Annotated in this window: 49 protein-coding genes and 4 tRNA genes (1 of these 53 running past the window's edge); 28 read left to right on the top strand and 25 right to left on the bottom strand. The window is 36.4% G+C overall.

Going from position 1 to position 57,671, the window contains the following annotated elements; translation table 11 throughout:
- Positions 1-697, top strand: partial view of an SDR family NAD(P)-dependent oxidoreductase gene (locus GWK10_RS01310; RefSeq protein ID WP_164029091.1) — the 3' portion only. Its footprint begins 62 nt before the window's first position; 697 of the gene's 759 nt are visible here — the last part of the coding sequence; the start codon falls outside the window, past its left edge; the stop codon is at positions 695-697.
- Between the two features lie 71 nt (positions 698-768).
- Here GWK10_RS01310 and GWK10_RS01305 read toward each other — a convergent pair whose 3' ends face one another.
- Positions 769-1,788, bottom strand: coding sequence for a LacI family DNA-binding transcriptional regulator (locus GWK10_RS01305; RefSeq protein WP_164029090.1), 1,020 nt, complete (start codon positions 1,786-1,788; stop codon positions 769-771).
- Between the two features lie 154 nt (positions 1,789-1,942).
- Between GWK10_RS01305 and GWK10_RS01300 the strand changes: the two genes are divergently transcribed.
- Together GWK10_RS01300 and GWK10_RS01295 are read left to right on the top strand one after the other, a co-directional pair.
- Positions 1,943-2,983, top strand: coding sequence for a sugar kinase (locus GWK10_RS01300; protein WP_164029089.1), 1,041 nt, complete (start codon positions 1,943-1,945; stop codon positions 2,981-2,983).
- Positions 2,984-2,999: 16 nt separating this feature from the next.
- Positions 3,000-3,671, top strand: a complete 672-nt coding sequence (locus GWK10_RS01295; protein WP_164029088.1) for a bifunctional 4-hydroxy-2-oxoglutarate aldolase/2-dehydro-3-deoxy-phosphogluconate aldolase — start codon at positions 3,000-3,002, stop codon at positions 3,669-3,671.
- A 151-nt stretch (positions 3,672-3,822) separates the two neighbouring features.
- Here the strand turns inward: GWK10_RS01295 and GWK10_RS01290 are convergent.
- Positions 3,823-3,895, bottom strand: a tRNA-Lys gene (locus tag GWK10_RS01290).
- A gap of 154 nt (positions 3,896-4,049) precedes the next feature.
- Here GWK10_RS01290 and GWK10_RS01285 point away from each other — a divergent pair.
- The 6 genes from GWK10_RS01285 to GWK10_RS01260 all read left to right on the top strand — a co-directional run bounded on the left by GWK10_RS01285 (position 4,050) and on the right by GWK10_RS01260 (position 10,383).
- Complete coding sequence (locus GWK10_RS01285; protein WP_164029087.1) at positions 4,050-4,943, top strand: AAA family ATPase; 894 nt, start codon at positions 4,050-4,052, stop codon at positions 4,941-4,943.
- Between the two features lie 65 nt (positions 4,944-5,008).
- Positions 5,009-6,085, top strand: a complete 1,077-nt coding sequence (locus GWK10_RS01280; RefSeq protein WP_164029086.1) for a vWA domain-containing protein — start codon at positions 5,009-5,011, stop codon at positions 6,083-6,085.
- 169 nt (positions 6,086-6,254) lie between these two features.
- Positions 6,255-6,710 (top strand): CoxG family protein, encoded by a 456-nt coding sequence (locus tag GWK10_RS01275; protein WP_164029085.1) that lies wholly within the window; start codon positions 6,255-6,257, stop codon positions 6,708-6,710.
- Between the two features lie 26 nt (positions 6,711-6,736).
- Positions 6,737-7,201, top strand: a complete 465-nt coding sequence (locus GWK10_RS01270) for a (2Fe-2S)-binding protein (RefSeq protein WP_164029084.1) — start codon at positions 6,737-6,739, stop codon at positions 7,199-7,201.
- 2 nt (positions 7,202-7,203) lie between these two features.
- Positions 7,204-9,564, top strand: a complete 2,361-nt coding sequence (locus GWK10_RS01265; protein ID WP_164029083.1) for a xanthine dehydrogenase family protein molybdopterin-binding subunit — start codon at positions 7,204-7,206, stop codon at positions 9,562-9,564.
- Positions 9,565-9,582: 18 nt separating this feature from the next.
- On the top strand, positions 9,583-10,383 hold the full coding sequence (locus GWK10_RS01260; protein WP_164029082.1) for an FAD binding domain-containing protein: 801 nt from the start codon (positions 9,583-9,585) through the stop codon (positions 10,381-10,383).
- A gap of 46 nt (positions 10,384-10,429) precedes the next feature.
- On the opposite strand, the gene GWK10_RS01255 is transcribed toward GWK10_RS01260, so the two are convergent.
- Complete coding sequence (locus GWK10_RS01255) at positions 10,430-11,107, bottom strand: haloacid dehalogenase type II (RefSeq protein ID WP_164029081.1); 678 nt, start codon at positions 11,105-11,107, stop codon at positions 10,430-10,432.
- Between the two features lie 132 nt (positions 11,108-11,239).
- Positions 11,240-11,312, bottom strand: a tRNA-Lys gene (locus GWK10_RS01250).
- A 122-nt stretch (positions 11,313-11,434) separates the two neighbouring features.
- On the opposite strand from GWK10_RS01250, the gene GWK10_RS01245 reads away from it, so the two are divergent.
- Positions 11,435-11,974: a shikimate kinase gene (locus GWK10_RS01245; protein WP_239540657.1), complete on the top strand. Its 540-nt coding sequence runs from the start codon at positions 11,435-11,437 to the stop codon at positions 11,972-11,974.
- Here GWK10_RS01245 and GWK10_RS01240 read toward each other — a convergent pair.
- Together GWK10_RS01240 and GWK10_RS01235 are read right to left on the bottom strand one after the other, a co-directional pair.
- Positions 11,961-12,458: a phosphoribosyltransferase family protein gene (locus tag GWK10_RS01240; RefSeq protein WP_164029080.1), complete on the bottom strand. Its 498-nt coding sequence runs from the start codon at positions 12,456-12,458 to the stop codon at positions 11,961-11,963. The two genes, GWK10_RS01245 and GWK10_RS01240, sit on opposite strands and share 14 nt — an antisense overlap.
- A 109-nt stretch (positions 12,459-12,567) precedes the next feature.
- Positions 12,568-12,948, bottom strand: coding sequence for an RNA-binding S4 domain-containing protein (locus GWK10_RS01235; protein ID WP_164029079.1), 381 nt, complete (start codon positions 12,946-12,948; stop codon positions 12,568-12,570).
- A 76-nt stretch (positions 12,949-13,024) separates the two neighbouring features.
- Here GWK10_RS01235 and GWK10_RS01230 point away from each other — a divergent pair, with 76 nt between their 5' ends.
- On the top strand, positions 13,025-13,909 hold the full coding sequence (locus tag GWK10_RS01230; RefSeq protein WP_164029078.1) for an FKBP-type peptidyl-prolyl cis-trans isomerase: 885 nt from the start codon (positions 13,025-13,027) through the stop codon (positions 13,907-13,909).
- Between the two features lie 81 nt (positions 13,910-13,990).
- On the opposite strand, the gene GWK10_RS01225 is transcribed toward GWK10_RS01230, so the two are convergent.
- From GWK10_RS01225 to GWK10_RS01215, 3 genes are read right to left on the bottom strand one after another with little or no spacing between them, the layout of a single operon-like run.
- A complete protein-coding gene (locus GWK10_RS01225) occupies positions 13,991-14,623 on the bottom strand; it encodes a porin family protein (RefSeq protein WP_164029077.1) in 633 nt (210 codons plus the stop codon).
- A 47-nt stretch (positions 14,624-14,670) separates the two neighbouring features.
- The gene (locus tag GWK10_RS01220) at positions 14,671-15,624 is read right to left on the bottom strand and encodes a transketolase family protein (protein WP_164029076.1); all 954 of its coding nucleotides are present in this window, start codon (positions 15,622-15,624) and stop codon (positions 14,671-14,673) included.
- 18 nt (positions 15,625-15,642) lie between these two features.
- The gene (locus GWK10_RS01215; protein WP_164029075.1) at positions 15,643-16,488 is read right to left on the bottom strand and encodes a transketolase; all 846 of its coding nucleotides are present in this window, start codon (positions 16,486-16,488) and stop codon (positions 15,643-15,645) included.
- A 331-nt stretch (positions 16,489-16,819) separates the two neighbouring features.
- Here GWK10_RS01215 and rpsA point away from each other — a divergent pair, with 331 nt between their 5' ends.
- Both rpsA and GWK10_RS01205 read left to right on the top strand, forming a co-directional pair.
- The gene (rpsA, locus tag GWK10_RS01210; protein WP_164029074.1) at positions 16,820-18,646 is read left to right on the top strand and encodes a 30S ribosomal protein S1; all 1,827 of its coding nucleotides are present in this window, start codon (positions 16,820-16,822) and stop codon (positions 18,644-18,646) included.
- 188 nt (positions 18,647-18,834) lie between these two features.
- Entirely contained in the window at positions 18,835-19,329 is a 495-nt protein-coding gene (locus GWK10_RS01205; RefSeq protein ID WP_164029073.1) for a DinB family protein, read from the top strand.
- Positions 19,330-19,478: 149 nt separating this feature from the next.
- Here GWK10_RS01205 and GWK10_RS01200 read toward each other — a convergent pair whose 3' ends face one another.
- From GWK10_RS01200 to GWK10_RS01190, 3 genes are all read right to left on the bottom strand, one after another.
- Positions 19,479-19,709: a DUF6095 family protein gene (locus tag GWK10_RS01200; protein WP_164029072.1), complete on the bottom strand. Its 231-nt coding sequence runs from the start codon at positions 19,707-19,709 to the stop codon at positions 19,479-19,481.
- A complete protein-coding gene (gene murQ / locus GWK10_RS01195) occupies positions 19,699-20,517 on the bottom strand; it encodes an N-acetylmuramic acid 6-phosphate etherase (RefSeq protein ID WP_164029071.1) in 819 nt (272 codons plus the stop codon). The genes GWK10_RS01200 and murQ overlap by 11 nt, the downstream gene beginning before the upstream one ends.
- A 137-nt stretch (positions 20,518-20,654) precedes the next feature.
- Positions 20,655-22,133 (bottom strand): helix-turn-helix domain-containing protein, encoded by a 1,479-nt coding sequence (locus GWK10_RS01190; RefSeq protein WP_164029070.1) that lies wholly within the window; start codon positions 22,131-22,133, stop codon positions 20,655-20,657.
- A gap of 124 nt (positions 22,134-22,257) precedes the next feature.
- Between GWK10_RS01190 and aceB the strand changes: the two genes are divergently transcribed.
- On the top strand, positions 22,258-23,856 hold the full coding sequence (gene aceB / locus GWK10_RS01185; protein ID WP_164029069.1) for a malate synthase A: 1,599 nt from the start codon (positions 22,258-22,260) through the stop codon (positions 23,854-23,856).
- An 82-nt stretch (positions 23,857-23,938) separates the two neighbouring features.
- A complete protein-coding gene (locus GWK10_RS01180) occupies positions 23,939-25,570 on the top strand; it encodes an isocitrate lyase (protein ID WP_164029068.1) in 1,632 nt (543 codons plus the stop codon).
- Between the two features lie 140 nt (positions 25,571-25,710).
- On the opposite strand, the gene GWK10_RS01175 is transcribed toward GWK10_RS01180, so the two are convergent.
- From GWK10_RS01175 to trmD, 6 genes are all read right to left on the bottom strand, one after another.
- Positions 25,711-26,628 (bottom strand): DUF4249 family protein, encoded by a 918-nt coding sequence (locus GWK10_RS01175; protein ID WP_164029067.1) that lies wholly within the window; start codon positions 26,626-26,628, stop codon positions 25,711-25,713.
- A 3-nt stretch (positions 26,629-26,631) separates the two neighbouring features.
- Positions 26,632-29,034 carry a TonB-dependent receptor gene (locus GWK10_RS01170; RefSeq protein WP_164029066.1) on the bottom strand — a complete coding sequence of 801 codons (2,403 nt, stop codon included), beginning with the start codon at positions 29,032-29,034 and terminating at the stop codon, positions 26,632-26,634.
- Between the two features lie 107 nt (positions 29,035-29,141).
- Positions 29,142-31,355: an NADP-dependent isocitrate dehydrogenase gene (locus tag GWK10_RS01165; RefSeq protein WP_164029065.1), complete on the bottom strand. Its 2,214-nt coding sequence runs from the start codon at positions 31,353-31,355 to the stop codon at positions 29,142-29,144.
- Between the two features lie 718 nt (positions 31,356-32,073).
- Positions 32,074-32,424 (bottom strand): 50S ribosomal protein L19, encoded by a 351-nt coding sequence (gene rplS, locus GWK10_RS01160; protein WP_164029539.1) that lies wholly within the window; start codon positions 32,422-32,424, stop codon positions 32,074-32,076.
- Positions 32,425-32,539: 115 nt separating this feature from the next.
- Positions 32,540-32,857: a hypothetical protein gene (locus GWK10_RS01155; RefSeq protein ID WP_164029064.1), complete on the bottom strand. Its 318-nt coding sequence runs from the start codon at positions 32,855-32,857 to the stop codon at positions 32,540-32,542.
- Positions 32,858-32,882: 25 nt separating this feature from the next.
- Complete coding sequence (gene trmD / locus GWK10_RS01150) at positions 32,883-33,560, bottom strand: tRNA (guanosine(37)-N1)-methyltransferase TrmD (RefSeq protein WP_164029063.1); 678 nt, start codon at positions 33,558-33,560, stop codon at positions 32,883-32,885.
- Between the two features lie 120 nt (positions 33,561-33,680).
- Here trmD and GWK10_RS01145 point away from each other — a divergent pair, with 120 nt between their 5' ends.
- Complete coding sequence (locus GWK10_RS01145; protein ID WP_164029062.1) at positions 33,681-37,112, top strand: amidohydrolase family protein; 3,432 nt, start codon at positions 33,681-33,683, stop codon at positions 37,110-37,112.
- Positions 37,113-37,190: 78 nt separating this feature from the next.
- Here GWK10_RS01145 and GWK10_RS01140 read toward each other — a convergent pair whose 3' ends face one another.
- From GWK10_RS01140 to GWK10_RS01125, 4 genes are all read right to left on the bottom strand, one after another.
- Positions 37,191-37,637, bottom strand: coding sequence for a GNAT family N-acetyltransferase (locus tag GWK10_RS01140; RefSeq protein ID WP_164029061.1), 447 nt, complete (start codon positions 37,635-37,637; stop codon positions 37,191-37,193).
- 5 nt (positions 37,638-37,642) lie between these two features.
- Entirely contained in the window at positions 37,643-38,248 is a 606-nt protein-coding gene (locus GWK10_RS01135) for a tRNA (guanine-N1)-methyltransferase (protein WP_164029060.1), read from the bottom strand.
- 220 nt (positions 38,249-38,468) lie between these two features.
- Positions 38,469-39,920, bottom strand: a complete 1,452-nt coding sequence (locus tag GWK10_RS01130) for a glyceraldehyde-3-phosphate dehydrogenase (RefSeq protein WP_164029059.1) — start codon at positions 39,918-39,920, stop codon at positions 38,469-38,471.
- 134 nt (positions 39,921-40,054) lie between these two features.
- On the bottom strand, positions 40,055-41,476 hold the full coding sequence (locus tag GWK10_RS01125; protein WP_164029058.1) for a S1C family serine protease: 1,422 nt from the start codon (positions 41,474-41,476) through the stop codon (positions 40,055-40,057).
- Positions 41,477-41,626: 150 nt separating this feature from the next.
- Here GWK10_RS01125 and dapF point away from each other — a divergent pair, with 150 nt between their 5' ends.
- The 11 genes from dapF (at position 41,627) to GWK10_RS01070 (ending at position 52,599) form a co-directional block, all read left to right on the top strand.
- Positions 41,627-42,412, top strand: a complete 786-nt coding sequence (dapF, locus tag GWK10_RS01120; protein WP_164029057.1) for a diaminopimelate epimerase — start codon at positions 41,627-41,629, stop codon at positions 42,410-42,412.
- A complete protein-coding gene (locus GWK10_RS01115) occupies positions 42,400-42,921 on the top strand; it encodes a GNAT family N-acetyltransferase (RefSeq protein ID WP_164029056.1) in 522 nt (173 codons plus the stop codon). The genes dapF and GWK10_RS01115 overlap by 13 nt, the downstream gene beginning before the upstream one ends.
- Before the next feature lie 10 nt (positions 42,922-42,931).
- Positions 42,932-43,972, top strand: a complete 1,041-nt coding sequence (gene mltG, locus GWK10_RS01110) for an endolytic transglycosylase MltG (RefSeq protein WP_164029055.1) — start codon at positions 42,932-42,934, stop codon at positions 43,970-43,972.
- A gap of 324 nt (positions 43,973-44,296) precedes the next feature.
- Positions 44,297-44,944 carry a hypothetical protein gene (locus tag GWK10_RS01105; protein WP_164029054.1) on the top strand — a complete coding sequence of 216 codons (648 nt, stop codon included), beginning with the start codon at positions 44,297-44,299 and terminating at the stop codon, positions 44,942-44,944.
- 955 nt (positions 44,945-45,899) lie between these two features.
- Positions 45,900-45,983: transfer RNA gene (locus tag GWK10_RS01100), tRNA-Ser, on the top strand.
- A gap of 30 nt (positions 45,984-46,013) precedes the next feature.
- Positions 46,014-46,088 (top strand) — tRNA-Pro (locus GWK10_RS01095).
- A gap of 165 nt (positions 46,089-46,253) precedes the next feature.
- Entirely contained in the window at positions 46,254-47,789 is a 1,536-nt protein-coding gene (locus tag GWK10_RS01090; RefSeq protein ID WP_164029053.1) for a sugar porter family MFS transporter, read from the top strand.
- 148 nt (positions 47,790-47,937) lie between these two features.
- Complete coding sequence (locus GWK10_RS01085; protein ID WP_164029052.1) at positions 47,938-49,182, top strand: efflux RND transporter periplasmic adaptor subunit; 1,245 nt, start codon at positions 47,938-47,940, stop codon at positions 49,180-49,182.
- Positions 49,182-50,549, top strand: coding sequence for an ABC transporter permease (locus GWK10_RS01080; RefSeq protein ID WP_164029051.1), 1,368 nt, complete (start codon positions 49,182-49,184; stop codon positions 50,547-50,549). The genes GWK10_RS01085 and GWK10_RS01080 overlap by 1 nt, the downstream gene beginning before the upstream one ends.
- Before the next feature lie 4 nt (positions 50,550-50,553).
- Complete coding sequence (locus GWK10_RS01075) at positions 50,554-52,017, top strand: TolC family protein (RefSeq protein ID WP_164029050.1); 1,464 nt, start codon at positions 50,554-50,556, stop codon at positions 52,015-52,017.
- 72 nt (positions 52,018-52,089) lie between these two features.
- Positions 52,090-52,599, top strand: a complete 510-nt coding sequence (locus tag GWK10_RS01070; protein WP_164029049.1) for an adenine phosphoribosyltransferase — start codon at positions 52,090-52,092, stop codon at positions 52,597-52,599.
- Here GWK10_RS01070 and GWK10_RS01065 read toward each other — a convergent pair.
- The 3 genes from GWK10_RS01065 to GWK10_RS01055 form a co-directional block, all read right to left on the bottom strand.
- On the bottom strand, positions 52,596-52,748 hold the full coding sequence (locus GWK10_RS01065) for an SsrA-binding protein (RefSeq protein ID WP_164029048.1): 153 nt from the start codon (positions 52,746-52,748) through the stop codon (positions 52,596-52,598). The genes GWK10_RS01070 and GWK10_RS01065 overlap by 4 nt on opposite strands.
- Before the next feature lie 516 nt (positions 52,749-53,264).
- A complete protein-coding gene (locus GWK10_RS01060; RefSeq protein ID WP_164029047.1) occupies positions 53,265-56,132 on the bottom strand; it encodes a M23/M56 family metallopeptidase in 2,868 nt (955 codons plus the stop codon).
- Positions 56,132-56,491: a BlaI/MecI/CopY family transcriptional regulator gene (locus tag GWK10_RS01055; RefSeq protein ID WP_164029046.1), complete on the bottom strand. Its 360-nt coding sequence runs from the start codon at positions 56,489-56,491 to the stop codon at positions 56,132-56,134. The genes GWK10_RS01060 and GWK10_RS01055 overlap by 1 nt, the downstream gene beginning before the upstream one ends.
- 160 nt (positions 56,492-56,651) lie before the next feature.
- On the opposite strand from GWK10_RS01055, the gene GWK10_RS01050 reads away from it, so the two are divergent.
- Positions 56,652-57,587 carry a calcium/sodium antiporter gene (locus tag GWK10_RS01050; RefSeq protein WP_164029045.1) on the top strand — a complete coding sequence of 312 codons (936 nt, stop codon included), beginning with the start codon at positions 56,652-56,654 and terminating at the stop codon, positions 57,585-57,587.
- The last annotated feature ends 84 nt before the right edge of the window (positions 57,588-57,671 follow it).

The following is a 57,671-nucleotide window of genomic DNA, read 5'->3' as shown; positions in this document are numbered from 1 at the left end:
AAAAAGATTAGGAAAAGACGGATATACCGTAGTTATTAATGGTATCCAAGACGATGAAGGAGCCAAAAGACTTGCAGAATTGGAAGCCGCAGGTATTACTGCCGAATATCGTGGATTTGACGTTACAAGTGAAGAGGCTGTAACATCTAACATCAAAGCAATTGGCGAAAAATATGGGAGAATTGACGTACTAGTTAATAATGCTGGTGGACTTGGTGGAAGATCTAGATTTGAGGAAATGACGACTGATTTTTACAGAAAAGTAATGGCTTTAAACCTTGATTCAGTATTCTTTGCTTCTAGAGCAGCGATCCCTTTTCTAAAAAACGGAGAGCACGCCTCAATAATTAACTACACATCAAATGCAGGATGGACTGCAGGCGGACCAGGAGCTGGAATTTACGGAACATCTAAAGCGGGAGTTCATGCCATAACAAGGGCTTTGGCAAAAGACCTAGCAGAATACGGAATTCGCGTAAATGCAGTGTCACCAGGTACTATTGATACTCCATTTCATGCACAAATTAAGGCGACCAAACCTGAAGTTTTTGCTTCTTGGGCAAACAATATTATGCTAGGAAGATTAGGGCAACCTGAAGATGTAGCCGGTGTTGTTTCTTTCTTAGCAAGCAAAGATGCCTCGTTTATCACTGCGGAAACTATTCAGATAGGTGGTGGTCAAGCATTAGGCATCTAAACCAATCCTCCCTAAAACTAAAAAAGTGGCTAGATTATAATCTAGCCACTTTTTTAGTTTAAAACATAATATTATTTCGAAGAATCTCGTTCAATTAATTCCGCTTCTAAAATAATTTTATTCAATGTTTGCACTAAAGGATTCATTTTTACTCGTTCTAAAAATGTCTGAGCAGCTAGTGCACCAATCTTTTCGCTATGTTGGTTTACACTTGTAATAGAAGGTGAGAGCATCGATGTGAAGGGTTCATTACCAAAACCAATTAATCGAATGTCATCCGGAACTTTAATTTCATTTTCCTGTAAAACTTGCAAGGCGCCCAAGGCGGCATAGTCACCTGCAGCATACACGGCATCAGGTCGATTTTTTAATGCTAATAACTGACTCATTTTTTTTCTTCCATCTTCAATGGTAAGACTACTTTCGACTAACAATTCATCCTCAATAGGTAAATCGTATTTTTTTATGGCATCTATGTATCCCTTAATTCTATTATTGTAAATTCTTGTATGTCTATATCCTCCGATATGTGCAATCCTTTTACATCCTTGTTCGGCAAGATGTTTTACTATCATATGACTACTTTCATAATCATCAATTCCTATATAATCGACATTTAAATCATTTTCACCTCGATCGAATAAAATTAGTGGAATCCCCTTGGACTTTATTTTTTCATAATAATTTAAATCAATCGTTTCGTTCGCCATCGAGGCGATAATACCATCAACTTGGGTGAATAATAGAGTGTCAATATTTTTGCATTCCTTTTCAAACGATTCACTGGACTGTGTGATAATAATATTGTAACCTTCTTTGTCTAGTACTTCTTCTATATGCTGTATGACCGATGAGAAGAAATTGCTATTTGTTCTAGGGACAATTACTCCTACCAAATTACTTTTGCCACGACGCAATGCACTAGCTAAGTGATTAGGTTGGTAATTCAACTCTTCAGCTACTTTTTTTACGGCCTCTTTTGTCTTTGCACTTATTCGAGAATCGTCATGCAAGGCTTTGGACACGGCCGCCGCAGATATATTAAGGACATTTGCAATGTCTTTTATGGTAGTTTTTTTGTTATTAGCCAATTTTTTATATATTTGCTTAAACGTTTAAGCAAAAATACGTTATTCGATTTTAGAATCAAAACGCCAACAGTTTCAATACGGCTTTTTGATTTATTTTTAAATATCTGCTTAAACGTTTAAGCAATTAAAATTAAACCTTAAAAAATATTCTAAAATGAAAAAAGTAGTAACCTTCGGAGAGATCATGCTAAGACTAGCACCTCAGGGTTTTTTAAGATTTTCACAGGCATCAAGTTTTGATGTGGTCTATGGTGGTGGCGAGTCGAATGTAGCAGTTTCTCTTGCAAATTATGGTGTTCCGGTTGATTTTGTAACGCGACTTCCAAATAATGATATTGGGCAATGTGCCATGATGGAAATGCGTAAACGGGGCGTTGGTGTTGACAAAATTGTATATGGAGGTGATCGTCTAGGAATTTATTTCCTCGAAACGGGAGCAGTTAGTCGTGGTAGCAAGGTAGTTTATGATCGTGCACATTCCGCTATGTCAGAAATTAAACCAGGTATGGTTGATTGGGACGAAGTTTTTAAAGATGTTGAATGGTTCCATTGGACTGGTATTACACCTGCTATATCTCAAGGCGCAGCCGACGCTTGTTTAGAAGCTGTAAAGGCAGCTCAGAAAAATGGTGTTACAGTGTCAACTGATTTGAATTACCGAGCAAAACTTTGGAAATATGGGGGTGATCGTGAAGCAATCATGACCGAACTCACTTCGTATTGTGATGTTATTTTAGGAAATGAGGAAGATGCTGAAAAGCATTTCGGAATCAAACCTGAAGGTTTAGATATTACTACTCAAGGAGAGCATGTAAAAGCAGAAGCATTTTTATCAGTATGTACACAAATGATGGAAAAATTCCCTCGAGCTAAGAAGGTAATTACTACCTTAAGAGGGTCTATTTCTGCTTCTCACAATACATGGGCGGGAGTTTTATACGATGGAGAAACAATGTTTAAATCACCAGAATATCAAATTACCGATATTGTTGATAGAGTAGGTGGTGGTGATTCATTTATGGGCGGATTGATCTATGGATTATTAAAGTATCCTGAAGATGATCAAAATGCATTGAACTTTGCTGTTGCGGCTTCTTGTTTAAAACACACTATTAAAGGGGATGCCAACTTGGTGACGGTACCAGAAGTAGAAAAACTAATGGGTGGTGATGCATCAGGACGTGTAGCACGATAAACTAATAAGAAAAATTATGGCACAGTATTCAAGAATAGAAGTTGCTACGGTGATGAAAGACACAGGAATGGTTCCTTTGTTTTATCACCCAGATATCGAATTAGGTAAGAAAGTATTGAAAGCTTGTTACGACGGTGGAGCCCGTTTAATGGAATTTACGGCAAGAGGCGATTTCGCTTTTGAAGTTTTTTCTGAATTAAATAAGTATGCGATCAAAGAACTTCCTGGAATGATTATGGGAGTCGGTTCAATAACCGATGCAGGAGCTGCATCAATGTTTATGCAAATGGGTGCAAATTTTATCGTTACTCCATCTTTACGTGATGATATAGCAGTCGTTTGCAATCGCAGGAAAGTACTTTGGTCACCAGGCTGTGGTTCACTTACCGAGATCAACAAAGCTGAGGAGTTGGGTTGCGAAATTATTAAACTGTTTCCAGGGGCGACTTATGGGCCTGGTTTTGTTAAGGCGATTAGAGGCCCTCAACCTTGGACGAATATTATGCCAACAGGAGGAGTAAGCACAGATGAAGCTAATTTAAAAGCTTGGTTTGATTCAGGTGTTACCTGTGTTGGTATGGGCTCTAAATTGATCAGCAAAGAGATTCTAGCCAATAAAGATTACAATAAACTTGAAGAGCTTGTAAGAAGCACTTTGACACTCATTCAAAACTTACGAAATGCATAAATGATAGCATTGTGTTGTTATGTGGCTTGATTTTATGTGTAGGTTATGAATAAATAAAAACCCTGATAGTCTATCAGGGTTTTTTGTTTTCTTTTTGAAGAGTGACTCAATAAAAAAACTCCATTAACAAAGAAGGAGCGTCTAGTTTAAGTGACTTGGCTGGGGCTCGAACCCAGGACCCTCTCCTTAAAAGGGAGATGCTCTACCAACTGAGCTACCAAGTCAATCCGTTTTCGCAATCAAACCGATTGCTTTATGAGGGTGCAAATATAAAACCGTTGTGCCTATTTCGAAACTTATTTATTCATTTTATGGTATATTTTTTCACAGGATATACTTTACGATAATTGTCTTATCTTTTTAGGAGATTTTACAACTATGAAGGATATTAAACTTGAGCGCATTCAAAAAATGCTTCAGGATGAAAGTTATATTAGTGATAGTGCAATAGCAATGTCGGTTTTTTTATCCATGCAGCTAGAAAAACCATTATTGATCGAAGGACCTGCCGGAGTTGGTAAAACTGAGATTGCTAAGGTAATGGCTCAAGCATTAGACACTAATTTAATTCGACTTCAGTGCTATGAAGGCCTTGATAGTACGCATGCTTTGTACGAGTGGAATTACCAACACCAATTACTTCATTTAAAAATTCAAGAACAAAAAGAAAAGGATGTTTCTAAGCTGGAAAGTTCCATTTTCTCTGATAAATTCTTATTAAAACGCCCCATTCTACAGGCAATAACACAAGACAAAAGCCCAGTACTATTGATCGATGAAATCGATCGTGCCGATGAAGAATTTGAGAGTTTTTTATTAGAAGTATTATCGGATTGGCAGGTAACCATTCCTGAAATTGGCACGATTGAAACAACACACAAACCATATATTATTTTAACTGGAAATAGGACTAGAGAATTGTCGGAAGCGATAAGAAGAAGATGTTTGTATTTGTGGATTGACTATCCTGATTTCGAAAAGGAACTGGCAATTATAAAAATGAAAGTTCCAGATATTGATAAAAAATTGGGAGAACAAATATGTGGTTTCATGAAAGAACTACGTGAGTTAAAGCTAGAAAAAACTCCTGGTGTTTCAGAAACAATTGATTGGGCTAGGGCATTGGCAAGTATGAATATGAAGCATCTTGATAAACAACTTATCGAAGATACTTTAGGAGTCATTCTTAAAGACTGGCAGGATATAAGAAATACGCAAAACTCACTTTCTGAACTATTGGATAAAACTGGAGTGGTTTCTCGAATTATTTGATGGAGCCCAAGTATATTTCATACCAAACCGAATTCTCGGCAAATATTGTTTTACTATGTAGATTTTTGCGTTCAAAAGGATTTCTATTAACTGCTTCAGATGAAATAACCGCAATCGATGCATTACAACACATTCCTTTTAACAAAGAGCGTTTTTTAAAGCAAGCCCTTCAAACTACTTTAAGTAAAAACCATTTCGAGTACTTAAATTTTGAAGATCATTATACTGAGTTTTGGTCACAGCTCTCAAAAGCAGTCGATTCTAAGATCAAGGACAAAGAGGACAAACAGAACCGAGCATCTGATGCTCAAAAGCAACAAGCTCGCTTTGATGCTTTAAAAAGCTGGTTAAATCTAACGCCTACTGAAGATGAAAAAGTAATTGCTTCATATAGTGATTTGGAGGTGTTAACCAAAAAAGACTTTATCGATTTAAGTCAAGAAGAAATGGAGTTGATGATGCGATTACTTAAAAAGATGACCAGAAAGTTATCACGCAAAAAAAGTAGACTTAAAAAATCCAGCAATAAACATAGAACACTTGATCTCAAAAAAACGATTAGGCAGAACCTACGTCAAGGTGGGGACATTCAACATTTGGTTTACAGTGAACCAAAAGAGCAAAAATTAAAATTGGTATTGCTTTGCGATGTCAGTAGATCGATGGATTTATACAGCCGGTTCTTCATACATCTTATTTATGCTTTTCAGCATGCTTATGATAAGATAGAGACTTTTGTTTTTAGTACGGCATTACATCAAGTTACTTCTTTGCTAAACAATCACGAATTCGATAAGGCTTTCGCGATGATATCTGATAGGGTCCCTCAATGGTCGGGAGGAACTACAATAGGTTCATGTCTAAATGACTTTATAACTGATTTTGAATACGGTTTATTAGATAAAAAAACAACCGTATTAATCCTTAGTGATGGTTGGGATACTGGTGAGGCTAGTGTCATTAGGCAATCAATGAAAAGTATTTATAAAAAATCGAAGAAAGTTATTTGGTTAAATCCACTAGCGGGTAATCCAAATTTCTCCCCAGATGCGCTTGGTATGAAGAGCGCACTGCCCTATATCGATCTACTCGCATCTGCTCACAATTTGGATAGTTTAAAAGCAGTTCTCAAGCAATTGTAATTATCGATTTATTGCAATTTAGAAATTCATTTTCCCGAATGTTATAGGGCTAGTATTGCGGATTTATCAGTAAAAGAGCTTTTTTTGTAAAACAACCTTAAATTTCAATTCCATTTTGTAAGAAATATCCATTAGTTTTTTTAACTTAACAATCCAATTTTAAAAACAAATGCAGGTAAAAGGAAATTACATGGTAAATACTACACCTAATGTAGTTTGGGACATGATCACAAATCCTGCAGTTCTAGAAAAAATAACCCCCGGGATTAAGACACTTACCGTTACAGGACCTGATCAATATGATGCAATTTCAGAGGTGAAGGTAGGTCCTGTAAAAGGAAATTTTGAAGGTACTCTATCTTTAAAAGACCAAGTAAATTTAGAAAGCTGCGTCTTGGTGGTCGATCAAAAAAGCAAGATGGGAAATGTCGTGGCTGAGATTAGTATGAAACTAATTCCTGATGGCAATGACAATACGGAAGTGCAATATACTGGTGATGCTAAAATGTCCGGAATGTTAGCAAGAATGGGACAGCGAATAATGAGCGGAGTGGTGAGTACTTTGTCGCGACAATTTTTTCAATCGCTTAATAAAGAGTTGGAGGGAGAACCCTCAACAGAGTAGAAAATCAACCTAAAAAACATATTAATATGCAGATTACTTTAACCGTAAATGGTAAGCAGTATTCCAATGATATTGAGCCGAGAATGAGCTTGACTCAATATTTAAGAGAAGTACTCGACCTTACTGGCACCCATGTGGGTTGCGACACTAGTGGTTGTGGTGCTTGTACAGTTTCATTAAATGGTGCTGCCGTAAAATCGTGCACGTTGTTAGCAGTACAGGCCGATGGCGGCGAACTCACAACTATCGAGGGAATGGCCAATGGAAACGAAATGCATCCAATTCAAAAAGCTTTTAAAGAACATCACGGACTACAATGTGGGTTTTGCACACCCGGTATGGTAATGACCGCTGCTAATATTTTAAAAGACAATCCAAATCCATCAGAAGAAGAGATTAGACATGGACTTGAAGGTAATTTTTGTCGATGTACAGGATATCACAATATTGTTAAATCAATTCAGCACGCAGCTGAAGAAATAAATAACTAGCCATGGGGAAATTTGTTGGAAAAGCTGTAAAAAGACGTGAAGACGCTCGTTTTCTCAAAGGAGCTGGTACATATACTGATGATATTAAGTTGCCAAAAATGGCGCACACGGCATTCGTAAGAAGCCCGTATGCACATGCGAATGTATTAAGCATCGATATTGAAGAGGCTAAAAATGAACCTGGAGTAATCGCCATATATACAGGCAATGACGCTTGTGGAGAATTTGGTGTGCCATGTGGTTGGCAGGTAGATTTTAAAAATGGTGAGACTATGCGAGAGCCTGCACATCCGCTATTAACAAAAGATAAAATAAGGCATGTAGGCGAAGCAGTTGCAATTGTTGTAGCCGAGACCTTAGAACAAGCTAGAGATGCCGCCGAAATGGTCATGGTTGACTATGAAGAACTTCTAGCAGTTACGGATCCGAAACAAGCGATGGAAGCCGGCGCTCCTTTGGTCCATGATCAATGGGAAGATAATGCTGCGTTTGACTGGTGTATTGGCAATGACCGAGCTGAAGTAGAAGCAGCCTTAGAAAGTGCCCATCATGTTACTGAAATGGAATATAGAAACCATCGGGTAGCACCAAATGCAATCGAGCCTCGAAGTTATATTGCTGATTATGATGTTAACGCTGATAAATGGACATTATATACAAGTACTCAGAATCCACATTTAATACGTTTGTTATTATGTGCTTTTGTACTTGGAATTCCAGAGCATAAAGTGCGGGTGGTTTCCAAAGATGTAGGTGGTGGTTTTGGTAGTAAGATTTATCATTATACTGAAGAGGCATTACTAACATGGATTTCCAGAGAAATAGGAAGACCTGTTAAATGGACATCGGATAGAAGTGAAGCTTTTATGACTGACGCACATGGTCGAGACCATGTTGTAAAATCGAAAATGGGCTTTGATAAAGATGGAAAAATAGTAGCGCATCTAACAGATGAGTACTGCGCCATGGGTGCATATTTGTCAACGTTCGCTCCTGCAGTGCCGACTTATTTACATGGTACCCTCTTTCAAGGGGTTTATACAACACCCTTAATTCATTTGAATGTAATAGCACCATTTACACATACGGTTGTAGTTGATGCATATAGAGGAGCAGGAAGACCGGAAGCTACTTATTTATTGGAACGTATTATCTCTAAAGCAGCTAAAGAAATGGGAATGGATCCTGCTGAGATACGATTCAAAAACTTCATCCCTCCATTTGATGGTGTTGAAGAAGCTGGCTATCAAACCCAGGTGGCTCTTCAATATGATAGCGGAGATTACCACGGAGTACTTGAACGAGGACTTGAAATGTTGGGGTATGAAGATTTTAGAAAAGAACAAGCTAAAGCAAGAGAGTATGGAAAATTACTCGGAGTAGGTTTTTCTTCTTATATAGAGGGCTGTGGTATAGCACCATCTGCTGTAGTTGGTGCTTTGGGTGCCCGGGCAGGATTGTATGAAGTAGGACATGTTCGTGTTCAACCTACCGGAAAAGTTTCAGTTTTCACGGGAGCACATTCACATGGTCAAGGTCATGAAACCGTATTTGCTCAATTTGTTGCAGACAAGTTGGGCATCGAGATGGATGATGTAGAAATTGAACATGGAGACACCGATCAAGTAGCATTTGGTATGGGAACATATGGTTCTCGGAGTTTAGCCGTGGGAGGTAGCGCAATTATTAAAAGTATTGATAAAATCCTCGAAAAGGGAGCTAAGATCGCTGCGCATAAGCTAGAGGCGGCTGAAGAAGATCTGGAGTATGCCGAAGGCAAATGGACTGTAAAGGGAACTGATAAATCTATTTCATTTGGAGATGTTTCATTAACGGCTTATGTACCTCATGATTATCCAGAAGGCCTAGAGCCAGGATTAGATTTTAGTAGTTTTTATGACCCATCTAATTTCACTTATCCATTCGGAACTCATATTGCCGTAGTAGAAGTAGATTCGGATACCGGTAAGGTTGATGTAAAACGCTTTATTGCTTGCGATGATGTTGGTAATGTAATGAACCCGATGATTGTTGATGGACAAATTCATGGCGGTGTAGTGCAGGGTATAGGTCAGGCATTGTTAGAAGAAGTTGTTTTTGATGAAGCCGGACAAATGATCAACGCTTCGTATATGGATTATGCAATGCCGCGAGCAGATGATATTCCAATGATAGAAACGGATCGTACTGTGACTCCATGCCCTCATAATCCGCTTGGAGTTAAGGGAGCAGGAGAAGCTGGTTGTATTGGCTCGACACCTGCAGTAGTAAATGCTGTTGTTGATGCATTAGCGCATTTAGGAGTAACGGATATTCAAATGCCAGTTACCCCACAACGTGTATGGAAAGCAATGCAGAATTAATTATTAAAAAGACAGATCATGATACCAGCAAAATTTGATTATATAAAAGCATCCTCAGTATCAGAGGCCGTTGATTTATTAGATAAGCATGGCTTTGATGCAAAAATTCTATCTGGCGGGCATAGCCTTATACCCGCTATGAAATTAAGATTAAATAGACCCGAAGTGCTTATTGACATTAGTGGTATTTCAGGGATGGATTCTATTACTGAAGAAGGAGGGGAGATTGTAATAGGTGCTAATTGCACTCACCATGATATCGCTACTTCTAAATTAGTTAATGATGATTTAAATATACTTGCCCAGACAGCAAAAGCGATAGGAGATATTCAGGTACGAAATAGAGGAACGCTAGGCGGCAGTTTAGCACATGCAGATCCAGCAGCCGATTATCCTGCTACGGTTTTAGCTTGTGATGCTACAGTTGTCGCTGAAGGAAAAAAGGGACAGCGATCAATCCCAATCTCAGACTTCTTTCAGGGTATTTTTACAACGGCTTTAGAAGATGATGAGATCATTACTTCGATAAGATTTCCAAAGGTAAAAAATGGGAATTATCAAAAGTTTTTTCAATCAGCTTCTCGCTTTGCAGTGGTTGGCGTGGCGGTTGTGAAAAGTGGAAATGAAGTTAAAGTAGGAATCACTGGTGTTGCCGATACACCTTATCGTGCAAAAGGAGTGGAAAACGCCTATAATGGCTCTGCTGATGCTGCCGATCACGCGGTCGATAATGTTGAGGTAATGAGTGATCATTTCGCTGATGTCGAATACCGTTCACATCTTGCAAAAGTGATGACTAAACGAGCTTTGGAAGCCTAGAGATATTAAAATTAGGAATGAAAGGCCTCATTAATTGAGGCTTTTTTTATGCTTCTACAGTTAGCTTTTTTGGTAATTCGGCTAAAGATTTAATTGTAACTGACGGCTCATATTCCCACGGATCAAAAACAGTATTCTCTTTTCGTTGTACCCATGCCGTATTCATCCCATAAGACACTGCCCCTATAACATCAAATGTATTACCTGAAATAAGCCAAGAAGCCCGTTTTTCTGATTTTGTAACTTCATTAAAATAGGCATATACTTTAGGATTCGGTTTAAAAGTTTTTAGACTTTCAACACTTACAATTCCCTCAAAGTGAGAACTGATATTGGCATTTTCAAGTAGGGTAGCAACGGCATTTTTACTTCCATTGGAAAATGCAAAAAGACGATGCCCTTGGTTTTTTAGTTCTTCTAAAGTACTAATAACATCATCGAATGCAGGTAGTACTTTATATACATTCATTAGTTCATTTTTGTTATTTGAAGATAGATCAATTTCTAAGTCAATGCATGTGTAATCCAACGCTTCTTTAGTACAAACTGAGAAATCGACATAACGATCCATTAGGGCCCGTCTAAAGGAATATTCCAATTGCTTATTCCTCCATGTCTCCATAAAGAGAAATGCTTTTTCGCCAACCATATTCTTCAATGTATCATATACTCCAGAGGTATTTATTAGTGTGCCATAAACATCAAAAGCAATGGTATATTTCATATAGGCAATTATTAGGATTGATATCTAAAGATACATAAACAAGCCTAAGAAATTTTTAAACGAGCAATTCCTGTGTTGAATTTATTCAATAAAAAAACCTCCGTTACAAAACGAAGGTTTATCTAATTTATGTGACTTGGCTGGGGCTCGAACCCAGGACCCTCTCCTTAAAAGGGAGATGCTCTACCAACTGAGCTACCAAGTCGTGCAAAAGAGTTATAAATAACTTCCCTTAAGCGGGTGCAAATATAATATCAATAATTAAAATATCAAGAGAATTTTCATGTTAATTTTCTTTTTTTTGAAAGGCTTTAAAAAGCTGTAATTTTGACCTCACTTATGCAAGGAAAAAAAATAGTTTTATTGGGATATATGGGCTCAGGTAAGTCCACTATTGGGAAATTGTTAGCTAATAAATTAAAGTATCAGTTTATTGATTTAGATCAATATATAGAAAAGCAAGAAGGGCATACCATTCCAAATATATTCAAGAATGAAGGAGAGCTGTATTTTAGAAAAAAAGAACATCATTACTTAAAAGAAGTTCTAGCGCTTAAACAAGATGTTATTCTTTCGCTCGGTGGAGGCACTCCCTGTTTTGCTGGAAATATGGACGTGGTTAAAAAAGGGGGAGCTTCTTCGATTTATCTCAAGTTATCGATTCCTACGATTGTAAAAAGACTAGCACCTGAAAAGGCTGGAAGACCACTAATCGCTCATATTGAAAAAGAAGAAGACTTATTAGAGTTCATAGGAAAGCATCTGTTTGAAAGAAGTTATTACTACAACCAGGCGGAGCATGTCGTCTCTGTTGACCAAGAAACACATGAGCAAATCATTGATTCAATACAAACTATGCTAGACTGACTGCATCTTTCTTGCCAAATGTAACGTTTACATGCTCTTGCAATGAAGTTGATAATGAAATACCCTTAAAATCAGCCTTCACAGGATATTTTTTATGATTGCGATTAACGAGTACAGCTGTTTTAAAGTTCTTTAGAGGTACATCTAAAAAGTGTTTTACGCCATATATTAGTGTGGTACCGGAGTTAAGTACATCATCTACAAGTACCAATGCTTTGTTTTCATAATCTTTTATTTCTAAAGAGGTGGTAATTGTATTAATAGGATTTTTTTTATCGATTTTAACTCGGCATAATGTAATGGTAGCATCACAAATATCAGAAAGCGTTGCCTGTATTTTCTCGGCAAAAACAAATCCATTCTTTTCAATACCAGCAATAATAATTTCCTTTTCATCAACATTACTCTCTAAAATTTGATAAGCGATTCGTCTTATCTTATGCTGAATTTGATCGTGATCTAAAATGACACTATTGGTAGACATGCTAATAATATTTAGGATAAAGATATTAATCTAAGAGACAAATTTAGGGATGCATTCAAAAGATTAAAATTAAAACTCTCAATCTCAATTTTTTCATTCTTTTCATACCCTAAACTTCATCTTCTGTGTCATCCCGATATTCTTCAATATCTCTTCTATCCTTTTTAGTTGGTCTGCCATCTCCTTTTTTTCTGTAATGGTCTTTTGCCAGTTTTAAAAGGTCTAGATGGTCAAAGGCTTCTTTAGGGGTAATATCTTTGCGATACATATCTACTAGTTTCGCACCTAAACGACTAGGAGGAATGTCTAGAATTTCAAGCTTATAATTAATCTGATTTTTTCTAACCGTTACCGTATCACCAATGTAAATTTCTCTCGATGGTTTTACGGTTTGGTCATTTACTTTTACTTGACCTTTCTTACAGGCATTAGTGCCAATATTTCTGGTTTTGAAATATCGTAGGCACCATAATAATTTGTCAATGCGCATCTTGTTTTAAAATGAAGTTAAAGCCATTTCAAAAATACTTTAAAATTGTATCTTGCGCCCTTAATGATGAAAAGGAATGAATTTTAAAAGTGTATTTGGAGCACTAGTTTTAGTGCTGTTTTTTGCAGCTGCTTGTAATAACGATGATGACAACGGACCTACAAGTATCCCGTTAAGAGATCAGGCTGAACAATATGTAGTTGATAATGATTCGATTGTAGAGTTCTTGCAGACTCATTTTTATGAGTTGGATGCCGAAGGTGAGATTGTTTTTGATACTATTGCTGGAGATAATGCTGGCAGAACCCCACTTTTTACGCAAGTAGAAACAAAAGTTATTGAAACAGATGAGGTTGATTTCAATCTCTACATTTTGACAGTTAGGCAGGGATCAGAGTCCGAAGGAAATGATATTCGCGTAACTGACTCTACTTTAGTTACGTATAGAGGTCGTTTGCTTGACAATACTCAGTTTGATAGAGCAATCAATCCAATTTGGTTTGACCTTACTGGAGTGATTAGAGGATTTAGTACTAGTTTTTCGGAATTTACAGCGGGTAATGGTATCTCAGAAACCAATGATGATGGAACGGTAACATTTGCAGATTTTGCGCAAGGAGCCGTATTTATTCCTTCTGGCCTCGGTTATTTTGAACGCGCGCAGCCAGGAATTCCATTTTACTCTCCTCTTAGTTTTACGTTTAAGATTTTTAAGTTAGAGGAAACGGATCATGATAATGATGGTATTCCTTCTTATATGGAAGACTTAGATAATAATGAGAATCCTTTTGATGATGATACTGATGGTGACACCGGTCCTAATTACCTAGATGCAGATGATGATGGTGACGGTACTTTAACGCGTGATGAAATTGTAGTAAATGAAGATGGGACTATTACATTTACAGATACCGACGGAGATGGTACGCCAGACTATTTAGATAATAGAAACGATAATTAAAAGAACAAGTATTACCAATAAAAAAAAATCCCGCTTTTAGCGGGATTTTTCGTTTTAATTTGATATCAAATCTAGCGAATATCATAGTCTAAATGATGCGCTAAATATAAGTTGTGTTGGCCTTGAATCTAAAGCGAACAAGGGTGCATCATCGGCGATATTAGTATTTATGAAGTTAGCTTCGTTCTCATTAAAACCACGCTCAAAGCGAACATCCAGCCCTAGATTTCCTAACTGGACGCCAGCTCCAATATGCAATCCTACGCTTATCTCGTTCTCTACATCATCAATGTCGACGTTGCCAAGATCAAGATCATTATTTAACGTATACTGAAAGGCTGGCCCTGCGAATATTCTTAATGGACCAATAATTTTATAGCCTAATAATATGGGAAGATCTAATTTTGACGTTTTGTAATCTGCTGTACCATTATTTATACCGTATTCGCTATTTGTACGGGTGTAGATTAATTCAGGTCTTAGATAGAGATTAGAAAAATTAAGTTGGCCATAAAATCCAATATGAAAGCCAACTTTACCTTCTCCACGGTCTTCAATTAAATTTTCTCCAGTAGTAAGGATCTCTCTAAGCTCTCCGTTACTGTTGTAGTTTAAACCAGCTTTAATACCAAATGATGATCGGTCATCATTTCTTTGCTGACCATAGCTAATTACACTCGCCATAAGAGCGAGCATTAAAAAATACCTTTTCATGTGTTAACGTTTTATGATTGAAACTATACAACGTATAGAATGAGTAATTATTTTCTTTTAATTACTTTCTGAGAAGCTTTTACAATTGCCTCAGCATTCAGACCATACTTGGCCATTAATTGGTCGGGTGTGCCCGATTCGCCAAATGTATCTTGGGTTGCGACAAACTCTTGAGGTACTGGATTGTTTTGCACCAATGTACGAGCAACACTTTCACCGAGACCACCGTAATAGTTATGCTCTTCTGCTGTAACAATGCATCCTGTTTTCTTGACAGAAGCTAGAATAGCAGCTTCATCCAATGGTTTTATAGTGTGAATGTTGATTACCTCTGCTGAAATACCTTGCTTTTCTAGTTGTTCGGCTGCTTGTAAGGCTTCCCATACTAAATGACCAGTTGCCACGATAGTAACATCGGTACCTTCAGATAACATAACCGCTTTACCAATCTCAAAAGTCTGATCTTCTGATGTGAAATTTGCCACTTTCGGTCTTCCAAAACGGAGATAAACCGGACCATGATGTTCAGCAATAGCCAATGTTGCTGCTTTGGTCTGGTTGTAATCACAAGGATTAATCACCACCATACCTGGCAACATCTTCATTAAACCGATATCTTCTAGAATCTGATGTGTAGCTCCATCTTCGCCTAAAGTTACCCCTGCATGTGAAGCACATATTTTTACATTTTTGTCAGAATATGCTATGGACTGACGAATTTGATCATAAACACGACCTGTAGAAAAATTGGCAAATGTTCCTGTAAACGGAATTTTGCCACCTATAGTTAGTCCAGCGGCAATACCCATCATATTAGCTTCTGCAATACCTACTTGAAAGAAACGTTCGGGATGATTCTTTTTAAAGTCGTCCATTTTTAACGAACCGATCAAGTCAGCACAAAGTGCCACTACGTTTTCATTCGTTTTCCCAAGTTCAGTTAAACCTGCTCCGAAACCCGATCTGGTATCTTTTTTTCCGCTGTCTGTATATTTTTTCATTTTCGTACTTTCCTTGTGTTAGTAGTCTCCTAAAGTTTCTGGATTTTGGCTTAATGCGCTTGCTAATTGATCGTCATTGGGTGCCTTACCATGCCAAGCATGTGTATGCATCATAAAATCGACTCCATTACCCATTTCAGTATGTAATAACACACAAACTGGCTTTCCTTTTCCTGTTTTTGATTTTGCCGTTGCCATTCCTTCTAGAATAGCATCCATATCATTTCCTTTAGCTATTTCAGCGACATCCCAACCAAAAGCCTCAAATTTTTGTTTGATACTTCCCATTGGTAGTACTTCGTCTGTCGATCCGTCAATTTGCTTTCCATTAAGATCAATGGTTGAAATTAGATTGTCAACCTTTTTCGCAGCGGCATACATAATAGCTTCCCAGTTTTGACCTTCTTGTAATTCACCATCACCATGCAAGCTATATATAAGGTGCGAATCGCCATTTAATTTTTTTGCTTGTGCAGCACCTAAAGCAACCGACATGCCTTGACCTAATGATCCAGAAGCTATTCGAACTCCAGGAAGTCCTTCGTGTGTAGTAGGATGGCCTTGTAAACGTGAATCTATTAATCTAAATGTATTCAGTTCATCAACAGGAAAGTAACCACGTCTAGCTAAAACACTATAGTAGACAGGAGAGATGTGACCATTAGATAAAAAGAAAAGATCTTCTTCTTTTCCATCCATATCAAAACCTTCTTTGATATCCATAATCTCGTTAAACAAGGCAACAAAGAATTCGGCACATCCTAAAGACCCACCTGGGTGACCTGAGTTTACTTTGTGAACCATGCGCAAAATATCTCGGCGCACTTGCGTTACCAAGTCATTTAACTGTTGAATATTTGACATTTTTATAAAATTGAAATTCCGCTCAAAAGTAATTTTTTTATTGGCTAACCAATGATTGATTTTGGGGTTTTTATTGTCGATTTATTAACTTTTTTTAATAACCTGCTTTAGCTGGTTTTCAAAGCTCTTAATTGGGACTTTTTTTCTTTGATTTATTACTCTTTAAACTTTTATTTTAATTAGTTGTTAATTAGTATGCTTAATCGTACCTTTGCAAGCCTTTTTGGCGGATGGAAAATCAGAAAGGAAATAACAATTTTTTATATAAACAACTTCTACATATACCCGCATTAATTTTCCTATTCATGTAGAATACAAATTTTAATCAGCAATGGCTGAAAAAAAACAAACAGAAGAAGTTCAGGAAACTGCAACTGTTGAAGCTCCAGTAGTAAGTGAAGCGCAACAAAATCCTGAGCAATTTTTAAAAGAATTCAACTGGGAAAAATACGAAGAAGGTATTGAGCAAGTTGAAGACAAAAAGCTACAAGAATTTGAAAAACTAGTAGCTGAGAACTTCGTAGATACTGCAGATGAAGAGGTGGTAGATGGTACAGTTGTACACATGACCGATCGTGAAGCGATTATCGACATTAACGCAAAGTCAGAAGGTGTAATTTCTCTTAACGAGTTTCGTTACAATCCTGATTTAAAAGTTGGTGACAAAGTTGAAGTTCTTATTGATGTAAGAGAAGACAAAACAGGTCAATTAGTATTATCTCATCGTAAAGCACGTACCATCAAAGCATGGGATCGTGTAAATGCAGCGCATGATACGGGCGAAATCGTAAATGGTTTTGTTAAGTGTCGTACTAAAGGAGGTATGATCGTTGACGTATTTGGTATCGAGGCGTTCTTGCCAGGTTCACAAATTGATGTGAAGCCAATTCGTGATTACGATCAGTATGTAAACAAAACAATGGAATTCAAGGTGGTTAAGATTAATCACGAATTCAAAAACGTTGTTGTTTCTCATAAAGCACTTATCGAAGCGGATATCGAAGAGCAGAAAAAAGAAATTATCGGTCAGCTGGAAAAAGGCCAAGTATTGGAAGGTACAGTTAAGAATATTACTTCTTACGGTGTATTTATCGATCTTGGTGGTGTTGACGGACTTATTCACATTACTGATCTTTCTTGGAGCCGTATCAATCATCCGAACGAGATTGTTGAGCTTGACCAGAAATTAAATGTTGTAATTCTTGATTTTGATGATAACAAGTCTAGAATTCAATTAGGTCTTAAGCAATTACAAGCGCACCCATGGGAAGCACTTGGCGAAGAGGTTAAAGTTGGTGATAAAGTAAAAGGTAAAGTCGTAGTTATTGCTGATTACGGTGCCTTTATCGAAGTAGCTGAAGGTGTAGAAGGATTGATCCACGTTTCTGAAATGTCATGGTCAACGCACTTGCGTTCTGCTCAGGATTTCGTAAAAATTGGCGATGAAGTAGATGCTCAAATCCTAACATTAGATCGCGAAGAGCGCAAAATGTCTTTAGGTATTAAGCAACTTACTCCTGACCCATGGACAGATATTACTTCTAAGTACCCTGTAGGTTCTAAACATTCAGGTATCGTGCGTAACTTCACTAATTTTGGTGTATTCGTAGAGTTAGAAGAAGGTATCGATGGTCTTATCTATATTTCTGATCTTTCTTGGACTAAGAAAGTGAAGCACCCATCTGAAGTTGTTGCCGTTGGTGACAAGCTTGATGTATTGGTGTTAGAATTAGATGTCGAAGGACGTAAATTAAGTTTAGGTCATAAACAAACTAAGGAAAACCCTTGGGATAAGTATGAAACTGAATTTGCTTTAGAATCTATTCATAAAGCAGCGATCGAAGAGATCGTTGATAAAGGTGCAACTGTTAAGTTCAACGAAGACATTACTGCTTTCGTACCACAACGTCATCTTGAAAAAGAAGATGGTGGTAAGTTAAAAGCTGGTGAAGAAGCTGAATTTAAGATCATTGAATTCAATAAAGAATTTAAGCGCGTTGTAGCATCTCATACTGCTGTATTTAAAGCAGAAGAAGCTAAAATCGTTAAGCAAGCTGTTAAGCGTCAAGCGCAACAAGCTGCAGAAGCAAAACCAACATTAGGTGATGCAAACGAAACATTAGCAGCACTTAAAAAGAAGATGGAAGGCGGCGAATAAGTCACATTTCATTTCTAGGATAATAAAAGGTCGTGTTTTACACGGCCTTTTTGTTTTTTTAGTCCTAACTTTAAGACCTTAAATACGTGTTTGAGTGTCTATTAAAAATAATTTGGGACGCATTTGTAAAGTTTACTTTATATTTAGACTAAGTACGACAAAAGCAAACATTTCAATTATCAATTTTCATGAATAGTATCATAGAAGCGACCTCTAATAATCTGTCAAAATCTAAAGTATTACTAAATCAACTTACCGATAGTCAATTAACCGACGCTTCCATCTCACCATATTACTCGTGTGTAGGATCACATATTCGACATATTCTTGACTTTTATGACTGTATCCTAAAAGGTTTGGATGCTGATGAGGTAGACCTTACAGCAAGAGCGCGCGATGTTCGTGTTGAGCAAGATTGTGAATATGCATCTTTGAATGTTGATCGTGTTTTAAGTGCGTTGCAAAAACTTGAAAACGCAGAAAAACAAGTTACCGTAATAGATGACTTGGGTGCAGGCAAAGTAGCATTACCCTATACAGTTGCGGCATTACTAGCGCAGGCAAATAGCCACACTATACACCATTACGCTATAATCAGTTATATTTTAGACCGATTGAATGTTGAGGTAACTGATGCTTCCTTTGGTTATAATCCTACCACGCCGGTTAAAGAAAAGGCATAGTTATCAGTAGGAAGATAGAGAAAAGAGAAAAGAGAAAAGAAAAAAGAAAAAAGAGTATAGGGGTAACTTTTATTGTTGTTGATTTCAATTTGTCAAACTTTCATAACTCATAACTCATAACTCATAACTCATAACTCATAACTCATAACTCATTTTTGTCGCTTCCCAAAAACTGAATTCATAACCGTATTCAATCCTTTAAAAGCAAGTACTATTGCAAGTATCGAAAAGAAAATACCTGCAATTAAAACAGGATAAAACAAAAAGTGTTCTTGGTTTTTAAAAGCTTGATATATTACCGTAGGTCCGATAAACATGAGTACTGCCGTAACAGCCATCATACGAATTCCGCGTATCAATAATTCCTTATCAGTGTTCATCGTTAAAGTGATTTATTGCTTTACGGACACTTTGGTGCTTTTCAAGAAGAGCAGAAGCCTCATGTTGATCGATGTTTAGTGCATCCATAATCATTCGTGTACCACGATCAACTAATTTATTATTGCTCAATTGCATATCAACCATTTTATTCCCTTTCACTCGACCTAATTTAATCATGACGGCTGTTGAGATCATATTCAAAACCAGTTTTTGTGCTGTTCCAGCTTTCATCCTAGAACTACCCGTTACAAATTCGGGACCGACGACTACTTCAATAGGATATTTGGCAACTTTAGCTAGAGGACTCCCTTCATTACAGGTAATACAACCTGTTATAATCTCATTTTCATTGCAAATTTCTAAAGCACCAATCACATAAGGAGTAGTGCCTGAAGCAGCAATCCCTATGACAACATCTTTAGAATTAATCTCATATTCTTGAAGATCTTGCCAGCCACCTTGGGTATCATCTTCAGCAAATTCTACAGCCTTTCTAATTGCAGAATCACCACCTGCGATGAGTCCTATGACTAAGTCATGAGAAACGCCAAATGTAGGCGGGCATTCCGATGCATCCAAAATTCCCAAACGACCACTTGTCCCTGCTCCTAAATAAAACAGTCTACCTCCATCAGCCAATTTTTTAGCCGTGATATCAATTAACGGCTCGATTTTAGGTAGCACTTTTTCAACAGCTAAAGCTACTTTTTGGTCTTCATTATTCATGTTTTGTAATAATGAAGCAGTACTCATTTGCTCTAAATGATCATGAAGAGAATCTTGCTCAGTAATTTTTTTGAAAGCCAAATTTGTGTGATTTAAAATCGAAATCCAAAGGTAGGTATTCTAAAAAACTTTTATTACAGTATCGTGGCAATATGACAACGTTAATTGTATGGACCCAGTGGATGCTAGAATAATTGGATAAAAGTGATTCCTATTCGTTAACTATTGTATTTAGCATTTAGCTCTTCCACAATACGTTCAATCTTTTTGTTTTTTGCTGTTTTGTCTAGTATGACGGCTGGAGCTTGTCTAACCTTGCAGTCTTTTATAGCGCACCGTTCGCAGGTAACGCCGACATTTTGAGTTTTGATTTTTGAGTCAGATAAAAAGTTGATTTTTCGTTCCAGTTGTTTGTTGATCAATAAACCAACACTAATACTGCGATAATGATTCTCTTTAAATGGATCTTTAGTGGCGGAGGACAACACCAAATACTTTGTGTTATCACTTTCGTAATTAGAAATTTGAATTTCAAATTCATGAGGCTTTTTACTTCTGGAAATATCTTTCAAAACATTTAAAGAAACCCAGCGTCTGCAATAATGTTCGTTCGTTTCATTAGCATGTGGCGAATGCTGATGTGATAAATGAAGTTCTTTTTTCAGGTGAAATTTGGTATCTCCTGCTTTGTAAGTGAACCGCAAAAAAAACAAGTTCTGAATATTAAAAGCTTTGGGCAAGATATTGGTTAATCGCTGATAAAATGATTCTGGCGAAGCATTGAAGGCTTCAACTGTTTTAAGAAATAAGCGCTCGTTAAAGGTCTTTTTCTTAAAAATGGTTTCCAGTTGAGATGTCAATTCATTTTTAGGAATGATGAGTGCGCCAGCGAAATAAGAGGCATAAAAATTATTAATAACCTGATCAAAGGTTTCAAACTTTATCCAAGGAAAGGTGTATAGCCTATTGTTAATGCCCAAAAAGTTATATGCGATTTCTTTGGCGTAAATAAAGGTGCGTTGCGCTTCATCTATTTCGTCCGCCAGTAGTAGTGTATTGGTATTTGGAATAAAAACGGAGCGCAAATTACCCAAGGCTTCATAATTGCTTAGTTCATTATTGGTAATCTGATAGCCATATTCTTCAATTAAAATTTCTTCTAACTCTTGAGATGTTAATGGTCGATGCAAGTTGATATGATAAGCCTTAGCAAATTTTAAAACTTGATGTTCAAGATCGTCGAAATAATTATTGTTTGCTTCTTGAAAAGAGCGAACTGAGGCTAGGAAAAAACTTTCTCGACTAAAGTTGTAATGCTGAGCAATTTCAATAATGGTACTAATGAATGCATTCACTTTGACAGGTGCATTTGCGACTATATCAATTAATGTACTCTCTTTAATACCAAAAAGATCCAGAGGAATTTCCTTTAAGATTCTTGACTGCAGCAATTCGCCTATTGGAGCTAGATTTTTATCCAATTTCAAGGAAACCATTTGGTCGTAGGGAACGTCAAGTGTCTCCGATAAAATCGCGATTTTATCTGGTTTAGGATATTTCTTTCCTTTCTCAATCTCGTTTAAATACGATTTTGATAAACCAGAAATTTTTGACAAGCCGAACAATGATAAATTTTTATCATTACGAATTTGTTTAAGCTTTAAACCAAATATCAGTTTTATGTATTCCTGTTGCATAGTAATAATACAAAAGTAATGTTTTTTGCGAACATTATTAAAAAGCGAAAAAATACATTTAGCGAACGTTCGCTTTTTTTTTACAAATCTTTGTTTTAATATTGTCCTGTAAAACGATAAGATCATGGAAAACACACTTTTAAAACAATCAAAAGTTCAGTTCGCTAATCAAGTAACAAATTACTATCCAGAAATTTTAACCGATGATGCACTGGAATTTGTTGCTGCACTTCATGAAAAGTTTAATTCAAAACGATTGGACTTATTAGTCAATCGTGAAACACAGCAAGAGATTTTTGATAAGGGAGAATTTCCAAAGTTCCCCGAAGAGACAAAATCAATTAGAGAAGGGAAGTGGACAGCTGGGAACATTCCGCATGATTTAGAAGACAGACGCGTAGAAATAACGGGGCCAGTAGACCGTAAAATGATTATCAATGCATTGAACTCAGGAGCAAAGACTTTTATGGCCGATTTGGAAGATAGTAATTCACCAACTTGGGCTAACTGTATGCAGGGTCAACAGAATTTAATTGATGCTAATAATAAAACCATATCTCTTGTCGATATGAAACGAGGAAAGTCGTATCAGTTAAATAATAAAACTGCTGTACTACTAGTAAGACCGCGTGGTTTACATCTAAATGAAAGACACCTTATCTTCAATGATCATAAAGCTTCGGGAAGCTTAGTCGATTTTGGTCTTTATGTATTTCATAATACAAAAACCATGATGAATAATGGGACTGCCCCATACTTTTATCTTCCCAAATTAGAGCACTATTTAGAAGCGCGTTGGTGGAATGAAGTTTTTGAATTTGCTCAAGATTATCTTAGAGTGCCTAATGGTACATTCAAGACTACAGTTTTAGTAGAGACCATTACTGCAAGCTTTCAATTAGACGAAATAATTTATGAACTACGGGATCACATTGTAGGTTTAAACTGTGGGCGTTGGGATTACATTTTTTCATATATCAAAAAGTTTAGAAACCATCCCAATTTTGTAGTTCCAAATCGGGATCAGGTTACTATGACTACTCCTTTTATGGATGCTTATTCAAAGCTGGTGATTCAGCGATGTCATAAACGTGGTATTCTTGCTATTGGTGGTATGGCAGCCCAAATTCCAATTAAAAATAATGAGAATGCCAATGCAATTGCCTTGGAGAAAGTAAGGAAAGACAAGGAGCGTGAGGTTAAAAACGGTCATGATGGAACCTGGGTTGCGCACCCTGCATTAGTTAATGTCGCTATGACAGAGTTTAATAAACATATGCCAAATCCTAACCAATTGCACGTAACTCGAGATGATGTACAAATAACTGAGCAAGATTTAGTTGAGATCCCTAAAGGAACTATTACCGAAGAGGGAATAAGAAAAAATATCAACGTGGGAATTTTGTATACAGAAGCTTGGTTACGCGGACATGGGGCCGTGGCGCTATACAATTTAATGGAGGATGCTGCCACAGCCGAAATATCGAGAACTCAAGTTTGGCAATGGCTAAAGAATGAAGTAATCCTAGAGGATGGGCAGAAATTTGACCTCGAGCTATACGGAAAACTATTTGACAACGAAGTGGAAAAAATCATAACGGAAATCGGTGAAGGAAATATAAAAAACACCAAGTTCAAATTGGCTTTTACGCTTTTTGATAAATTGGTTCTAGCTGAAAAATTCGAAGAGTTTTTAACGCTTCCATCCTATCAACATATATAAAAAAATGTCCCACAACTACGGCAATAGACTGCGGGACTTAATTATCAAAATATAGAATAACCTTAATAATTAAAGCAAACTTATGAAAAATTTGGCACAGGGTAATTACCAATCCGCACTACAAACAGTAAGAAATCTTAAAAAAAAGTACGGTGAAACCTGGAATGCGGTTAATCCTGAAAGTTCAGCTAGAATGGTGGCACAAAATCGCTTTAAAACTGGATTAGATATTGCGAAGTATACAGCTGCTATAATGAGAAAAGATATGGCAGAATACGATGCTGATTCTTCGCAATTCACCAAGTCTTTAGGCTGCTGGCATGGCTTTGTTGCTCAGCAAAAGATGATTGCTGTTAAGAAACATCATAAAACGACCGATAAAAAATACCTATACCTTTCGGGTTGGATGGTTGCAGCATTGCGTTCTGAATTTGGACCGCTACCAGATCAATCGATGCATGAAAAAACATCGGTTCCTTCATTAATCAAGGAAATTTATGATTTCCTACGTCAAGCGGATGCCGTTGCTTTAAACGATTTGTTTAGAAGGCTGGAAAAAGGCGAAGATGTACAGGATCAGATTGATAATTTTGAGACACACATTGTCCCAATTATTGCTGATATTGATGCTGGCTTTGGTAATGAGGAGGCAACTTATTTGTTGTCTAAAAAAATGATACAGGCCGGTGCATGTGCAATTCAAATAGAAAACCAGGTGTCAGATGCCAAGCAATGCGGACATCAAGATGGTAAGGTAACAGTACCACATGAGGATTTTATTGCTAAACTAAACGCAGTTAGATATGCATTTTTAGAGTTGGGGATAGATGACGGAGTTATCGTTGCACGAACTGATTCTGAAGGTGCCGGGTTAACTCAAAAACTTCCGGTTAGTCAGGAACCAGGTGATTTGGCCTCTAAATATTTAGCATTTGTTGAGGCTGAGGAAATTGCCATTACCGATGCAAAGGAGGATGATGTACTTCTTAAAAGAGATGGTAAATTAGTTCGTCCGGTGCGTTTATCAAATGGGCTTTACAGATTTAAAGATGGCTCTAATATCGACCGAGTTGTATTAGACTGTATTACGAGCCTTCAAAATGGTGCGGATCTATTATGGATTGAAACCCCGACACCAAATGTAAAGCAGATTGCTCATATGGTGAATAGGGTAAAGGAAGTGGTGCCTAATGCTAAGTTGGTTTATAATAATTCTCCTTCGTTTAATTGGACATTGAATTTCCGAGATCAAGCTTATGAAGAAATGTTGGAAGAAGGGGAGAATATGACGGCATATGACAGAAATAATCTTATGGACGCCCAGTATGATGATACTGAGTTAAGTTTTAGAGCAGATGAAAAGATCAGAACCTTCCAAATGGATGGGGCTAAAGAGGCAGGTATCTTCCATCACTTAATTACCTTACCAACATATCACACTACGGCACTACATATGAATGATTTAACCGAAGAATATTTTGGTGAACAAGGCATGTTGGCTTATGTAAAAGGTGTTCAGCGACAAGAAATTCGCAAAGGAGTTTCTTGTGTAAAGCACCAAAGGATGGCTGGCTCAGATCTTGGAGATGATCACAAAACATTCTTCGCTGGAGAAAAAGCTTTAAAGGCCGGAGGAGCAAAAAACACTTCAAATCAATTTGATAATGCTGAAGTTAAGCAGATTACCGAGGAGAAATTAAGTGTCCCTGCATAAATCCTAAGTTGGTAGTTTAGTTTGAGTCTTAAAAAGTATAACTAGAATTGCAAAAAGAGCTAATCAATAAGGTTAGCTCTTTTTTTGGTGTTGACAGCCATTTAATATGATTATATATGGCTTGGCTTTCGTTCATATAGCTACTCTACAACAATAGTCTCCTTAAATTCCTGCACAATTGCAAAATAACCAAGCGCAAAATTATCAGCTGCCTCTAGGTTGTCAAAAACATCATCATTATCGATGTTAGTTGCGTTAATGATATTACCTCTTACTGTGGCTACAGGAGTTGAGAAAGGACCGAAAGCACCTTCGCTTTGCTCAATTAGTTGACTCATATAATTGTAAAAAGATTCGTCAGCTCCTAGGATACTAACATCAAGCTCATCGCCAGGTTCGACATTATCATCAAAAAAGTATGAAAAGGTAAATTGCTGACCTTCATAAAACGTATCTTCTGTTTCTAAGAAATTACCATTACTAAAATCAAATACATAAAAGTCTTCTCGATCAGGTGTGTCAGTAAATGAAACGATAATCTCGGTATCGTCTTCATCAAAAATTGTCCCATCACCTTGTTCAACGTTATCGATAGGCGTTGTGGGTACAAATCGGGTACTTGCAACAAAGTTTTTACCATCAAAACCGATCAAAAGAAAGTACTCAATATTTCTATTTACAAAGGATGTAGGTATGCGCTGATCGGCATCGAAAGTAGGATCAGGAATATAAATACCTGAACCCGGAGTGGTCTCTGCTAAACTAGATGAGAACGTATCGATAATAGTACCATTCTCATCTTCTTCTTGCATAATGATGACCATTCTGTCAACACTAGTAATCTGATTTTCATCAAAGAAATTACTCGTTTCAGATACTCGTATCTCAATTGGCATGAACTGCTCGGTAATATCTACTCGAATAAGCGCATCGACAATTAAGCGAGGCGGTTCCGAAGGTGTTTCTATTTCCACAACATCTTCACAAGCACTCAAAAGCACCGTAGCGATTACCAATGTGGTAAGTCTAGTCCATATATGCGTGTATACTTTTCCCATCACTTAAAATTTAAAATTGTAGGTTACAGCAGGTATAATACCAAAAATTGAGGTACGAACTGCTTCATTTACCCCGGTGTCATTATTTTGCCTGAAGGCAATTGATTGGGCATTTCGACGGTTGTATAAATTATAAATACTAAATACCCATTCTGATTGCCATTTCCGACCTTTATTTTTAGTTGGTGTTAAGGTTGCAGATAAATCAATACGATGATAATCAGGCAGACGTTCAATATTTCGTTGCCCAAAAAACGGGATGGTAAGACCTTGAAATTCAAATTGGCCAACGGGATAGTTTGTAGGTTGACCGGTTTGATAAACAAAATTGGCGTTAAAATTCCATTTTTGATTCAAGTCATAGCTGCCATAAAGAGCTATATCATGAGTTTTATCGTATGGTGTGTTATACCATTCTCCACCATTAATTCCGGTTTCCTGCGCAGGGTTTTCATCGAGCCCGATAAATGTTCGACCTTGAGTCCGTTGTTCTGATTTTGATAAGGTGTAGGCTAGCCAACCTTGAAATTTGCCTTCATTTTTACGTAGTAGAAATTCCAGTCCATAGGCCCTTGCTTCTCCATTCAAAATTACTTGTTCTATAGCATCATTGGCTATTAAATTGGCGCCATCTATATAATCAATTCGATTATCGATGTCTTTGTAATATACTTCAGTTTCTAAAGTAAACTCACCATCATTAAATCGTTTAAAATACCCAAAAGCATATTGATTAAGAAGCTGTGGTTTTACAAATGGGCCACTTGGGGTCCACACGTCTAACGGAGTAGGAGAGCTTGTGTTAGAAAGTAAATGCAGGTATTGCGCCATACGCGTAGCGCTCGCTTTTATTGAATTATCTTCATTGAAAGAATAAGCCGCTGCAATGCGAGGCTCGAAATTAGTGAAGGTGGCAAGATTGGCACCTCGACCTGGATTAATGGTTTCAATTGGATCTGCTTCTTGATAAATTAGCAAGAAAGGATCGAAATTAACCGGGTTGTTATCTTCATATACGTTTAGTTCGTCTTGTCCTAAACGATTAAAAAGACTAAAACGAACACCATACTCCAAGCTTAACTTATCACTTATTTGATGTTCTAAATCGACATAAGCGGCTAATTCGTTTGCGTACTTTTTGGTTAACTGGTCCTCAACAATCCCCGAATCAGGCCCGTTTGGTTTAATCTTCCCAGGATTAAATACATAATAAATATCGTTTAGACCAAAGTTTAGCTGGAGCTTATCATTTATATAATTTTTGAGGTCATATTTTAAATTGAAATTTTGAATACCTGAGTTCCATTCAAAACCCACAAAATCTAATTCTAATCCGTAGAAGTAATCGGAGTAAATAAGTGACAAATTTGAAAAAAGACGATCAGAAAACAAATGATTCCATCTAAAATTCACAACGGAGTTTCCGTAAGTGTTTTCAAAACTATCGGCAATACTAAATACATCTCGACCAAAATAACCAGATAGAAATATGTTATTGTTGTCGTTTAGTTTATAATTTATCTTAGTGTTTAGATCATAGAAATATGCTCTATTTTCAATATCAAATAGCGGTAAAAACAAATGTGCATAGGAACCACGGCCCCCAACCAAAAATGCCGCTTTGTCTTTTTCTATAGGTCCTTCTATCAATAATCTACTTGCCACTGCGCCGATGCCTCCATTTACTTTAAGCTCTTTGCTATTTCCCTCTTTCTGAAAAATTTCCAATACAGAGGAAACACGACCGCCATAACGGGCAGGGATTCCGCCTTTATACAATTTTACGTCTTTGATTGCATCTGGGTTGAATACCGAGAAAAAACCAAATAAATGAGAGGAATTGAATATTGTAGCCTCGTCAAGTAAGATTAGGTTTTGGTCAACGGCCCCACCACGCACATTAAAACCGGAAGATGATTCGCCCGCGTTGGTTACACCAGGAAGGAGTAATAGTGATTTCACAACATCGGCCTCACCAAGAACAACAGGTATTTTCTTTATAGTTTCTACCTGTAGTGTATTTACACTCATCTGTGGTGTCTTAATGTCTATCTTTTTAGAATCATCAGTAACGATAACTTCCTCAAGTTGTTCAACCGCTTCAGAAATTTTAAAGTCAATTTTTTGATCTTTATCTAAGTTGATTTTCTGAAAGATATTCTGAAAACCGATATAAGATATTTGTACAGTATACTCGCCGGGAGGTACCGATATAGAGTAAAAACCATATTCATTGGTTACGGTGCCGGTTTTTAATTCAAGTATCGCAACAGTAACACCAATTAGGGTTTCATTACTGGCTTTATCAGTAATTGTTCCGCTTAAGGTAAAACGTTTTTGGGAGAAGGAGTATGCACTAAAAAAACAAAAAAGAACGGTAAGCAATTTTAAAAGCGCAGGCCTCATACAAGTATTTTTGTATAAAAATAGCCTAAAGCGATTATAATTGCTTACCGTTAACAAATATTTAATGAAGCATTCTTATAAAAAAGAAACTTCATTTAAAGTAGCTATTAAATACTAGCTAGAATATTATTTAAAGTCTCACTTGGACGCATTGCACTGGCTGCTTTGGCATCTTCTGGAAAGTAATAACCATCGATATTGATTGCTTTTCCTTGTGCTTCGATTAACTCCGTTGTAATCTTATCTTCATTTTCTTCAAATGCTTGAGCAACAGTTTTGAACTGCGCTTGTAAATCAGCATCTTTAGTTTGAGATGCCAATTCTTGTGCCCAATACATGGCTAAGTAAAAATGACTACCTCGCGTATCTAATTCATTAACTTTTCTAGAAGGTGATCTTTTATTATCTAAGAACTTTTCAGTTGCATCATCTAAAGTTTCTCCAAGAATTTTGGCTTTACTATTGTTATTTTTTTCGCCAAAATGATCTAAGGAAACGGCAAGTGCTAAGAACTCTCCTAAAGAATCCCAACGTAAATGCCCTTCTTCTAAAAACTGTTGTACGTGTTTTGGAGCAGAACCTCCTGCACCAGTTTCAAATAAACCACCACCATTCATTAAAGGAACAATAGATAACATTTTGGCACTGGTACCTACTTCTAAAATTGGGAAAAGGTCGGTAAGATAGTCTCTTAAAACATTACCAGTGACTGATATAGTATCTTTTCCGTCTTTAATGCGTTCTAAGGTGAAATGTGTCGCTTCTACTGGATCTAAAATGCGAATATCAAGTCCGTTAGTATTGTGATCTTTTAAATATTTCTCAACTTTTGCAATTAATTGTGCATCGTGTGCTCTGTTTTTATCTAACCAGAAAACTGCCGGTGTATTGCTGGCTCTAGATCTGTTTACAGCAAGTTTCACCCAATCTTGAATAGGAAGGTCTTTTACCTGACACATTCTCCAGATATCACCTTCTTCAACACTATGATCAAAAATCACAGTGCCATCGTGATTAGTTACCCGAACTGTTCCATTGTGTTCAATTTCAAAAGTTTTGTCGTGTGAACCATATTCCTCTGCCTTTTGTGCCATTAAGCCAACATTGGGCACTGTACCCATTGTTGTAGGATCGAATGCACCGTGTTGTTTGCAAAAATCAATAGTCGCTTGATACAGCTTCGCATAACTACTATCTGGAATTACTGCTTTAGTATCTTGTGATTTTCCTTCAGCATTCCACATTTGGCCTGAATTACGAATCATTGCGGGCATAGAAGCATCAATAATTACATCACTTGGCACATGAAGATTGGTAATTCCTTTGTCAGAATTTACCATTGCAAGATCAGGTCCGTTTACCAAAGCTTCATCAATATCTTTTAAAACTCCTGCCTTTTTATCGGCGTCTAATTCGGCTACTTTACTCAATAGATTACCGAAACCATTATTGACGTTTACGCCTATTTCATCAAATAGCGCATCGTATTTTGCAAATAGATCTGCAAAGTAAGTACGCACAGCATGCCCAAAAATAATAGGATCGGAAACCTTCATCATCGTTGCTTTCATATGCAATGAAAACAAGATATTTTTCTCCTTAGCATCAGTAACCTGTTCTTTTAAGAAAGATAGCAATGCCTTTTTACTCATAACACTGGCATCGACCACTTCACCTGCTAAAACGGGAACGTTTTCTTTTAAAGTATACGTTTCGCTATTGGTAACCAACTGAATTTTTAGACTACCTGCTTTTGCTATTTCAGCTGATTTCTCGTTACTTCTAAAATCACCATGATTCATTGTAGCGACATGTGTTTCAGAATCTGATGACCAAGCACCCATGCTATGTGGGTTTTTCTTGGCAAAATTCTTTACTGCTTTTGGTGCACGACGATCAGAATTCCCTTCACGAAGTACAGGATTTACGGCGCTACCTTTTATTTTGTCATAGCGTTTTTTAGTCGCTTCTTGTTCGTTATTTTCAGGTTCGTCAGGATAATCTGGTAATGCATATCCGTTTTCTTGTAGCTCGGCAATGGCCGCTTTAAGCTGCGGTATTGAAGCACTAATATTTGGTAATTTGATAATATTGGCTTCTGGTTTTTTTGCAAGTTCTCCTAATTCCGCTAAATGATCAGGGCCTTGTTGTTCTGTTGGTAATGTGTCTGAAAAAGCAGCAATAATGCGACCTGCTAGTGAAATATCGCGAGTTTCGATATTGATATTGGATGAGGCCGTGAATGCCTTTACAATTGGAAGAAAAGATTGTGTTGCTAAAGCAGGAGCTTCGTCCGTCTTAGTATATAAAATTTTTGCCATTCGATCTATTTTTTTGAGCGTGGCAAATATACAATAATCCGAGTGTTTTTTAGCTGTTGCTAAAGGCTATTCATTGAATAGGATTGTTATATAAATACAAAAGCCATATCAATGTAAATACATACTTGATATGGCTTTTTTGAAATAGATTGTTACTGTTCTAGTTACCATTCGTGATGTTAACGTGGGTGTCTGAAATATAATCTCGTCTTGCCCTTCAATCAGTCTGCACTATTTCTGTGGTTCTTTAGAGTTTTTGTTTTGCAACAATAGCTATAAACGAACCGTGGTATTGCTTTTTAAGTAGTAACATTATATTGCTTGCACATTACAACGCTATTACTGTTTCATCAACTAAGTATTGCTACTTCGTCGCCTACTGAAACTTTTATTATATACCTCAGATAAGGCTACCTGCATATCCTTATTTTGATATATAACAGATTTTTGGTTTGTTCAATAAATTGAATTTTTAAAAAATCTAAAAGCAATTCCGTTAAATAAAGAACGTTACTTTATTTCCATTAATAATTTAACAATACATTCTATATTTTGTTATTAATAGTTATGCTAATATATATGTAAAATTGATGAATGTCAATTTTTTTAACATAATAAGTATCAACTTGATATTAACTAAGGTTATTAACAATTGTTTACAAAACAAAAAGCCCCAGCAATTGTGCCGGGGCTTTTCAATTTAGCAATAGTATTGCTGCTATTTTCTAACTTCTTTAATACGAGCTTTTTTACCAGTAAGTTCTCTAAAGTAGAATATGCGTGCTCTACGAACTTTACCTCTTTTATTAACCTCAATTTTTTGAAGCGCTGGTAAGTTTACAGGGAAGATACGTTCTACACCTACAGTACCAGACATTTTTCTAATTGTAAAGGTTTCGGTTGCTCCGCTACCTCTTCGTTGGATAACTACTCCTCTAAAAAACTGAGTACGAGTTTTGTTACCTTCTCTAATTTCATAATAAATAGTGATTGTATCACCAGCTGAAAATTCAGGGAAATCTTTTTTAGCTACGAATTCGTCCTGAACAAATTTTACTAAATCCATTATAATGGTTTTAAAAAGTATAGTTCACACAACATTCACGATTCTCGCCAGAGGTTATGTAAATCGGCTGCAAAAGTATTAATTTCTTTATGTAATACAAGCTAAAAATACAGAAAAATTAACTGCTCTTTTTTAAGGTGAGACCAAACCAGATAAATCCTGTAACAAATATTAGGTAAATAATAGCACTTACAATACTAATCCATCCCTGCATTGTTACCAATTGGTCAACCCCAAATTGAGCAGCAAAAAAATTACTCGCTATAGATGCAAAGAAAGAGATGAAAGTCAATATGGCGCCAATAAGAATCAAAATGGTTGCTGCTGATTTCTTTTTATATACTAAAATACTTGTTGCTATTACTAGCCCTAGAATACCCAAGAAATGTAATGCTTGGCCAATATAAATGGTAATTGGAATGCCGTCGTCTGTCATGTTATATAAAGTTAAATTGGTTAATCTAATCCTCTAAAAGATCTGGGCGCTTTTCCTCTGTGCGTTTGTAAGCTTCATCTTCGCGCCATTGGTCAATTTTTGGTGTATTTCCTGATGTCAGAATCTCCGGAACTTTCCATCCTTTATAATTAGCCGGGCGGGTGTAAATTGGTGGAGCTAGTAAATTATCTTGAAAAGAATCAGTCAATGCAGAGGTTTCATTACCTAATACCCCAGGAATCAATCGTATAACAGCATCACACAAAACCGCAGCCCCAAGCTCACCACCTGATAAAACGTAATCGCCAATAGAAATCTCTCTGGTGATAAAATGATCACGAACTCGTTGATCTACACCTTTGTAATGACCACATAATATTATAATATTACCCTTAAGTGAAAGTTCATTAGCAATGCCCTGGGTTAATGTAGCGCCATCTGGCGTCATATAAATGACTTCGTCGTAATCTCTTTCTGCTTTTAAAGCCGAAATACATTTGTCAATCGGCTCAATCATCATCACCATACCGGCACCCCCGCCAAACTGGTAATCATCAATCTGCTTATAGTTATTAGAAGAGTAGTCTCGTAAGTTATGTATATGCACACTCACCAAACCTTTTTCTATTGAGCGTTTCAATATAGAAGCTTCAAATGGACTTTTTAAAAGGTCCGGAACAACACTAATGATATCAATTCTCATAGGGGCAAAAATACGAAACCTTGTACGTCTCAAAGTTTAGAATTTGAAAAATCTACTCAAGGGGTTTCACAGTTCTTTAACATATAATTGGTTATTTTCACAGCTTTTAAACACCACTAAATGAAAACCAACACTTCACTTTCGAGTGTGGTAGCTATGTTGTTGCTACTATGCTCATTTACTATTACGGCTCAAGATAAAAAAGAAGAAAAGAAAGCCGATTCTACAAAGATGGCTACTAAAGAACTTCCGCTAGAGCCTGCAAGAAAAGTTAAATTCAACACCAAACAAGGTACCTGGATATCGGTTGATGTGCATCCTGATGGAAAAACAATAATGTTTGACCTCATGGGTGACCTATACACCATTCCTATTACAGGAGGAAAAGCGACTCGTGTTACCGAAGGCATGCCATATGATGTGCATCCTCGATACAGTCCAGATGGGAAATCAGTCGTTTTTATCTCGGATAAAAGTGGATCTGATAATGTTTGGACGATGGATTTAAAAACCAAAGAACAAACGCAACTGACTAAGGATAAGAATAAACATCATTTTTCTGCCGATTGGACTCCTGATGGTGATTATATAGTTGGAACTCGTGGAAGAAGGAATATCAAGCCGTTTTTAATTCATAAAGACGGAGGATCAGGTGCTGGTTTGTTAGACGCGTCCAAGAATAAATCATTAAAAACAACAGATCCCGCTTTAAGTGCTGATGGAAATACCATTTATTTTTCTAGTAGAAACAATGCATGGAATTATAATGCGCAGCTTCCGCAGTATCAAATTATGACCTTTAGTCGCGAAGACGGAGAGATTGAGCGCATTACTAGTAGATACGGTTCTGCTTTTACACCAACTTTATCTAATGATGGTAATTGGATGGTGTATGGTAGTCGTTTTGAAGATGAAACTGGACTTGTTTTAAGAAACTTGAAAAACGGCGATGAACGCTGGTTAGCATACCCAGTACAAAGAGATGAGCAAGAGTCAATTGGTCCACTTGGTGTTATGCCGGCAATGGCATTTACTCCAGATAATAAAAATTTGATCGCTTCGTATGGCGGAAAAATATATTCTATTTCAATCGCTAACAACAATGCAATTGAAATTCCATTTGAGGTCGATGTAGAATTGGATATGGGAGCAAAGGTGTATTTTAAATATCCCATTTCTAATGATAAAGAAGCTTTTGTGACTCAAATACGAGGCGGCGTACCCTCGCCTGACGGAAAGAAATTGGCATTTACTGCTTTAAATAGGTTGTATGTTATGGATCTTCCGAATGGGACTCCAAAACGATTAACAAAAAATGAGTTTACTGAAGCTGATCCTGCTTGGTCACCAGATAGTAAGAATGTTGTTTTTACGACTTGGAAACAAGGCGGCGGACATTTATATAAGGTGAATGTTTCTGGTAGAGCAAAAATTGTTCAGTTAACAAAAGAGGCAGGAATTTTTAGCAATCCTGAATGGTCATATCGTTCTAATCGTATTGCTTTTGTAAAAGGAAGTGCACAATCGTATAACGATGCAATAGGTCCATTTGCTTCTGGCGCGCAAGACGAACTGGCCTGGGTGTCTTCAAATGGCGGACCGATAACCGTTATAGGAAGGTCTAAAGGAAGAGGGAATCCTCATTTTACAAGGGTGAATGATCGTATTTACTTAAATCATTTTCAAAAAGGGTTAATTTCTATTCGATGGGATGATACTGATGAGAAAGTGCATTTAAAAGTAACGGGTATTACCACCTATGGTTCTTCCGATGTATTTGGAAAAGGTCATCAGCATGCGGCCTTGCCAACTCATGAAGAAGGTTGGATGGAAAATAATAAAGCATCGAGACCAACGGAAATTAGAATTTCACCAGATGGTACTCGAGCATTGGCGCATATTAATAATGATATGTACTCAGTCTTAATTCCTAAAATTGGAAAAACACCATCCATTTCTTTGGCTAATGCAAGCTCAGCAGCATTTCCGGCTAGAAAATTAACTATTATGGGTGGAGAGTTTCCGACATGGAGTGGTAATAGTAAGAAAGTACATTGGTCATTAGGAGCAAGCCATTTTGTGTATGACCTTGATAAGGGAAAAGCCTTTGCGGATAGTTTAAAGTTGGCTAAAAAGAAAGAAAAAGAGCTTAAAGAGGCCGAGAAGAAAAAGGATAGTACCGAAAAGAAAGACGATAAAAAAGCTGATAAAGAAAAAGATAAAAAGAAGTCAGCCCCAAAATTCAAGGCCGATGAGTACAAGATAAAAGTCCCTTTTCAAAGAGCTATTCCTAATGGAACTGTCTTACTAAAAGGTGGCCGCATTATAACTATGAAGGGCAATGAAGTGATTGAAAATGGCGATATTTTAATCGAGAATAACCGAATTAAAAATGTCGGAGCATCCAGCAGTTTTAGTGTCCCTTCAGGAGCAAAGACTATTGATGTTTCTGGTAAAACGCTAACTCCTGGTTTTGTTGATACACATGCTCATATGTGGCCAAATTGGGGAATTCATAAAAATCAAATTTGGATTTACTCCGCCAATCTAGCCTATGGGGTGACAACAACTAGAGATCCGCAAACTGCAACTACCGATGTCTTGACCTATGCCGATATGGTTGAGGCTGGAATGATGCATGGTCCTCGAGTATATAGCACTGGTCCTGGATTAGGTTTCTGGGGATACAATATTAAAAGTCTAGAGCATGCAAAAGATGTGTTGAAGCAGTATAGCGAATATTATAATACCAAGACGATTAAAATGTATTTGGTTGGTAATCGTCAGCAGCGTCAATGGGTAATTATGGCTTGTAAAGAGTTAAAGTTAATGCCAACGACTGAAGGTGGTTTAGACTTTAAACGCAATATGGTTAATATGATCGATGGCTATCCGGGTCATGAGCATTCGCTTCCTATTTATCCTATTTACAAAGATGTGGTACAAACTGCCGCAGAGTCAGATATGGCGATTACGCCAACTTTATTGGTTTCTTATGGTGGACCTTGGGCGGAGAATTATTTTTATTCAAGAGAAAACCCATATCACGATAAAAAACTACAGTACTTTACGCCTTATGAGGAGCTCGCTCGAAAATCAAGAAGAAGACCAGGTTGGTTTATGGATGAGGAACACGTCTTTAAAAAGCATGCGGAGTTTATGAAGGATTTGGTTGAAGCGGGTGGAACCGGTGGAGTAGGGAGTCATGGTCAATTACAAGGTTTAGGATTCCATTGGGAACTCTGGTCGGTTGCAAGTGGTGGAATGAACAATCACGATGCTCTAAAAGTAGGAACGATTCATGGCGCAACAGCAATTGGTTTAGACGACGACCTGGGAACTTTAGAAGCAGGTAAACTAGCTGATATTGTAATTATGGATAAGAATCCATTAGACAATTTAAGAAATACTAATACCATTACCCATGTCATAAAAGATGGTGTGGTTTATGATGCCAATACGCTAGATGAGGTTGCTCCGGTTGTTAAAAAGGCACCAACATTTCATTGGCAAATGAAAAAGCCATCTGGTATTCCCGGAATGAAGAAGTAGTTTTAAGAAAAAATCTTAATCAAAACCTGCAAGGTGTCGTTCAAAGAACCTCCTTGTAGGTTTTTTTAATTCAGCTTATTAAATTTCTGGATTCTTCCAGAAAAAATGTAAATCAGGGTCAGCTTCCCAGCCTAGATGCTTGTATAGCTCTTGTGCGGGGTTATGTGTTTCTGTTTGAAGGACTAAACCTTTGTATCCTTGTTTTTTGCAAAATTCTTTAGCAGCGTTCAGCAATGCCGTGCCAACACCTTTAGATCTAATTGTTTGGTTGACATAAAGGTCATTCAGTATATACATGCGCTGGGCCGTGACTGATGAAAAAATGGGAAATAATTGAGTAAACCCCAATGGCTTTTGATTATCATCGAGCGCTAATAGAATGGTAGATTCCTTATTGCTAATTCGGTCTTGAATGAATTTTCTAGAGCCTTCTAAATCGCTTTCTTGTTTGTAGAACACACGATATGCATCGAATAGTGGAGCCACCAAATCGATGTGCTCATTATTTGCAAATACAATTTGCATACTATTTAGCTTTTGCCAGCTTTTTGCTTGTTTATTTCGTCTTGAAGTTGGCGACGTACTTTCTGCTCGCGCTCTAGAGCTCGACTTCGGTGGGCTTCAAACTCTTCTTCCACCTCACTTAATTTAGCTCGTGCTTGTTGAGTAACAAGATTACTATTTCGAAATTTATAGATGAACCAAACCAACAAACCTACTAAAGCAGTAATAATTCCCCATAACAGTGCATTATAAGCAGCTTTATTCATCAGTATACCAAGAAATGACATGCTATTTTTTTCCTTGGTAGTTTGTTCAAGGTTCTGATTGGTGTTTCCTAATTCAATTTTTAAATTATCGATTTGAGTCTGTTGAGCAGTAATGGTATTTTTTCCTTCATTAATTGATGCGCGCATCACCTTCAATGTATCTAATACATTTTGCTTCATTTTTAAAGCCATAAAGCGCTTAATCATCTCATATTCTTGATAATTAGGCGACTTTTTAAGCAACCAGGTAAGTTGGCTGTCGATAGTACCGCCATCAAGCGAACCTTCAACAGGAGCTGTCTGCGCTCTTAGTCCAGAACTGAATGAGATAAATACAAAAAGGATTAGGAGGTTGAAAAATTTCATGCTAACGGATAAATCAAAAATAAATTGTAATTACTGCTGTTAAATTTTTAAGTTATAACGAGTGCCACAATAACTTATTGTAAAAATACGTACTAATACGGTAAAATGGATGTTTGATACAGCTTTCTTATTAGTTGTTAGTTGTAAATAGTTGATTTTCAAAAACAAAAAATCCGCAGTTTTATAAAAAGCTGCGGATTTACTTTAAGTTATATAGGATCTAGTAATACGTATAACGTCTTACTTTACTAATGTATTTTGCTAATCTAATAACCTGATGACTGTAACCATATTCGTTATCATACCAGATATATAGTACTGCATTCTTTCCATTTTCAGTTACTATTGTCGCATTGCTATCATAAATAGAAGGTTGTGCTGAACCTACGATATCAGATGATACCAACTCGTTATTAAGTGAGTATTTAATCTGCTCCACAAGATCACCTTCTAGGGCATACTTTTTCATTAAAGTATTAAGTCCTTCTTTTGAGGTACTATTACCAAGTTCCAATTTTAAAATAGCTAGTGATCCATTAGGTACAGGAACACGAATTGCATTAGAGGTAAGTTTGCCTTCTAAAGATGGTAATGCCTTAGATACTGCCTTCCCGGCACCGGTTTCTGTAATTACCATGTTTAGAGCTGCAGCACGACCACGACGATATTTGCTGTGCATATTATCGACCAAGTTTTGGTCGTTTGTATAGGCATGAATTGTTTCTAAATGACCACTTACAACTCCAAGTGAATCTTCTACTGCTTTTAAAACAGGAGTAATGGCATTGGTTGTACAAGATGCTGCTGAGAATATATCAACCTGATCAGGATTATAATTTGTGTGATTTACACCGTGTACAATATTTGGAACACCTTTTCCTGGTGCAGTTAACAATACTTTGCTTGCCCCTTTAGACTTTAGGTGGCGACTTAGCGCTTCCTTATCTCTAAATGCTCCCGTATTATCAATTACTAAGGCATCTTCGATACCTAGTTTAGTGTAATCAATATCTTCGGGATTGTTTGCTGATATAATATTAACGGTAGTTCCATTAATTATCAATGCTTTTTTCTTTAAATCGGTAATTACTGTCCCAGAAAATTCACCGTGAATTGAATCTCCGCGAAGTAAAGAAGCTCTTTTTTCAAGTACATCCTCAGTTATTTTTCCTCTCGTTACAATAGCACGAAGTCTCATTTGACTTCCCTTCCCTGTTTTAGACATCAATTCACGAGCTACAAGTCGGCCAATACGACCAAATCCATAAAGAACTACATCCTTTGGTTGTATTTCTTCATTTTTATTAGCGCCACGAAGTTTGTTTAATACAAAAGACTTTACATTGTCATGTTTGTCATCTTCCAGATGATACTCATATGTCAACTTACCAATGTCAAGTTTTGCAGGTGGCAATTTGATTTGGTGAATTGCTTGTGCGATTTCTACGGAATCGAAAATTGAAATGGGTTTTTGAACAAACTCACCTGCATATTCATGTAAGTTTATAATATCACTTACATTTTTGTCGATAAGTTGATTTCTAAATAGCACGAGTTCGATGGATTTGTCATACCAAAGGTCGCTTACTATTTTAATAAACTCTACAGTCGCTCGGCGACGGTCGGCTTGAAAAGCAAGTTCTTTTTCGTAAGTGTCGTTTGCACTACTCATTGTAAAACGTTATGTTTAAATTTGGCGCAAAAGTATAAATTTCAAACGTTTTCGGAGAGAAAAATGATTAAAATTAAAAACCCTCGATGAACGACTGTTTATCGAGGGTTTTTCTTTTATACTATATGCTAGTGTTAGTCTCTAAAAATATAGCGTTCGGCTTCTAATTTTCCATTTAAAAAAGTGATTTTTTCAAGATCGTCCTGAATGTTTTTCTTTTTTAGTTTGGCAATATCACTAATGGATTTAATCTTAATTCCATTTATTTCGGTAAGAATATAACCTGGTCGAACATCCGTCGAATTATTGATAATAGAGCCTGCTTTGAGTTCATATACTCCTACACCATTTGAAATTTCATATTTCTCTTTATTCTCAGCGGAAATGTTACGAAGTTTCATACCAAGAAAATCGACCTCAAAAATATCGAACTTCGATAGGGTTACTTTTAATTCTTTTCTACTTCCATTTCTGTCAACTAACACATTCAGTGTTTCATTTGGTCTTTTTGAGTTTAAATAGCCTGTAAGGTCGGCGAATTTGCGAATACGAACTCGATCAATTTTTTTGATGACATCACCAGATTGAAGACCTCCTTTATCAGCTCCTGAATCTTTTTCAACTCCTGAAACATAAACGCCATCTACTTGATCAAGACCTTTTTCAATAGCTTCTTTCGAATTTCTGTTGAGGGTTGTGATGCCTAAAACACCTTTCTGTACGTCGCCATATTCCAATAAATCATCTACTACTTTTTTAGCAATGTTTGATGGTACCGCAAATGAATACCCAACAAATGATCCAGTTTGTGAGGTGATGGCGGTGTTTATTCCTATTAAATCACCATTAGTATTTACTAACGCTCCCCCGCTATTTCCAGGATTTACTGCGGCGTCAGTTTGCAAAAACGATTGATTTTGTTGATCAAACTCATTTAAATCACGTGCTTTAGCGCTAATAATACCCGCCGTAACCGTAGAAGTTAAATTGAAAGGATTTCCTACTGCTAGTACCCATTCACCAACTCGAACATTATCTGAATCGCCAAATGCAATGAATTGCAAATCAGTATCTGCTTCAATTTTCAAGACCGCAATATCAGTTTTGGGATCAGAGCCAATTAATGTAGCTGGATATGATTTATTATTGTTTAGGGTGACTTCTAATTCATCAGCACCTTCAATTACGTGATTATTAGTAATGACATATCCGTCAGGAGAAATGATAACACCAGAACCAGATCCTTCTCGTACACGTGGTTTTGAACTTCTCCCATAGAAAAAATCATAAATAGAACTTCCACCTTCTGAAGTTGCTCGATTTTTAACGTGAACCACGCTATTTACGGTTTTTTCAGCGGCATTGGTAAAATCAATACCTTCAATAGCAGCAGTTGCTATTGGTTTATTGGCCGTATATGTTGCCGGGATATAAGTAGGCATAGTAGCCTCTTTTGATGTTGTTTCTTGCGGAGTCTCTAAAGCAATTTTATAAAAGCCTAAGGTAAAAGCTCCTCCGATAACTGATGCTAAAATCAATGTCGATAATTTCTTCATTCTCTTTTTATTAGGTTTTACAATCTAGTATGTAGTCGAATTTAACATTTAAAATTACTTGAATATTGTATTTACTTCTCAACTTTAACCACACTTTAACAAGCTTAGGGCACTTGCATTTATTTGTACATTTGCATTGCTAATTAAATAATGAATATTACTTTTTACAAATACCAAGGTACTGGCAACGATTTTGTAATGATCGATAACCGCCAATATAATTTGCCCAAAAATGATACCAAAACAGTCGCAAGATTGTGCGATAGAAGATTTGGCATAGGTGCGGACGGATTGATCTTTTTAGAAAATGATGAATCGGCAGATTTTAAAATGGTATACTACAATGCCGATGGAAATCAGAGTACGATGTGCGGAAACGGAGGTAGATGTATTGTAGCCTTTGCAAATTATTTAAATGTTATTGAAGATGAATGTAGGTTTACGGCAATAGATGGTTTGCATCATGCGACTATAACTAACGGTATTGTAAAATTGCAAATGCAGGATGTAACTAAGGTGGAGCAGCATACCGGGCATTTGTTTTTGGATACTGGTTCGCCACATCACGTGCAAATAGAAACGGATTTGGATACATTGCAAATAAAAGACAAAGGGGCTCAAATTAGATATGGAGAACCTTATGGAGCTGTAGGAAGCAATGTTAATTTTGTATCTAAAATAAATGATAACAGTTTTCGCGTACGCACTTATGAGCGCGGTGTAGAAGATGAGACTTTATCTTGCGGTACAGGAGTAACGGCCGTAGCAATTGCAATGAATTTTCAAGGCGAAACTGATGAAGAGTTAATCAAATTACAATCAGAAGGAGGGCCACTTGAAGTCTCATTTACTAGAGAACAAGATTCATATACAAATGTGTTTTTAAAGGGGCCTGCCATTCAGGTATTTAAAGGAGTCATTGATTGGAAACATTAAACGGAGACCATATTAGCCTAAGGGCTTTAGAGCCTGAAGATCTTTCGTTTTTGAAGATGATTGAAAACGATCAGGCCATTTGGGAGGTAAGTCATACCCAAACGCCATATTCGTCGTATATCTTAAAGGAGTATTTAAAAAATAGTCACAAAGATATATACGAAATAAAGCAATTGCGCTTGGTGATTGATCATCTGGAAGAGGCAATTGGTTTGATCGATCTTTTTGATTTCGACCCTAAAAATAAGCGCGCGGGTGTAGGTGTTATCATCGCAGCTGGGGCCAACCGGAATAAAGGGTATGGAAGCGAAGCTGTGCAGTTATTAATTAAGTACGCATTCACCTATTTAGGAGTACATCAATTATATTGCAATATATCTGAAGATAATAGGCCCAGCATCCAGCTTTTTGAATCTTGCGGATTCAAGCAAGTAGGATTGAAAAAGGATTGGAATTTTATCAATGGTGATTATAAAAGTGAATTTTTATATCAGTTAATACGACCCTAACCCAAATATCATGAGTAACCTAAAAAAAATTGTTTTATTAATCTTATTGCTAGGTATTGTAGCAGGAGGGTTGTTTGTTTACAATTTCTACAATGTATTTTTTAACCCAAATACGGCATTTAATAACGATAAAGCTTTCGTTTTTATATCCAGTAATGCCTCTTTTGATGACGTTAGGGAACAATTGACACCTCTATTAAAAAACGTAGATGATTTCGAAACTACGGCAAACAAAAAAGGATATAAAATAAAAGGCGGTAAATATGCCATCAAGAAAGGAATGAACAATAATGAGATTGTTAATTCACTTCGCAGCAATAATATCCCTATTAAAATTTCATTTAATAATCAAGATCGATTAGAACTGCTAGCCGGACGTATTGCAGCGCAGCTAGAGAAGGATAGTGTCGATTTTTTAAATGCTTTTAGGGATGAAACTTTCTTAAAAGAAAAAGGGTTTAGTCTTGATGATGCACTTACCATGTACGTGCCCAATAGCTACGAAGTATATTGGAATTTGAGTCCTGAAGGTTTCAGAGATCGCATGTACAAAGAGTATAAGAGCTTCTGGAATACTTCACGTATTCAAAAGGCCAAGACAATTGGGTATACGCCAATAGAGATTGTTTCTCTGGCGGCTATTGTGGACAAAGAGTCTGTTAAAATAGAAGAACGCCCTAGAATTGCAGGAGTGTATTTGAATAGATTGAAAAAGGGAATTAGGTTACAAGCCGATCCTACCGTTATATATGCCATGCAAAAAGCACAAAATAATTTTGATTTAGTGATCAAGCGCGTGTTATCAAAAGATCTCGAAATAGATTCTCCCTACAACACGTATAAAAACATCGGTATACCGCCTGGGCCTATCAGTATGCCCGATATTTCTGCCGTTGATGCGGTTTTAAATGCTGAGAAACATAATTATATTTTCTTTGTTGCGGATATTGAAAGGTTTGGATATCATTTGTTTGCGGAAACGCATTCACAACATATAGCCAACGCCAATAAGTATCGACGATGGGCTACTCAAAACAATATTTTAAGGTAGTTGCATCACACCAAAAAAACCTGATTAAGCTAAGTAATTCATAATGAAGTGTTAACAATTTTATAATCAATGCCAAATTTGTGTTATAGTTACCACTAGTTTTGCTAAGCTTTATTCCCAACCAAATATATAATGTACGCCCTTTTAGGGTGATGAGTGCCCCAATTTCTTTAGGAAAGCTTTAACCATGCTATCTATTGATAGCAGTATGTTTGTAGGCTGTAATTTTAGGTAGATGCGCCCCACATCACGCCGCCATGTAAGATCGAAATAAAGAAACCGATCGTATATGGATTAACGGTACACCTAAAGAAATATATATTTATGAGTAAATTGATTGGTAGGAAAACTATCGTTCTTTGTTTAATGATCATTGTTAGTTTTGGGTTTACCTATGTAAACGAAACTGTTGCGTTGCGTGATATCATGCACCCTGACAATTTAGTTGAAGGTAATTTGGAGGCAAAAGTCCCAATGGCTAGCGAGGTTATTTTTATGTCCGAAAGACCAATTCCGTATTTAAGGAAGGAGTTTATTGGATTTAAAGAAGCACTTGCGTTTAAAGAGTCGCAAGGCAATTATTTTAGTATTAACACCTATGGGTATATGGGAAAGTACCAATTTGGTACCGGAACACTTCATTTAATTGGAGTTTACAACCCAAATAGTTTTTTGAAGAACCCTGCATTGCAGGAAAAAGCCTTTATCGCCTATACCTCTAGAAATAAATGGGTATTGCGAAAAGACATAAGTCGATTTGTAGGAAAACGTTTTAACGGAATCACAGTTACAGAATCTGGTATTTTAGCGGCTGCTCATTTAGCTGGTCCAGGACATGTAAAACGCTATTTACGCAGTGGTGGTACATTTAAGTTTGCCGATGCATACGGTACTACAATTAAGGACTATATGAAGAAATTTTCTGGGTATGATCTTTCAGCTATCCCAGCGAATAAAAAGGCAAAAGCTTAGATTTAATAAAATTGAATTTAGAAGGCGATAACGCAAGTTATCGCCTTTTTTGGTTTTGACCATTTCAAATCTAGCTTGATCTGCAATTAGTTTTCTATTTAGTTTATAGATTACAGTTCACCGGTAATAAGTAGTGAGAATGCTGCGTTTGATCACTTATTTCAAAAATCAAAACTGAAAAATGATTCAAAACATATTGATTAACAATATCTTATTCATGAAATGTTATCGTAAAAAAGTTTTTTTTTATAACTTTAGCATAATTAGGGCTATAAATTTTTGAGTGGTATTGTCAATTTATCTGGCATACCTGTAATTAAGTATCACTTTAAAGTTATAGCTATGGAATTTGAATTTGTACTCGATGGTCGCTCTGTGGATGTGCTTTTCGCCCTAGAAAAGTCAAAACCTAAAAAAGAAAAGCCCCAAAATTTTTGTCGAACTAAAAACCAAATAACACCAAATACTGGTGAGTAATGTAATATAGCCCGCTATGGGAGATTTAGATAATCTCGTTTTTTTAGCAACTCGCATGATCATTTTTTTGTGTGAAAAAGTTACCATACATTTTTGTGAGCATGGGAGAGAGGCCCCGACGCAATTGGAGTCCATTGAAGAGAAGCACTCGGTTTATATTTGTATGATAACATCCTCAATCGCAAGAATACCGTAATCCAACTGATAATTTTCCATTTTTAGTGGGATTTATTTCAAAGCTAAAAAATCAAATGAAAATTGATGGGCATATCCTAAAGAGTACTTTGTCAAATTTTTAGTGACTATTGTATTTATTTGTGTGGAATTGAACACCTTATTTTGGCTTCAAGGAATATTGAAAAAAAGTACTAATTATTTTAAATAAATTGTTGTGTTATTTGAAATGAAAAAGTACATTTGCACCCGCTGAATACGAAAGAATAGAATCTTTTAAATTTGGTAATGTTCTTTAAACATTGGAGAGGTGCCAGAGTGGTAATGGAGCAGATTGCTAATCTGTCAACGGGTAACCGTTGCCTGGGTTCGAATCCCAGTCTCTCCGCAAACATCTTTCAATGCTATAAAATATTTTCGGGGTGTAGCGTAGCCCGGTTATCGCGCCTCGTTTGGGACGAGGAGGTCGCAGGTTCGAATCCTGCCACCCCGACTAAAAAGCCAGAAATCATTATGATTCCTGGCTTTTTTTGTTTTACTGCATCACTGTAGTAACAAATCATTTACTTTCCATAAACTCAATTCATAATAAGTGAGACTTTATCCTTAGTTTTACTCGGCTCCGTATAATGCGCATTAATTTCAATAAACATTTAGTATGTCTAGAAAACTATTATTTATCTCATTTGTGGTTTCCCTTGGGGGATTTTTATTCGGATTCGATGCCGGAATTATTTCTGGGGTTATGAATTTTGCGGGGCCTGAATTTAATTTAACTGAATTACAATCTGGATGGGTAGTGAGTTCTCCGTCATTCGCAGCCATGATCGCAATGATTTTTTCAGGAAGATTAAGTGATTTTTATGGTCGAAAAAGATTACTCCTAATTGTTGCGTTTTTGTATGCGCTATCAGCTTTAATGTCCGCATTTGCTATTTCTTATGAAATGCTTTATATCGCTAGAATGATTGGTGGATTGGCTTTTGGAGCTGCCCTGGTTTTAGCACCAATGTATATTGCCGAGATATCTACATCAGAGAATAGAGGTAAGCTGGTTTCTATTCAACAATTAAATATTGTATTAGGGTTTTTTGCAGCCTTTTTTAGCAATTTCTTATTCAATAAGTATACCGGAGATAGCTCTTGGTTAAATGAAGAAAACGTTTGGCGATGGATGTTAGGAGTAGAGCTAATTCCTGCATTACTTTATTTAGCCGCCTTATTTTTTGTTCCTAGGAGCCCTCGTTGGCTATACCTTAGAAATAAGTTTGAAGAAGCAAAATTGGTCCTAAGTAAAGTGCATGGAGAGGAGCGAGGGTTAGTTGAAATAAACTCGATAGAAGAGAATATAGAAGCGGATAAAACGAAGGCCAAAGTAGCTATTAAAGACCTTTTTAAACCTGCACTGCGGTTTATTTTAATTGTTGGACTTGTTGTAGGAGTGCTTCAGCAAATAACAGGAATAAATGCTGTTTATTTTTATGCAACTTCCATTTTTAAGCAGACGGGAATTGGTACAGATGCAGCATTTTCATCAGGGGTATTGTTAAGTACCATTTCTGTAATATTCACATTTGTTGCAATGTATCTTATTGATAAAATGGGAAGAAGACCATTGTTGCTAATTGGTACAGCGGGAATCGCATTAAGTCTTTTACTATGCGCTTATGGGTTTAATAGCGCAACTTATAAATTGACAGCGGAGGACATTACAACATTTGAATTTGATGGATCGAATAAACTAGAAGTTTACGCAAATCAATTGTATGACAACGATGTGAGTTTTAAAAATGATATGAAATTAGCTTTGGGTAATCAAGTTTATGGCAAAAACGATGGTGCCATTTTAGAAGCCGCAACTACCATAAATGCAAACCTTATATTAATTGGTATTCTTGGCTTTATAGCATGCTTTGCATTTTCACTAGGTCCAGTAATGTGGGTGTTGTTATCAGAATTATACCCTAATAAATACAGAGGATTGGCAATTGGGACTATTGCATTTATCAATTCGCTAATAAGTTCTTTAGTGCAATTGGTGTTCCCTTGGGAATTATCAAATTTAGGTAATGCGGTAACATTTTTCATATTTGGAATAATAGCGCTTCTAGGATTCTTTATCATGCTCAAAATATTACCGGAAACAAAGGGAAAATCGTTAGAACAAATAGAAGCAGAGTTAGTTACGAAATAGTTTATTTAAAAATCAATTATCGCAATCTGCAAACGATCTGATAAACTTTAAGAAAACCCTAACTTAATCTTATCTTAAAAGAGGTGGAGCTTGGAAAGATTATTGTAGTTTTATTTCTACTAAATGCTAACCTTAATAACTACAACTGATGAAGAACAGAAAAGTTTGGATTCCAGCACTTATTGTGCTTCTTATTATTTCTTCCTATTTCCTAATTAGTAGTAAAGATGATGAAAACGTCATGATTACAGCTGAAGTAACTTCAGGTGAATTTATTGATGAGGTTTTTATCTCGGGGGAGCTACAATCAACTAGTCTTCAAAAGATTAAAGGTCCTGCAAACCTCAGGAGATTTAGACTGAATCAGATTAAAATACAAGATTTGGTTCCTGAGGGGACTATTGTTAAAAAAGGAGATTATGTTGGGAAATTAGACCCCAGTGGCGTAAACGAGCTAATCTTAGATGCTCAGCTCAATTTAGAAACGGCACAATCAAAATATACTCAACAACAATTAGATACTACATTAACGCTTAAGCAGGAGCGTAACGCGGTAAAAGATCTCAAATTTCAAATTGAAGAAACGCAGTTAGAACTTAAACAGTCCATTTATGAGCCGCCGGCAACAATTAGAAAGCTAGAAATCAATCTAGAAAAAAAGGAACGAGACCTTCGTGAAAAGGAGGAGAATTATTCAATTAAGAAACGCCAAGCTGATGCTAAAATGATCGAAGTAGGAACAGAAGTTTCTAAGAATAAAAAGAAATTGGCTGACCTTGTTAGTTTGCAGGAAACATTTACCATTTATACTGACAGCCCCGGTATGATAACCTATGTAAAAAACTGGGATGGTGGTAAGCGAAAAGTAGGTGGTAATATTAGTCCTTGGGACCCTGCAATAGCCAGTCTACCCGACCTTACTAAAATGGAATCGAAGACCTATGCAAATGAGGTAGATATTAGAAAAATAAAAAAAGGACTTCCCGTAAAAATTGGTTTTGATGCTTTTCCGGAAATGGAAATTGAAGGCGTAGTTACTGAAGTTGCGAATGTAGGTGAGAAAAAGAGAGGGTCGGACGTCAAACTATTTCAAATACTTGTTAAACTCAATAATACCAATGATGCTTTGCGTCCAGGTATGACCACTAGTAATCGTATTATAACCAATACTAAGAAAGATGTGCTAAGTGCGCCCTTAGAATCTGTATTTACAAAAGATTCTACAAATTATGTGTTTAAAAAATCTGGTTTTTCTATTGTAAAACAAGAAGTTGAATTAGGTGAAGCCAACAATGATCATATTATTATAGCGAAAGGCTTAAAAAGTGGAGATGTTGTCTACTTAAATAAACCAGACGGTTATGAAGATGCATCGATTAAGGCGATAGAGTAATGATCGATAAGGTATTAATTGAAAAACTGAGTGCTAGCATTCAGGAAGCAATACGCGTTATTGCGGCAAATAAACTTCGAACATTTCTTACTGCATTAGGAATCATTTTTGGTGTAGGGGCGGTTATTACCATGCTGGCAATTGGCAAAGGAGCTGAAAAAGAAATTCTCGCTCAACTAGAGTTGATTGGTGTTAATAATATTGTTATTACTCCAATAGAAGATAAGGAAGAAGATGAAAATAGCGAGGAGGATGGAGATGATAAGGAAACTACAACTCGCTTTTCTAAAGGGTTAGATCTACTAGATGCCCAAAGCATTCTTGCTAATATACCATCAGTAAAAACCGTGAGTCCAGAGATTGTGATGGATAACTATATGATTCAAAACGGTCGACAGCAAAGCATGAAATTGATAGGGGTCGATGACAATTTCTTCAAAATATCGGATATCTATATTGAGCAGGGAAAGAATTTTTCCCGCATTCAACAACAAAATGCATTGCCAGTTTGCATTATCGGTAAAAACGTAGAAAACAAACTTTTCACGGGCCAGAACCCGCTAGGAAAGAGTATTAAAGTGGGTAACGTTTGGCTTAAAATTATTGGTGTAATCGAAGAAAAGCTGATTTCTACTGAAGCCCAGGATAACCTAGGTATAAGAGACCTTAATCGAGATGTATATATTCCAGTGAAAACCTTCTTAGTTCGATTTAAAGATCGAAAAATCATCTCAGATGCTCCTCAACCCGAAGGGAATATTATGATTTTTGGTGGCCAACAAGATGGACCTAAAAAAAGAATTCCACGTGGTAATTATCATCAAATTGATAAACTTACTGTTCAGGTTGAGGAATCTGCCTTCCTACAACCAACAGCAGAGATTATTGGACGTATGTTAAAACGTAAGCATAATGATGTAGCTGATTTTGAGATCACAATCCCCATTCAACTTCTAAAACAACAACAGAAAACAAAGCAAATTTTTAATATCGTACTAAGCATCATAGCAGGAATATCATTATTGATTGGTGGAATTGGAATTATGAATATTATGCTAGCATCGGTATTAGAACGGACAAAGGAAATAGGCATTATGCGAGCGATAGGCGCAACCAAACAAGATGTTGTAATGCAGTTTTTGTCGGAGTCCATATTAATTAGTTTAGGTGGCGGTGTTGTGGGTGTTATTCTCGGGATAATTGCTTCGATCTTATTAGAGAAGATTTCCGGAATTGAAACTGTCTTAACTATTAACTCAATTATTCTATCATTTTTTGTTGCGACCACAGTAGGTCTTGTTTTTGGAATTTTCCCTGCTCGAGCCGCTGCCAACAAAAAGCCAATTGAAGCCATTAGAACTGAATAAATCTATGAGAAACTTTCTTTTATTTCTAATTACCGTCTTGTGCATTGTGAGTGTGCAAGCACAAACAAAAAAAATAACCTTAGAAGATGCGATTAAGGTCGCTCAAAAAGAATCTCCGGATTACGTCGCCGCCGTTAATAGATTTCAATCGGGTTACTGGGGATATCGTCGGTATCAGGCTGGATTTTTACCTGGACTTAGGTTGGATGCAACCTTACCAAATTATTCAGAGTCGGTAACTAGAATTCAAAACGATTTGGGACAGGATATTTTTGTGAATCAAAATCAGGCTATTACCGATTTGAATTTATCACTTAGACAGAATGTGCCTTTTACTGGAGGTGTTTTTTCTGTTCAATCGCGTTTAGACCGTGTAGATATTTTTGGTGAAAATGAAACTACACGTTATAATATAATCCCATTTTCATTAAACTATTTTCAAAATTCACTTTTTTACAATCCATTTAAATGGGATAAAAAGATTGAACCGCTACTTTACGAGGAGTCCAAACGTGATTTTGTTGAGAAGATGGAGGATATTTCATTGCGCACTTGCCGACGCTATTTCGGGTTGCTGCGTTCGCAAATTCAACTAAAGATTGCAGAAACCAATTTGGCGAATCAAGATACCTTGTATAAAATTGCTCAAAACAGATTTAAGATTGGGAAGATTGCTGAGAACGAATTATTGCAATTAGAATTAAGCTTGCTCAATGCTAGAAATAATAAAACGAATAGTGAGATTAATTTGAAGCAGACTTCACAAAACTTAGCCCGTTTTCTGCGTTTAGAAAGTGAGGATGTTGAGTTGTCCGTACCAGAAGAGCTGGCATTGTTTGATGTAAGCACTCAAAAAGCCTTAGAGGAGGCACAGAATAATCGAAAAGCGGTAATCGAATTCAGGAGACGACGTTTGCAAGCGGAAAAAGAAGTTGCCCGCGTAAAAGGAACGAATAGACTGCAAATAAATTTAAATGCCAATTTTGGTATTTCTCAAAATGGGAATGATTTTGACCAGTTGTTTGGTAACTACCTAAGGCAACAAAGTGTTAGTTTGCGTTTAGGTGTTCCAATTTTTGATTGGGGTGTTTCAAAAGCAGAGCGCAAAGTAGCAGAGGCCGACCTAGAGCTTACCAATACCAATATTGAGCAGGATCAAGAGGCATTTGAGCAGGAAATATACCTGCATACACTTAATTGGTCTAACCAACGTCAATTTTTAGCTACAGCAGAGAAAGCTCAAGAAGTTGCAGCAAAGCGTTATGATATTTCTAAAGCTCGTTTTATTCTAGGTAAGATTACCATCACCGACCTTAATTTAGCCCAGCAAGAAAAGGATATTGCGATTGTAGACTATCTAGAATCTTTAGAGAAGTTTTGGGTTGACTATTACACACTTCGTCGTCTTACGCTGTATGATTTTATTGAAAAAGATAAGATCAGAGCAGAGGATTTAGTTTTTGACTAAATAAGATTTCTTGGTTGAACCAAAAGATGGATAACTCATTACCTTTATTCCCACAAAAGCACTAAACCAAAAATGGATTTAAAATCATACGTTCGAGATATTCGCGATTTTCCTAAACCAGGAATAGTTTTTAAAGATATTACACCACTTTTAGCCGATCCTAAGGCCTTAAAAGCTTGTTTTGGTAAACTGTACGCTGAGGTAAAAGATCTTGAAGTAGATAAAGTGATAGGTGTTGAATCTAGAGGGTTTTTATTTGCCCCTATGCTAGCAGGTACATTAAATGCCGGATTTGTACCCGTTCGTAAACCAGGTAAGCTTCCGTTTGATACGTTTGAAGAGAGTTACGCGTTGGAGTATGGTACAGATAGACTACAAATGCATACCGATGCTATAAAAAAGGGTGATCGTGTGGTTATTCATGATGATGTGCTTGCTACAGGAGGTACGGCAAAAGCAGTATGTGATTTAGTGACAAAAGCAGGAGGAATCATCGTGCAATGCAACTTTGTAATGGAGTTGGAATTTTTAAAAGGAAGTGATAAACTGGAGTTTCCAGTAAAATCAGTATTAAAATACTAGTCTAACGCACGTTTAGTTACGTACAATTTCCATCCGAATATAGCCATTTGCCATTTTTTGGCTTTGGCAAGATCCAAACGTCTTTTAGTAAAACTAGGTAGTACGGCTTTATTAATCGTAGCTAAAAATTTAAACCAGCTTCGCTTCATATAGTATGATTTGTGCCGAAATGTACTAAAAATTACCCAGCCTAGGATTTTGGGTAGCCTTTTAGTGGTTGTTTAGATGTGCTTATCCAATAAGAACTTCTAATGCAGTAGTAACGACGTAAACAAGTAAAGCGATCATTTTGTGTTGGTTTTAGAGATTAATAATTGTTTGTGTTTGTTGATTGTTCAGCCAATATAGATGAATTGAAATCTCACCACCAAACGTTTTTATCAAAATCTATATAAGTGAATACACATATATAAGTGAAAATATAGATTGTGTTTCGATATTTAAAATAAAGTCTTCAATAAAGTTTTTATTTGAAAGTATAAAAGGTATTAATTGTTATGAATCATAATAATTGTAGGGACTTTTTGAGGTTGGTTTTTAAAACCAAGGGGGTTTTCGTTAAAAAAAGATCGCTTTTAGCATGTTTCATCTTTTTCCTACAAATCCTGACATAAAAAAAGCACCTACTTTGAGGTGCCTTTTAACAAAGAAAATATGAATGTATACTACTTCTTTTTGGTTATGACAACGACAACGCCGTTCTTTCCTTTTTCACCATATAGTTTTTTTGCAGCTTTTCCTTTTAAAACATTAACTGATTCAATATTATTATAATCTAGTTTCGCAAAATCTTCTTCACTTATTATTTCGCCATTCAAAACATGAAGTGGGGTTAGTCCAGGTTCTACTTTGAATGATTGGCCGCTTGGGTACAAATAGTCGGTATCTGGTTTATGTGTATCTGATATAGATCGTACTATTAAGTTGCCATTTTCTTTGCCAACAGCAATATTGGGTATTGGGTTATTGCCCTTTTTAAATGTGGCACTGCTCTTATTGCCTTTATTGTCATTCAATGTGATTCTGATACTTGTTATTTCATTATTGCTATTGCGTTTTAGCTTCGAAATTTTCATGCCGATATTGAAAGTTGTTTTCAATTCTTTGACCATATCATTTAAATAGGTATCACTACTATTCTTTCCTACAACAAAAACAAATTCATATTTTTCAGTATCGACACCATCTTCATATTTCAGTTTTGAAATAGCAGCAGTTTTAATCTGATAAGGTTGTGCAACTTCTTTTTCGTCGTCGTATTCAACTTCTTTAATAACCATGCCTGAAGATACTTTCCATTCACTCTCCTCATTTACCTCTATTTCTTCTTCTTTTTCTTCGTTCTCCTCTTCAATTTCAACTTCTTTTTCTTGAATGACGCTTCCTTGTATTTTTATTTCAACTTCATCTTCTTTTTCGGACTTCATATAAATACTACCCTCTTCATTAATTCCTAGATGAATATCTTTTATACCTAATGGATTTGATTCGCTTGAAGAAACAACACCTTTTTCCCCCTTCATTTTAATAGAAATTGATGTGATATGCCCCTTATCATTGCGCTTAACATTATCAAATGTTAGTTTATATCCATGTTTGTCTTTCAGCTCTTTTTTTAATTCTTCAAGTTGAACATCACTCATATTTTTAGTAATCTTAACCTGAAAGCCACTTTTGGGAACAACTTTTATTTCACCTTTTACCTCATATGCACCATCCTTGGCGTCTTTGCCATATTTCTTAATGGCGCTACTAGGTTTAATCATTTTAAGTTCACCAAGAATATGCAACTCTTCATTTTTAGTGTCTTTTAGATCAGTCACTTTTCCATTTAGAATGATCAATGGGTTTTTTCCCATTTTCTCTTCTTTCTCTTGAGACTGATTTTTATATAAATCGGGAATCATAAAACGATCTGGCAAAATTAGGAAGCCACTTTCATCACCATTTTTAGTAACAATACCGTTTTGCTCTTTGTCATAAAAAAATGAGAATTTTTTGGATTTATTAAAGTCAACAATAACCTTGGTATCCGATTTAGATTCACTGCTAAAAAGTGGCACAAGAGTTACTTTCTTGAGTAGTCTACTAGTTGCATCAAACTGAGGATTTAACGTGATAGTTACCTGTTTATTAGACTTATTAAAAGCTGCTTCGATCGCGCTTATTTCTTGAGCTGTTGAAGCCCTAGTAATGAAATAGTGGTCGGCTTTAACAACTTTATTGAATGTAGGTACTACCAAAATAGGATCAAGCAATTCATCATCTTTTAAAACCTCAAAATGCAAATGTGGTCCGGTAGAAAGTCCTGTGCTACCAACATAGGCTATTACGTCTCCTTTATTTACTTGATCGCCAGAAATGACATTAAACTTAAGCAAATGAGAGTATCTTGTTTGATAAGAGCCTTTATGATTAATGATTATTCTATTCCCATGCTTTCCATCCTTTTTTGCTAAAGATATAGTACCACTTTCGGCCGCAAAAACTTTAGTTCCTCTGATTGCAACTAAGTCAATTCCGTTATGAAATTCTTGCTTTTTGGTAAATGGGCTTTTATGCATTCCAAAACCAGATGAAATATTTTGTAGGTCCGATTTCGCAATAGGACTTATAAATGAAACGGCGCTAGTTTCATTAACTGAAGGTTTAAACTTCGTTTCCTCCTTTACATTAAAACTATATAAAAAGAGCGCTAGCAATGGCAAGATAAATGCCATTTTGAATAAATTTCGCTTGTGCGAACTTTGTTGATTGATCATAATAATTCGTTTTTTGATTAATGAATTGAAAAAGTTGTTTACAACAGCTGTGCAGTAATTTCCTAAGGAAACTTTTAATAGTATCTGCTGATATATTTTTGATGCATTTAAGGTTTCTAAGGCTTCTTTGTCCGCAATAAATTCTAAATTTTGTTGAATACTGCGTTTGTAAAGCCATACAAATGGATTAAACCACTGGAATGCCAGAAAGACTTCTGATAGTACCATATCTAAACTGTGTAATTGTCTACAGTGCACTTGCTCGTGTTCTATAATGGCATCAAGCTCATCTTTTGAATATAAATCTGGATTGTATACAATTGTTTTAAAAAATGAGAAAGGAGCAATTTCATCATCTACCATCACTAGCTTGAATCGACCATTTTTCACAGTTTTTTTATTTTTGGTCAACCTGCGTAGCGCGAGTAGTTGAAGAAGGAATCTACTCATCATTACTAGAACTCCAATGACATAAACTACAGCCAAAACTGCAAGCCAGTTAATTTCGGATTCAGTTTGAACAGGTATTGTAGCCGTTTGAAAATTTGCATTGGTCATTAATACAGTACTAGCTTCAACAACTGGTCTTTCAATGTAAGTCACCTTAGTAAAAACAAGAAAAGGAAGCGCAATTGCACTTACTAGTCCTGCTAATAAAAAATGCCGATTCGCTTTGAAAAAAGTGTCTCTTTTTAAAAATAACTGATAGCATGCATAAAAAAGACTTGTAATAGCTGCTACTTTAATTAGGTATATAAATAGCTCCTTCATTATTGCTTCTTTTCTATTAGTTTGATGATCTCTTTTAACTCCTCTACGCTTATTTTTTCTTCTTTCGCAAAAAAGGAAACAACGTTTTTGTAGGAATTATTAAAGTAGTTTTCAATAGCCTTATTCATAAATCGCTTGCGATAATCTTCTTTGGCAATAATAGGGTAGTAGCGATGTGTTTTACCAAAAGCTTCGTATGCGACATATCCTTTCTCTTCAAGATTTCTAATAATGGTAGATAACGTATTGTAATGAGGCGGATCGCTTTTTATTTCGGCCAGAACTTCTTTTACAAAAGCTTTTTCCAGCTTCCATAAAATGTGCATTACTTCTTCTTCTTTGTTTGTGAGTTTGTGCATGATTATCCAATTGATGTTTCAAATGTATAACTATAAAAATAGTTATACAACTAAATATATAGTTATTTAACGAAATATTTAGTTTTCGAGACCAAATAATTCTGAATTCATAACTCTTCAATCATAATTGAATCAACTATCTTCGCAGCAAATTTTTTAAATGGATTTTTTGTTTATAATAGGAGGGCTGATTTTTTTGATTGTAGGCGGCAATCTTCTGCTAAAAGCTGCAGTAGGTTTATCACTACAACTTGATATCCCAAAAATCGTGATCGGTATGACGGTAGTATCGTTTGCCACATCAGCGCCCGAACTTATTGTAAGTATAAAAGCGGCCTTAGACGGCTCTCCTGATTTAGCAATGGGGAATGTAATTGGCTCTAATATTGCGAATTTGGCTTTAGTATTAGGGGTTACCATTTGTTTATCACCCATTTTAGTCCAAAAAGCTTTTTATAAGACTGATTGGCCAATGATGATGTTCACATCTGTTCTTTTGTATTTCTTTATCTATGATGATGGGGTACTAGCACATTACGAAGGAATTATTCTAGTCGTTTTACTTGTTGTTTTCTTAATCTACCTATTGCGTTTTCAAAAGCCCGCTGTTGTAGATGAAGCTCCTGAAGATGATGAACTGATTCCGCTTTATCAAATTGTCGCGTTTCTGTTTCTAGGTGGTTTAGGTCTTTGGGGTGGATCCGAACTATTGGTAGAAGGGGCTAAAAATTTGGCCACTGCTTTCGGAGTGAGTGAACGTATTATCGGTGTTACTATTGTATCGGTCGGTACTAGTATTCCGGAATTAGCAGCATCGATAATAGCAATTATTAAAAAGGAGAAAGCTATTTCCCTTGGAAATTTAATAGGATCAAACATTTTTAATATCGCTGCTGTTCTTGGAATTACCTCAATCATTACCCCAATTACAGTTGTTGATAAAGGATTGCTTACTAGTGATATTTTCTGGATGTTGGGAATATCCTTCTTGGTATTTCCACTAGTGTTTTTACCAAAGGGCTTGCGATTAGGTTGGCGAGATGGTATAGTTCTATTGGGCTTGTACGCTGGGTTTTTATATATAACCTTGACTTAATCTTCCCTCGAAAAATATATGAACAAATTCTAAATTGTTGCTGTTCATATTGATTTTTGACTAAGAATAAAACAATTAGCTTTT

This window comes from Spongiivirga citrea (assembly GCF_010671565.1).
Classification (GTDB): Bacteria; Bacteroidota; Bacteroidia; order Flavobacteriales; family Flavobacteriaceae; genus Spongiivirga; species Spongiivirga citrea.
The sequence above is the reverse complement of the archived record's forward strand: the minus strand, read 5'-3'. Positions and strand labels throughout refer to the sequence as shown.

Bases quoted from the DNA above. Each gene is read 5' to 3' on its own strand.
- GWK10_RS01300 (WP_164029089.1), top strand. From the start codon at position 1,943: ATGAAAAAAGTAGTAACCTTCGGAGAGATCATGCTAAGACTAGCACCT.
- GWK10_RS01295 (WP_164029088.1), top strand. From the start codon at position 3,000: ATGGCACAGTATTCAAGAATAGAAGTTGCTACGGTGATGAAAGACACA.
- GWK10_RS01285 (WP_164029087.1), top strand. From the start codon at position 4,050: ATGAAGGATATTAAACTTGAGCGCATTCAAAAAATGCTTCAGGATGAA.
- GWK10_RS01275 (WP_164029085.1), top strand. From the start codon at position 6,255: ATGCAGGTAAAAGGAAATTACATGGTAAATACTACACCTAATGTAGTT.
- GWK10_RS01270 (WP_164029084.1), top strand. From the start codon at position 6,737: ATGCAGATTACTTTAACCGTAAATGGTAAGCAGTATTCCAATGATATT.
- GWK10_RS01265 (WP_164029083.1), top strand. From the start codon at position 7,204: ATGGGGAAATTTGTTGGAAAAGCTGTAAAAAGACGTGAAGACGCTCGT.
- GWK10_RS01260 (WP_164029082.1), top strand. From the start codon at position 9,583: ATGATACCAGCAAAATTTGATTATATAAAAGCATCCTCAGTATCAGAG.
- GWK10_RS01255 (WP_164029081.1), bottom strand. From the start codon at position 11,107: ATGAAATATACCATTGCTTTTGATGTTTATGGCACACTAATAAATACC.
- GWK10_RS01240 (WP_164029080.1), bottom strand. From the start codon at position 12,458: ATGTCTACCAATAGTGTCATTTTAGATCACGATCAAATTCAGCATAAG.
- GWK10_RS01235 (WP_164029079.1), bottom strand. From the start codon at position 12,948: ATGCGCATTGACAAATTATTATGGTGCCTACGATATTTCAAAACCAGA.
- GWK10_RS01230 (WP_164029078.1), top strand. From the start codon at position 13,025: ATGAATTTTAAAAGTGTATTTGGAGCACTAGTTTTAGTGCTGTTTTTT.
- GWK10_RS01225 (WP_164029077.1), bottom strand. From the start codon at position 14,623: ATGAAAAGGTATTTTTTAATGCTCGCTCTTATGGCGAGTGTAATTAGC.
- GWK10_RS01220 (WP_164029076.1), bottom strand. From the start codon at position 15,624: ATGAAAAAATATACAGACAGCGGAAAAAAAGATACCAGATCGGGTTTC.
- GWK10_RS01215 (WP_164029075.1), bottom strand. From the start codon at position 16,488: ATGTCAAATATTCAACAGTTAAATGACTTGGTAACGCAAGTGCGCCGA.
- rpsA (WP_164029074.1), top strand. From the start codon at position 16,820: ATGGCTGAAAAAAAACAAACAGAAGAAGTTCAGGAAACTGCAACTGTT.
- GWK10_RS01205 (WP_164029073.1), top strand. From the start codon at position 18,835: ATGAATAGTATCATAGAAGCGACCTCTAATAATCTGTCAAAATCTAAA.
- GWK10_RS01200 (WP_164029072.1), bottom strand. From the start codon at position 19,709: ATGAACACTGATAAGGAATTATTGATACGCGGAATTCGTATGATGGCT.
- GWK10_RS01190 (WP_164029070.1), bottom strand. From the start codon at position 22,133: ATGCAACAGGAATACATAAAACTGATATTTGGTTTAAAGCTTAAACAA.
- aceB (WP_164029069.1), top strand. From the start codon at position 22,258: ATGGAAAACACACTTTTAAAACAATCAAAAGTTCAGTTCGCTAATCAA.
- GWK10_RS01180 (WP_164029068.1), top strand. From the start codon at position 23,939: ATGAAAAATTTGGCACAGGGTAATTACCAATCCGCACTACAAACAGTA.
- GWK10_RS01175 (WP_164029067.1), bottom strand. From the start codon at position 26,628: ATGGGAAAAGTATACACGCATATATGGACTAGACTTACCACATTGGTA.
- GWK10_RS01170 (WP_164029066.1), bottom strand. From the start codon at position 29,034: ATGAGGCCTGCGCTTTTAAAATTGCTTACCGTTCTTTTTTGTTTTTTT.
- GWK10_RS01165 (WP_164029065.1), bottom strand. From the start codon at position 31,355: ATGGCAAAAATTTTATATACTAAGACGGACGAAGCTCCTGCTTTAGCA.
- GWK10_RS01155 (WP_164029064.1), bottom strand. From the start codon at position 32,857: ATGACAGACGACGGCATTCCAATTACCATTTATATTGGCCAAGCATTA.
- trmD (WP_164029063.1), bottom strand. From the start codon at position 33,560: ATGAGAATTGATATCATTAGTGTTGTTCCGGACCTTTTAAAAAGTCCA.
- GWK10_RS01145 (WP_164029062.1), top strand. From the start codon at position 33,681: ATGAAAACCAACACTTCACTTTCGAGTGTGGTAGCTATGTTGTTGCTA.
- GWK10_RS01140 (WP_164029061.1), bottom strand. From the start codon at position 37,637: ATGCAAATTGTATTTGCAAATAATGAGCACATCGATTTGGTGGCTCCA.
- GWK10_RS01135 (WP_164029060.1), bottom strand. From the start codon at position 38,248: ATGAAATTTTTCAACCTCCTAATCCTTTTTGTATTTATCTCATTCAGT.
- GWK10_RS01130 (WP_164029059.1), bottom strand. From the start codon at position 39,920: ATGAGTAGTGCAAACGACACTTACGAAAAAGAACTTGCTTTTCAAGCC.
- GWK10_RS01125 (WP_164029058.1), bottom strand. From the start codon at position 41,476: ATGAAGAAATTATCGACATTGATTTTAGCATCAGTTATCGGAGGAGCT.
- dapF (WP_164029057.1), top strand. From the start codon at position 41,627: ATGAATATTACTTTTTACAAATACCAAGGTACTGGCAACGATTTTGTA.
- mltG (WP_164029055.1), top strand. From the start codon at position 42,932: ATGAGTAACCTAAAAAAAATTGTTTTATTAATCTTATTGCTAGGTATT.
- GWK10_RS01105 (WP_164029054.1), top strand. From the start codon at position 44,297: ATGAGTAAATTGATTGGTAGGAAAACTATCGTTCTTTGTTTAATGATC.
- GWK10_RS01090 (WP_164029053.1), top strand. From the start codon at position 46,254: ATGTCTAGAAAACTATTATTTATCTCATTTGTGGTTTCCCTTGGGGGA.
- GWK10_RS01085 (WP_164029052.1), top strand. From the start codon at position 47,938: ATGAAGAACAGAAAAGTTTGGATTCCAGCACTTATTGTGCTTCTTATT.
- GWK10_RS01080 (WP_164029051.1), top strand. From the start codon at position 49,182: ATGATCGATAAGGTATTAATTGAAAAACTGAGTGCTAGCATTCAGGAA.
- GWK10_RS01075 (WP_164029050.1), top strand. From the start codon at position 50,554: ATGAGAAACTTTCTTTTATTTCTAATTACCGTCTTGTGCATTGTGAGT.
- GWK10_RS01070 (WP_164029049.1), top strand. From the start codon at position 52,090: ATGGATTTAAAATCATACGTTCGAGATATTCGCGATTTTCCTAAACCA.
- GWK10_RS01065 (WP_164029048.1), bottom strand. From the start codon at position 52,748: ATGAAGCGAAGCTGGTTTAAATTTTTAGCTACGATTAATAAAGCCGTA.
- GWK10_RS01060 (WP_164029047.1), bottom strand. From the start codon at position 56,132: ATGAAGGAGCTATTTATATACCTAATTAAAGTAGCAGCTATTACAAGT.
- GWK10_RS01055 (WP_164029046.1), bottom strand. From the start codon at position 56,491: ATGCACAAACTCACAAACAAAGAAGAAGAAGTAATGCACATTTTATGG.
- GWK10_RS01050 (WP_164029045.1), top strand. From the start codon at position 56,652: ATGGATTTTTTGTTTATAATAGGAGGGCTGATTTTTTTGATTGTAGGC.